Genomic DNA, 55,032 nt, shown 5'->3' with positions numbered 1-55,032 from the left:
CGGTCCCATTCCGAACCCGGAAGTTAAGCTCTCAAGCGCCGATGGTACTGCCTCCGTGCTGGGGTGGGAGAGTAGGACGCCGCCGTACGTTTTTTTCGGGGAGGGGCCGCACCTGTCGGGTGCGGCCCCTCCCCCTTTTTTGTTTCCGAGAGGCCCTTTTCGGTCGGCTTCGACCAGGGTTCCAGTCGTCCGGAAAATGTCGACAAACCGACAGGTCGACGTCTCCCGTCCCGGTTCTGCCGTGTTCCGTCGGACTCTGCCTCCGACCCGAAGCCTGCGGCGTAGCGGGACCCGTTCGGGGCGCCGGCGCGAAACCGGGCCCGGAAGCCGGTTCGACCGGGGAGCCGGGCAGTCCGCTGCTCCGGGAGGCGATCGACGGCGGCCTCCGCGCATCTGGAAGGCCCACGGGCACGCTCCCAGAACGGCGGGGGCGCGCCCCCGCCGTAACAGAGGAGAGGGGCGGTTACTCCTCTTCGGAGTCCGCCCCACTCGGTGTCTCGATCAGCTGGCGCACCAGCGCCATGAACTCTTCGTCGCTCATCGCGGCCCAGTCCACACGATCGTTCATGTTGACCGGTTTCCCCGTCCACAAGATCAATAAGCGCGCGCCGGAGCTAATTGCCGGAAGAATCTGGGTGAAATCCGCGTTCTGAATGTTTCAAGTGTCCGCTTTTGGGCTGTGACCTGCGGATACGCAAAATTGACGGCCGTTGCGGCTGTTCTCGGCTCAGATGCGCCGTTGCAGGGCGGCGCGGCATTCGGGGCAGCGGCACCGCTTGTTGTAACCGGTCACCGTACCGTGGGGCAGGTGTGGATCGCGTTCGGCGGTGAGCGTGGCGTCGAGCTGGAAGCCGAACGCGCTGAGAATGCGCGCGGCGGAGAAAACCCGCTGCGGGCTCACCCCCAACTCGCGGGCCGCGTCGTCGATGTGGACCCCCATGCGCAGCTTCGCGATCAGTCGTGAACGCGTGGACGGCGGCATCTCCTCTTCCGCGGTCGCGATCAACTGGTCGGCGTCGTCAATGGGGTAGCTCATCAATTTCCCTAGTGCTGTGACCGAAAGGGTCCACGGTGTTCGCCGTGGTGCGGCACTGCTCCACTCCTCGAGGAGCTCCTGCGGTCCGGCGGTTCTGTTTCCACGCGTCCTCCGGGGCGTGGCGGTCTCCTTCCCCCGGGCCGTGGACCGGTCGGGGCTCTCGGGGACCGGGCCTCGCGCGCGGTGGCGTGACGCGCACCGCGGAGCGTTTCCGAAGGAGTGGTGCGCGTGGTCGGCCCTGGAATCCCGTCCTCGACCACCCCGAATCGTACGCGGTGCGGGGACGTTCCGGGGCGTTCCGCCGCTCCGGCCCCGCGCGGCCCGCGCGGTGGTGGACCTCTCCGCCTCGGGGCGTGCGGGAGAGGGCCCGGTGGGTAGGGTCGGGGCGTGGGCCGCTCCGGTCCCCGGACGAGGTGCGCCGTACCCGGTCATGACAAGACGGCGCTCACAGCACCGACCTCGAAGGGAACCCGACATGGCGTGGCTCTTTCTTGTCCTCTCCGGCCTGCTGGAGACCGTCTGGGCGACGGCGCTCGCGTCGTCCAGGGGGTTCACCCGGCTGTGGCCCACGGTCGTCTTCGTCGTGGCGCTCGTGCTGAGCATGGGCGGCCTGGCCCTGGCCCTGCGCTCCATCCCGATCGGCACCGGATACGCCGTCTGGGTGGGTATCGGAGCGGTGGGCACGGCGGTCGTCGGCATGGCCTGGCTGGGTGAGCCTGTCGGCGTCGCGAAGATCCTGTGCCTGCTGCTGATCGTGGCGGGGATCGTCGGTCTGAAACTGCTGCACTGACCGTTTCGCGGTAATTGATCCTTTCGGGGGCGTTGTTCCTGATGGGAGAAAGAGATAACCGCCGGGCCGGTCCGGCGGTTTCGTCTGGTGCTCGCACCGCTTCCCACCGGGGAGTCCACGTTCGCGAAACGTGATCCGGCGGGAGGCGGGGAGCTATTCGGCCGGGAGGAGGCGGCCGTTCCGCGGCCAATTTCTACGAATGCATTGCTAGCGGCTGGTGGTAGTGCTTCCCTGGTTTACACAGCCATCGATGCCCAGCGTGTACGGACAAGAGGTAATGACCAGCCCCATCGTTCGTCGCCGCCGCCTGTCGGCGGAGCTTCGCCGCTGGCGGGTGCAGGCGGGGATGACTCTCAGCGACGTCGCCGAGGAGCTCGAGTGGTCACCCGCCAAGCTCGGGCACATCGAGACGGGCATTCGCAAGTGGCCGTCCGTCATGGAGGTGTCCGCGCTGCTCCGGCTGTACGGGGTGACGGGAGGCCGCCGTGAGGCCATCCTGACACTGGCCAGGGAGTCGCGGCTGCGTCCGTGGTGGACCGAGTACGAGGACGTCGTCCCGTCGGCCTACGTCGGCAACGAGGCGGGCGCGGTGGCCATCGACTCCTACGCCGGGACGCTGGTCCCGGACCTGGTGCAGGCGCCCGAGTACACGGCGCTGCTGGCGCGTTCCAGGGGCCATGACGACCGCCTGGTCGACCGCATGGTCGCCGCGTACCTCAAGCGCCAGGAGACCCTGGACAGAGACAGCCTCAACCGCTACCACGCCCTGGTCGAGGAGGACGCGCTGCAGCGGGTCGCCGCGTGGCCCGAGGTGCTGCACGCGCAGCTGCGCCGGCTCATCGAGCTCGCCGAGGACAGCCGTCGCGTCACCATCCAACTGCTGCCCACCTCGGCCGGGCCGAACGCCGGGGCCGCGGGGCCTTTCACCGTACTGGAGTTCGACGAGGGGGAGAGCTCACTGGCGTTCGTGGAGGCCACGCACGGCGGCACGATCGTCGAGGAGGCGGCGGGCGTCGCGCGCTGCCAGAGGGCGTGGCGTGGTCTGATGGGGATGGCGGCCGCCCCGCGCGCCACCGTCGTCACCCTCAAGCACCTGGATCTGCTGACCTAGTGTCCCGGGAGCGATGGGTGGTTCGCGTCCGGAGCCGCGACTCCTCGCGGGGACCGGGCTGCCCGGGGGTCTCCTGTTGTGACAGCCGCCTGACGGGCGGGGAGGGGGCCTGAGGAGAAACCCGGCGGGCCGGTCGGCGGGACGGTGTGCGGGGAGTCTTTCGATGACCTCGGCGTTGGCGCCGTGTCGTGTCCGTTCCGGCAGCGGATACGCGTCCGGAACCGCCCGAACGCGTACCGTTCAGGGTAAGAGTCTCGCCAGGGTTGCTAGGCTGCTTGGGGACAAACCCATAAAGTGCTCCCATGACGCCTTAGGCTCGGTTCAGACGGGCCTGTGAGCGCGGGCCGCTCACTCGTCCGCGACTCAACCCGAGCCGGGCCGCGCGTCGAGACTTGTTCCAGATCCGTGAAGGAAAGTAAGGGGTCCTCACCGTGAAGAAGATCATTGTCCTGGTGCTGGTGGCCCTCGGGGCGTTCGCCATCTACCGCAAGATCCAGGCCGACCGCGCCGAGCTGGACCTGTGGACCGAAGCCACTGCCGCCAGCGACAACTAGCCTGCTGTACGGGCAAGTAGTCGGATTCCACCAGGGGAGAGCCGGGAGCGCCGTGCGGCGCGCCTGGGCTCACCCTCCGGCGTGACGCCACCGACCGCTCGACGACGTCGACGGGGCGGTATGCTCTTCAATCGTCGCCGTGATGTCGCCGTGAACGATGCGGCGGCGCTTGCGACGAGGGGCCATAGCTCAGCTGGCAGAGCGCCGGTTTTGCATACCGGAGGTCAGGGGTTCGACTCCCCTTGGCTCCACCGTGTGGTCGAAGTTCCAACCCTGTCCCCTTACCGGGGGCAGGGTTTCTTCGTTCTGCCCCCGGTGGGCGCCGGCGTGGAGCCGGTCGGCCGGACCGGGCGCGGTCTCGAGCCCTTCCCACGGCTCCGTCGCGCGGTGCCGGGAGCGGGCGACCGCTACTTTCGACGGGGGTGGGAAGCCGGGGAAATCAGGGAACAGTCAGGGGCATCCCCGTGGCGATGGCCGATTCCGATCACCGATCATGGGAAGAGGTAGTAGAGACCCCTTCACGGGGAGCCTCAGCCCTACACCACAGCCATAGCGCGGCAAGGAGTGATCGTGGCCGTGTACAACCCAACACCTCCTCCGGCGCCCTACGGCGGCAAGCCCGTTCCGCGGTCGCAGATGCGGCTGACCCACGCGGAGCGCGACCAGGTCGCCGAGGTGCTGCGCGAGGCGTACGCACAGGGCCAGCTGGACGAGGACGAGTTCGACGAACGGCTCGGCCGGACCATGTCCGCCAAGCTCCACGGTGAGCTGGAGCCGCTGGTCGCCGACCTGTCCCCGGCCGTCCCGGGGGGCGTCGCCGGTGCGACTCCCATGGCCGGGCCCGAGGGCGAGCCGACGAAGGAGGAGCGGGGCTGGGCGCTGGGCGCGCACGTCTCCGGTTACTTCAGCCTCGGGTTGGGGCCGCTGCTGGTCCTGCTCGCCAAGGGCGATTCGCCGTTCGTCCGCCGCCAGGCGTTCCAGGCGCTGAACTACCAGTTGATCTTCCTCATCGCGACCGTGACGCTTCCGATCACGATGTGGCTCCTCTTCATCCCTCTCGTCATCTACGTCTTCATGGCGGTGGGCTGGGTGTTCCTTCCGCTGATCGCCGGCATCGCCGCGGCCCTCGGCAACAACTGGCGCTACCCGCTCACCTACCAGATCATCAAGGACCCCCGCGCCAGGTAGGGGGCCGACGGACTCCGGGAGGCAAGGGGCGCCGAGAACGAGAACGGCCCCGCGATGGTGATCGCGGGGCCGTTCTCGTCGTGGTGTGTCGAGGAGGGAGGCCGCGGGTTACTGCTTGACCCGGCCGTTCAGCTCCTGGGAGGTCTCCGAGGCGGTGTCTTCGGCCCCCGCGGCCTCCGTGGCCGTGGAGCCCGCCGCGCCCCTCATCTTTCCCCTGGCCTCCCTGGCCTTGGCGGCCAGCTGGTCCCTGGTCTGGCGGACCTGCTCGCGCGCGCTGTCGAGGTTGGCCTGCCACTCGGCGTCCTGGGACGCCTGGCGCAGACGCAGCACCCCGTACACCGCGGCGGCGCCGAGGGCGCCCGCTCCGATGATGACGAGCGAGCGGGGCATCCGGCGGCGCTTCGCCACGGGGAGGGCGGGTTCCACCCTGTGCGCGGCGGCGGTCAGGAGACCGGCCACCCGGGGGGCGACCGTGTCCTCGACCCGCAGGGCCGCGGTCTCGAGGCGGGGAGCGGTCCATCCCCGCGCCTGGTTGAGCCGCAGGGCCGCGGTCTCCCTGGCCTGCTCGGTGTACGGGGCGAGCCGCTCCGCCTGCTCCCGAGCGAGCTCCTGAAGGCGGCTGAGAGCCTCCTCCGCGTCCCTGCGGGCCTCGCGACGCTTCAACATGATCGACACGTGCTCCTCCTCTGTTCCAAGGCTTTCCGGGTGGCCCTCTGCCCGATCCGGCAAGTCCTATGCGTTCGACGCGCGGACGGCGGTCCGCGACCGGTCCGTTATAAGGGCGTTATCTCAACATACGTGGTCGATGTGGGTCCGACCACGCGCCCGCACCGTGTCCCTCGCCTCTCCCGCACCGGTGGCGGCCCGCGTCCGGGCCGGATCGGGACGGTAACGTGTCAGGGGTAAGCCATTCACAACGGAAAGGCACTCAGGTGTCTGACGCTAAAGGCCAGCTCTTCGCACGGCTGAGCACCAACCGGGGCGAGATCGTCCTCAGACTCTTCTCCGACGAGGCGCCGGAAACAGTCGAGAACTTCGTCGGTCTCGCCGAGGGCACGAAGGAGTGGGTGGACCCGCGCACCGGTCAGCCCACCAAGGCCAAGCTCTACGACGGCACGGTGTTCCACCGCGTCATCAAGGGCTTCATGCTGCAGGGCGGCGACCCGCTCGGAAACGGGCGGGGCGGCCCGGGCTACCGCTTCAAGGACGAGCCGCACCCGTCCCTGAAGTTCAACCGCCCCTACCTGCTGGCGATGGCCAACGCGGGCCCGAACACCAACGGCTCCCAGTTCTTCATCACCGTGGGCGCCACCGACTGGCTCAACGGCAAGCACACGATCTTCGGTGAGGTCGTCGAGGGCCGCAACGTCATCGACACCATCGCCGAGGTCGCCACCGACCAGATGGACAAGCCGCTGGAGCCCGTCGTCGTCGAGTCCGTCTCGATCGAGCGCAAGTAGGATCCGACCGGTATGAGCGCCTCCCAGCCTTCCGAACCGCAGGCCCAGGCCGTCCCGACCTGTTTCCGGCACCCTGATCGCGAGACGTACGTCCGGTGCCGCCGGTGCGACCGGCCGATCTGCCCTGACTGCATGCGGGACGCGTCGGTCGGCTTCCAGTGCGTGGAATGCGTGGCCGAGGGCAACAAGGGGGTTCGGGAGGCGCGTACCGCCTTCGGCGGGAAGGTGATCTCCAAGCCGTACGTGACGTGGGCCCTGCTGGGGCTCATCGGCGTCGGCTATCTCCTGCACCTGGCGAGCGGTGGCACCCTGTGGTCGGGGAGAAGTGCCGTCAGCGACCAGTTCGGCATGTGGGGTGCCGGGATCGACTACGCGGACCAGTGGTACCGCCTGATCACCTCCGCGTTCCTGCACTCGGGCGTGATGCACCTGCTGTTCAACGGGTTCGCGCTGTACGTGGTCGGTCCCCAGTTGGAGAACTGGCTCGGCCACGTCCGGTACCTCGCGCTGTGGGTGGTCAGCGCCGTCGGCGGCTCGGTCCTCGGCTATCTCGTGGAGCCGAACCAGCTGACGGTCGGCGCGTCGGGTGCGATCTTCGGCCTGTTCGGCGCGATCCTGCTGATCGGCCGGCGGTTGAGGCTGGACACCCGCTTCATCCTCGGCCTTCTGGCGGTCAACCTGCTGATCACCTTCACGGTGCCGAACATCTCCTGGACCGCGCACATCGGTGGTCTGGTGAGCGGTCTGCTCCTGGGCGGGACGTACGCCTACCTGCCGTTCGGGGCGGGCCGGGGAGACCGGACGCGGGCGCGCGCGGCCCTGCACGCGGGAGTCACCGCCGGGTACGCGGTGGTGCTGCTGGCCGTGGCCGTGGTGTGGGCCGTGGCCGTCAGGGGCTGAGCCGGACCCGCGGCGGAACACGTGAAGGGCCCGGAGCCGAATGGCTCCAGGCCCTTCACGTATTTGTGCACAGGTTGTCCGCCCCTGTGGATAACTCTGTGGACAACTGGTTGCCCAGTTGTGGATAAACTCCGTGGAAAACCTTCGGAACTGGGAAAACAGCGCCGTTTTCGCCTTGTGGACAGTTAGTGCCAACGTGTGGACAGAATCACCGAGATGATGAGTCCGCTGAAGCCGATGGCGAGGTTCCAGTTGGGCTGGTTCTCCAGGAACGAGACCGGGACGAAGTTCCCGACGATGTAGTAGACACCGATCCACAGGATGCCCAGAACCCCGAACGCGATCATCGCGGGGGCCACCCAGCGCGGACTGACCTTCGGCTTGGTCGCGGTGGGCGGCGGCGTGTAGACGGCCTTCTTCTTGCGATCGCTGCGGGACTTGGGCACGGTCGCTGCTCCAAAACGAGTGGGCCGGACTTCTCCAGAATGGGGATTCAGTCTACGCCCCCGAAGGACGGGTGGGGACGCCCGGGGGGATATCCCGGCTCGCCGGTGCGGGGCACCGCGGATGGAACGGCGCCGCCCGGTCACGGGGACCGGGCGGCGCCGTACGTCGAACGTGTCGGTCAGTCGTCGAGGAAGTCCTGCCAGTTCTCCGGGAAGCCCGGAGTGGTCTGGCCGTTCTCGCCGTTGTTGCCTTCGTTGCCGGGGGAGTCGGAGGGCGACTCGGTGGCGACCGGCGCCTTGGCGAAGGTGACGGTGACGGTGCTGCCCGGGTCGACCTTCGATCCGGCCTGCGGGTCCTGGCTGATCGCGGTGCCCGGGGTGGCCTGGTCGGTCTCCTGCTCCTGGGCGTTGAGGGTCAGTCCCCGGCTCGAGAGCTGGTCCTGGACCTGGTCCTGGTTCATCCCGGAGAAGGAGGGGATCTCGACCTGGGTGCTGGCCTTGGCGATCACCAGGTTGACGGTGGTGCCCGCCTCCACCTCGGTGCCGGCCGCCGGGTCGGTCGACAGGACCGTGCCCTGGGGCTGCTCGGACTCCTCCTGGGTGATCTCGCCGCGCTCCAGGCCCTCCTGGTTGAGCTGGGAGAGGGCATCGCTCTGGGAGAGGTTGACCAGGTTCGGCACCTCCACCATCTCCGGGCCGGTGGAGACCATGATGGTGATCTCGGTGTCGGGGGTCACGGTCTCCCCCGCCGCCGGGTCGGTGCCGGTGACCCCGCCCTCCTCGACGTCGGCGCTGGGCTGCTCCTGCGTCTCCGCGGCGATGTTCTCGAAGCCCTTCGCCTCGAGCTCGCTCCGGGCGTCCTCGACGGAGGAGCCCGCCAGATCCGGGATCGTGAGGTTGTCCGTGCTGGGCCGGTAGATCAGGAAGCCGAGGAAGACCGCGGCGGCCAGCACGCCGGCGCCGAGCACGATCCACAGCGCCCTGCCGCCGCCCCTGCGGTCGTCCTCGTCGTCGTAGTCGTAGTCGTCGTAATCGTCGTCCCGACGCTGCTCGCGCACCGGTGGCAGCGCTGTGGTGGCGCCGCCGCCGGCGGAGGCCAGGGCCATCGTGCTCGCCGCGGTGGGCATGCCCTGGAGCCCGCGCTGGATGTCCGCGCGCATCTCCTCGGCACTCTGGTAGCGCTCCTCGCGGTCCTTGGCCATCGCCCGGAGCACGATCGTCTCGATCCACTCGGGGATCTCGGGGTCCAGGTCCGAGGGCGGGACCGGGTGCTCCCGCACGTGCTGGTAGGCGATGGAGACCGGTGAGTCGCCCGTGAACGGGGGCCCGCCGGTCAGCAGTTCGTACAGGACGCAGCCGGTGGAGTAGATGTCGCTGCGCGCGTCGACGCGCTCGCCCCGGGCCTGCTCCGGCGACAGGTACTGCGCGGTTCCGATGACCTGCGAGGTCTGCGTCATCGTGGCCTGGGAGTCGTTCATCGCCCGCGCGATGCCGAAGTCCATGACCTTGACCTCGGCCTGGCGCGTCAGCATGATGTTCGCCGGCTTGATGTCCCGGTGCACGATGCCGTTGCGGTGGCTGTACTCCAGCGCCCGCAGGATGCCGTCGGTCAGCTCCAGGGTTCGTTCCGGGAGCAGGCGCCGGTCGTCGTCGAGCAGCTCCTTGATGGTCCGCCCGTCCACGTACTCCATGATGATGTACGGGATCGAGGTTCCGTCGATCATGTCCTCGCCGGTGTCGTACACGGCGATGATCGAGGGATGGTTCAACGAGGCCGCGGACTGCGCCTCGCGTCGGAACCGGGCCTGGAAGGTGTGGTCTCGCGCGAGGTCCGAACGCAGCGTCTTGACGGCCACCAGCCGGTCGAGACGGAGGTCACGGGCGCGGTAGACCTCGGCCATGCCACCCCGCCCGACGACTCCGTCGAGCTCGTAGCGGCCACCGAGTAGCCGTGGCTGAGACATGTCGTGAACTGTTCCTCATGATCGTGAGAGGACCTGGAGCGGTTGCTAAGGACCAGGTCGTGTTTCTCGAGTCATCTCGGGCTCGCTCCTCCCCGGGGGCAGGGCCCCGCTGCGTGATCACCGCGAAGCGGCGCAGGAGGGGCTCTTGCTCACCCGAAAGCATTCAAGAAACACTCCCTAGTCGGGCAGTGCGAAGCTTCTGGATTCGCCGCTGCCCGTGTCTTCTCCGGTCTGCTCCCCGGCGTCTGCCCCGTCGTCGCTCCCGTCGTCGCCACCTGTGTCGGCATCGTCGCCGGTGTCACCGGTCTCGCCGGTGTCGCCCGATGGGACGGAGGGATCCGTTGGCGGTTGCGTTGTCGTTGTCGACGGTTCCGTACTCGGCGAGTAGTCCGGTTCCGGCTGGTTCTGGACCGGCGGCACGTCCTGACCGCCGGGGTACTCCGGAGCGGGCGTGTCCGGGTCGGTCTCTACGTCGGTGTCAGGGGATTGAGAAAGCGAGGGGGCCACCGACGGCGTCTTGTCCGGTGTCCCACTGGGGTCAGTTCCCTTCCACAGCTGCGAGACCAGTACGATTCCCAGCGCGACGACTCCGACGGTTGCGATCAGAGCGAGGACGACGGGCAGGTTCAGGCGGCTGTTCGGTGCGGATTCCCCGGCAACTCTATCCGAGCCGTCGGTGCCCGCAGGTGGCCACGCCCCAGTTGGCGGGATTTGTCCAGATTGTCCACCTGTCATGGTGGACGGCCCGGTGTTCGATCCAGCCAGCGTGCCGACCACCATCGTCTGCCCGGTGGCGCTCGCCAGTCCCAGGGACTCGGTGGCGGCGGCGCCGCTGAGACCGGCCCTCAGCCATTGCGCCTGCTGGGAGACCTCGGCCGCCGACACCGGGCGGTCCTGCGGATCCTTGTTCAGCATCCGCTCCACGAGCTCGCGCACCGGAGCGGGCACGGTCTCGGGCAGCGGCGGAGGGGGTTCGCGGGTGTGGGCCAGTGCCAGGGCCAGCGGGGTGTCCGACATGAACGGCGGACGGCCGGCCAGGCACTCGTACGCCACCACGCCGAGCGCGTAGATGTCGGACGACTGGGTGGCGGGCTTGCCCGCCACCTGCTCGGGCGAGATGTACTGGGCGGTTCCCATGACCATGCCGGTCTGGGTCAGGGTCACCGACTCGTTGCCGCGCGCGATGCCGAAATCGGTCAGCTTCACCGTGCCGTTCTCGGTGACCAGCAGGTTCCCGGGTTTGATGTCGCGGTGTACGACACCCCGGGAGTGCGCGGCGGCCAGCGCCTGCGCGGCCTGGTCGAGCACGTCGAGGGCGATGTCGGGGTCGAGACCGGGGTTGCGCTTGATGATCGCGGACAGGGGTTCGCCCGAGATCAGCTCCATGACCAGGAAGGCGATGTCGTCCTGTTCGCCGTAGTCGTAGACCTGGGCGATGCCCGCGTGTGAGAGCGCCGCGGTGATCTGGGCCTCGGTGCGGAAGCGCTGTCTGGAGATGGGCTCGCCCATCTGCGCCGTGTGCAGCATCTTGACCGCGACGAGACGACTGAGGAGGGTGTCGGTGGCGCGCCAGACCTCGCCCATGCCGCCCGCGCCGATCCGCTCGTCGAGCTGGTACCGGTTGCTGAGCAGCGCCCCGGCTCGGGAGCCGAACCCGCCACCCGGAACGTTTCCGCTCACTCGTTGATCACTGCCTCCATGATCGCCTTGGCCACGGGGGCGGCGAGAGTGCCGCCGCTCTGGTTCCCGCGTTCGATCACGACCGCCACCGCGACCTGCGGGTCGTCAGCCGGGGCGAAGGAGATGAACCAGTTGTGGGTGTCACCGTCGCCGGTCTCGGCGGTACCGGTCTTTCCTGCTACCTGCATACCCGGGATGGCCCCGGTCAGACCGCTGCCCTCGTCGCCTTCGGTGACCTGGATCATGGCCTGGGTGAGCTGTTCGGCGGTGTCGGAGCTGACGGCCTCGCTGAACACCTCGGGACTGGTGGAGTCGAGCTCGGACATGTCCGGGCCGAGGATCTCCTGCACCAGGTAGGGCTGCATGACGGTGCCGCCGTTGGCGACACCGGCCGCGACCATCGCCATCTGCAGCGGGGTGGCCTCCAGGTTGCCCTGGCCGATGCCGGTCTGCGCGCGGATGTTGTTGTCCGGCTCCAGCGGGGCGAGGCTCTCGGTCACCGGGACCGGGATGTCCATCGGGCCGCTGTTGAACCCGAACGCGGTGGCCTGGTCGTGCATGGCCTGGTCGCCGAGTTCGATGGCCCAGTTGGCCATCGAGGTGTTGCAGGAGATCTCGATCGAGTGCGCGATCGAGTCCGGCGCGCCGCCGTTGCAGGGTCCGCCGAAGGCGTTGGGCAGGCTGCTGCCGCCCAGCGGGATCGACTCCGGAGCGGCGATGGTGGACTCGATGGTGTTGCCGGCCTCCAGCGCCGCCGCCGCGGTCACGATCTTGAAGGTGGAGCCCGGGGGGTAGCGCTCGTTGAAGGCCCGGTTCAGCAGCGGCTGGTTCTCGTCGGCGGCCAGCGCGTTCCAGTTCTCGACCGAGGCCGTGGTGTCGGACAGGTCCGCCACCTCGTTCGGGTCGTAGGTGGGGATCGAGGCTGCGGCCAGGACCGCGCCGGTGCTCGGGTCGACGGCGACGGCGGCGGCCCGGCCGTTCGTGGCGTTGGCCTTGAGGCCCTCCAGCGCCGCCTGCTGGGCGGCGGGGTCCAGGGTGAGCACCACGGTGGCGCCCTGGGCGGGGGTGCCGGTGAGCATGTCCAGGAAGTTGCGTACCAGCAGGCTGCTGTGGGAGCCGTCGAGGTAGGTGTTCTCGGTCGACTCGATGCCGAAGTTGCCCATCGGGTTGAACACGCCGACCGGGTGCGCGTAGACCTCGCCCTCGGGGTAGGCGCGCTGGTACTGCCCGCTCTCCTCGACCAGGGAGGAGGAGGCGATCTGCTCGTTGCCGACCTGGATGGGGCCGCGCGGGGTGGTGAGGCGCTCGGCGGTGTCGCGCCGGTTGAACTCGTGGTCCTGCAACCACTCGGCCTGGACCGCCTGGATCCAGGTGACGTTGAGGAGCAGCACCCCGAACAGGGCCAGGGCGAAGAGGGAGAGCCTGCGGATGGGTTTGTTCATCGGGTGATCACCTGGGTCGCGCCCTCGTCCTGAATGGCCACCGGGGCCGGCTTGCGGGCGTTGTTGCTCATGCGGACCAGCAGGGCGAGCATGATCCAGCTGGACAGCAGGGCGGAACCGCCCTTGGCGACGAAGGGGATGGTCGCACCCGTCATCGGGATGACGCGGGTGACTCCGCCGATGACGACGAAGGACTGGAAGGCGATGAGGAACGAGATGCCGGAGGCGAACATCTTGATGAACAGCTCCCGGGAGGCCAGCGCGATGCGCATGCCGCGCTGCGCGAGCAGGGCCAGCGCCATCAGCATCACCATGACGCCGGTGAGCCCCAGCTCCTCGCCGAAGGCGGTGAAGATGAAGTCGTTCTGGACCTCGGGGACGTGGCCCGGCTTGCCGCCGCCGAGACCGGCGCCCAGGATCCCGCCCTCGCCGAGCGCGAACAGCCCCTGCACGAGCTGCTGGCTGTTCTGGCCCGCGGTCACGCAGAAGGCGTCGGTGCTGTTCGCGATGATCTCGTCGGTGCAGAACACCTCGGGGCTGAAGGCGTCCAGCCAGGTGACCACGCGGGTGCGGAAGTGCGGCACGAACGGGTACAGCAGGGTGCAGGCGCCGAAGAAGGCGCTCAGCCCCAGGATGATCCAGGAGGAGCGCTGGGTGGCGACGTAGATCATCGCCAGGAAGGTACTGAACAGCAGCAGCGAGGTGCCCAGGTCGTTCATCAGGATGACCAGGACGATGATGCAGAAGCCCCACATGACCGCCATGGGGGCCATGTCGCGCATCCGGGGCAGTTCCAGCACCTTGATCGGGCCGATCTTGACCGGCTTGCTGACCAGGGAGAGCACGTCGCGCTTGGTGACCATGTACCCGGCCAGGAAGGTGACCAGGGCGATCTTGGCGAACTCGGACGGCTGGAGGCTGGTGACGCCCAGGTTGACCCACTGCCGGGCGCCGTTGATGGTCATGCCCAGGCCCGGGATCAGCGGCAGCAGGAGCAGGATCACCGCGCCCAGCGCCATGATGTACGGGTAGCGCTGCAGGACCCGCGGCTCCTTCAGGAAGAACACGATCCCGGCGAAGCCCACCATGCTGGCCGCGGTGAGGATCAGCTGGTCCTGCGCGCTGCCGTTGGTGGTGTCGCCGGTGGCCTCGAAGAGCCGCCACAGCATGGCGATGCCGAGCCCGTTCAGCAGGGTGGCCAGCGGCAGCAGCAACGGGTCGGCGTAGGGGGCGAAGAAGCGGATGAAGACGTGGGCCAGGAGGGCCAGGCCGCCGAAGAGGCCGCCGAAGAGGAACAGCTGCGCCGGCATCTCGTCGTTGCGGGTCAGCCCGGCCTCGATCATCGCGAACAGCGTGATGGCGATCGCGAGCAGCAGCATGATCAGCTCGGCGTTGCGCCGCTTGACCGGTGGCAGGGCCGTCGACAGTGCTTCGCTCATTGGGCGCCTCCTGTCTCCTGTGCAGGTTGAGACGCCGGGCTCCGCTCGGAAGTTCCCTGATCCTGAGGATCCCGGGGCTGCCCTTCGGCCTCCTCCAGACCGCAGTCGGCGGGGGACTGCCGGCAGCCCTCGAACACTTCGCGGAGTTCGGCGACGCGTTCCTGGGCCTGGTCGAGGTTGTCGACGGTGATGCTGCGCTCCACCGACTCGCGCTGGGTGTCGGGGAGCATCTCCAGCGGGATACCGGTGCTCTCCACCTCGCTGGCCAGGCTGTACCCGGCGACGTCGGTGTTGATGCCCTGGTAGATGGTGACTTCGCCGTCGTCGCTGGCACCCACGAAGTACTGGTTGTCCAGGAACTGGCGACCGAAGTAGAAGCCGACACCCGCCACGATCGCGACCAGGACCAGGAACGTCAGGACCATGGGCCACCAGGGGCGGGTGCGCCGGGGAGGATCCGCGTCCTCCGGGGGCTCGTAGTCGGGGATGGGGTCCATTTCGGCGGTGTCCCCGGTCCCGCCGCGAGTCAGGCCCTGGGCCCGGCCCGCCGGGGTGTCCGGCGGGGTCACCGGTTCGCGGCGCTGGTTCGCCGCTCCGACCGCGGTGGGGGCCGTCGTGGGTCCGACCGGGTCGGTGGCGGTGTCGATCACGTCGGCGATCACCGCCGTGATGTTGTCCGGCCCGCCGCCGCGGTTGGCCAGCTCGATCAGCCGGACCGCCGCCTCGTGGGGGGTGCGCTCGGTGGCGAGGGTCTCGTGGATGGTCTCCTTGCTGACCACCCCCGACAGTCCGTCGGAGCAGAGCAGGTAGCGGTCGCCGACCTGCGCCTCGCGCACGGACAGGTCCGGGTCGACGTGCCCCTGGCCCTGGATGGCGCGCAGCAGCAGGGAGCGCTGGGGATGGGTGGCGACCTCGTCCTCGGTGATCTTCCCCTCGTCCACGAGGGTCTGCACCAGGGTGTGGTCGTTGGTGATCTGGTGGAGCTCGCCGTCGCGGAGCAGGTAGGCCCGGGAGTCGCCGACGTGCATCAGCGCCATCCGGGCCCCGGACCACAGCATCGCGGTCAGCGTGGTCCCCATGTTCTCCAGGCGGGGCTCCTCGCGGACCTTCTGCGCCAGGGCGTTGTTCGCCGCTTCGGCGGCGCCCTCCAGCGCCCGGACCATCTCGCTTCCGGGCATGTCCTCGTCGAGCGGGATGAGTGAGTTCACGGCCAGCGCGCTGGCGATCTCACCGCCCGCGTGCCCGCCCATGCCGTCCGCGACCACGAGCAGGTAGGGCCCCGCGTAGCCGGAGTCTTCGTTTCCTTCGCGGAGGCAGCCGACATCGGAGTACGCCGCGTATCGAAGTGCGATTGTCATTTGCGTAGTTCCAGAACGGTCTTGCCGATGCGGATGGGTTGTCCGACGGAGAGGGGCTGGGGGCGAGTCAGCCGGTTCTGGCCGAGGTAGGTCCCGTTCGTCGAACCGAGGTCTTCCACGACCCAGCGGCCGTTGTCGGAGAAGATCCGGGCGTGCCGGCCGGAGGCGTAGTCGTCGGTGATGACGAGGGTGGCGTCCTTGGCCCGGCCGATGATGATCGGTTGGGAGGAGAGGTCGAGAGTGGTCCCGGCGAGGGGGCCCTTGGTGACCACCAGGGAGCGGGGCTCGTTGCGCCGCCCCCGTTGGGGGGCGGGTTTGGGCCGCCGGGGCTCTGACCGGCGGGCGGCACCGCGTTTCGCCTTGCTGGTAGCCGGGCCGAACAAGTCGGTGCGGATTACTCCCACCGCCATGATGATGAACAGCCACAGCACCGCGAGGAACGCGAGCTTGATCAACATAAGGGTCAAGTCGGACATTGCAGTGCTCTTCAGCCCCTGTCGTGCTCCGGCTGGGTCAGCGGTGATGGCTCCGCCAGCGCGTGGTCGTCGCGTCGAACCGTGCCTGCCGCCTCGGAAAGCCAGGTGAACCCATTGGACCCGGTTATTGTGCCCGATTGAAGCAGCATTCGGAATAAAGTCCGGGGTGGCTGTGGATAACGGCACCGAGACGGTGGGTACGTCGACGGACAAGACCCGCTCCGTCGAGGGACGGGGGCGGGCCTCGCCCTGCGGTCGGTTGTTCAGTCGCGGCGGAACGTCATCGTCGTCCTGCCGAGGCTGATCCTGGTTCCGTCCACCAGACGCGCGCGCTTGACCTGCTGGCCGTTGACGAACGTCCCGTTGGTGGAACCCAAGTCCACGAGGACGGTCTCGCTGTCCTCCACACGGATCTCGGCGTGGTGGCGCGAGACCCCGTTGTCCACCAGGCGGAGATCGCAGTCCGTCCCCCTGCCGAGGAGCGTCACCTCGGCGTTCAGTTCGTACGACTGCTGCATGCCGTGAGACGCGATGTTGCCCTCGACGGTCGCGCCGCCGGGGGAGAGCAGCAGCCGGGGGCGCCCGCGCACCGCGGACTCGCGCTGGGGGTGGTCGCTGACGGGCTTGATGATCTCGCCGTCCTTGAACGTGTCCCCGCGAATGACCCCGGACCGGATCCGGAACCGGCCCGTCTGGAGGTCGTCGGCCGCGTCGAAGCGCACGCGGACGGGGCCGACGAACGAATAACCCTGCTCTGTCGCGTACTCGCGCGCCAGTTTGGACAGCTCTTGGCCGAGACTGTCCGAGTAGACCTCAAGTCGTTCCTTGTCCGAGCCGGCGAGTTCCACGACAAAGTCGTTGGGGACCAGGGTGCGTCCTTGGGCGACGATCGCGGCGCGCTCGTCCATTTCCCGTTGTACGGCGCTGGCGACCTCGACGGGCTGGAGTTCCGACTTGAAGGCTCGCGCGAAGGTGCCTTCGATCATCCCTTCGAGCCTGCGCTCGAAGCGTTGGAGCACTCCCACGAGGTACCTCCCTTACTCCACGTCCCGATGAGACGATCGTAACCGGGTAAGCGTGTCCTTTGCTTCACCAGGCGGCTCCGAAGCGGAGGAACCGGCGCGGGAAATGTGTGCGCGAGTGCCTCCGCGACCGTGCTAGCCTTTAACACGTCGCCGAGGAACGGCCGGGAAAACGGTCTGGACTGGGCGAACACACAACTGAGTGTCACTCGGGCGGGTGGCGGAACGGTAGACGCGCACGGTTCAGGTCCGTGTGTCCGAAAGGATGTGAGGGTTCAAATCCCTCCTCGCCCACACAGAGAATCGACAGAGGGCGTCTCTCACCGGTAACGAAGATCACCGGAGGGGGACGCTTTTCCGTTGCCCCGACGAGGCCGGCCGCGGACACCGGGACCCGGTGTCCGCGGGGGCCGGGATCGTCCGGCCGGCCCGCCGCTCGGCGGTCCCGGAGACGGCAGGGGCGTCTACGGGTTCAGGACCGGGGACAGGCTCTCCCAGCGGTTGATCTCGCAGCCGTTCGACCGGTTGAACTCGGCGTTCACCTCGGTCTGGTCGATGTGGCCGGTAATGGTCACGACCTCGGGGCCTCCGTAGACCATGGTGCACGCCTGGTCGTCGGGAACGGGGGCGAACGGCTCGTCGCCGGCCTCCTCCAGAGCGGCGCAGGCGGCCTCGGGAGCGGGGTGGTCGCCGCCCGCGGGGGAGCAGGCCAGCGTCCAGGTGCCGGGGCTGAAGCCCTCGAGACCGGTGGGCGTGTCGCTCTCGGAGTCCACGGCGCGTTCGATGGTCAGTTCGGTCCGGGCCCCGTCCCCCGTCGCGGGGGAGGAGGGCCGCTCTTCGACGTCGCCTCCGGTGGTCCCCCCGCCGCAGCCCGCGATCAGGAGGCCCATGGCCGCGAGCAGGGTGAGGCGGACCAGCGCGGTCGTCGGGATGTGGTTGCGCATACCCTGTTGGACGTGAGCGGACGGGGCGGGGTTCCCGTGCGTGGTCCGAGAACGACTGATCGTGATGAAGAGGTGTCCCGGTGTTCGGAGTGAACGTTCCGGTGGTCGAGGTGAACGCGGTCCCCGAAGGGGGATACCTGCTCGACATCCGCGAACACGACGAGTGGCGTGCGGGGCACGCGCCCGAGGCCGTGCACATCCCCCTCGGGGAGCTGGCCGGGCGCGCCGCGGAGGTCCCGCGGGACACCCAGGTCTACGTCATCTGCCGGGTGGGCGGACGCTCCGCGCAGGCGGTGCAGGCCCTCAACGACGCCGGATGGCGGGCGGCCAACATCGCCGGGGGCATGAGCGCCTGGGCCCTGGCCGGACGCCCCATGGTCAGCGACAGCGGCGAGGCCCCGGTCGTCGCCTAGCGTCAGGGCCCCGGAGCCCGGCGGGCGGTTCGCGTCCGGACCCGTGAGAGGGCCCGCTGCTACCGGGGGTCCCTCTTGAAGTGCTCCAGGGTGAGCAGGTAGCGCTTGGCGTCCGAGCCGCCCGCGTACGCGCCGACCAGGTCGGGGTACTCCGCGGGCACCACGCGGTGGCAGGGCAGGAAGAGGCACAGCGGGTTGGTCGCCAGGGTGTTGGCCACCGCCCGGATCGCGTTGGCGTGCCCGATCCGGGCCGCCAGGGCCGCGTACGAGGTGGTGGACCCGTAGGGGACGTCCAGCAGCGACCGCAGCACCACCCGACCGAAGTCGCTGGTCAGGCGCAGGTCCAAGGGGATCGTGAAGGCGGTCAGCCGCCCCTCGAAGTAGGCGTTCAGCTCCCGCCGCACCGGGTCGAGCCACGCGTCGTGCGGCCCGATCCGCGTCGACACCGCGCGGGCCAGCCGGGGCAGGACCGCCTCCTCGGGGTCGAACGAGCAGGAGACGAGGCCGCGTTCGGTCAGCGCGAGCGACAGGAAGCCCACCGGGGTCTCGGCCGTCCCGGTGACCACGTCGAACGGCACACCGGGGGCGGGCGTCCGCCGCTGCGGCGCGGTGGCGGGCGGGGTCGCCGAGACCACCTGGACCAGGGCGTCGAGGTCGTGTTCGGCTTCGTCGGCGCCGAATTCCTCACTGAACCGCGCGGGCCATCCGTCGCGCCAGGTTCGCGTCATCTCGTCTCCAATACCTGGTCGGCGTCTACCGGACGGTTCCTGAAGAATGACACGGACGGAGGCCCGGATGGGGGAATCGGCGGGCGTGGCGGGCCGCGGGCATCGAATTGGCCGGACCTCCGTCATTCCTGTGCCGCGGGGGCGGTGCCGAATGGCACTATGGCGTAGGTGAGCTTCGAGTCGGCGGCCTGCACCGCAGAAGCCGTGTTGGCCGCAGTGGCCGACGCAGTCGTCGTTCTGGACACCGACCAGCGTGTCGTGCAGTGGAACAAGGGCGCGGAGCGCATGTTCGGCTGGACCCTCGCCGAGGTGATCGGGTACCCCGTCCCGATGGTTCCCGACGACCGGATGGCGGAGTACCACGCGGTTCTGGAGCGGGTGCGGGTCAGCCGGCCGATCTCGCTCACGACCAGGCGGGTCCACCACGACGGCGGGCCGCTGGAGGTCCGGGCCAGCTTCAACCGCCTCACCGACGTGCACGGGGCGATGGCCGGCTGGGTGTGCGTCTTCCACCCGCACACCATGACGCCGTCCGAGGGCGAGCTCGAGCAGCTGCACCTGGCGGAGCGCGCGCAGCTGGTGCGGCGGCTCACCGACGTGATGACCGACATCAACGCGGACCTGGGGCTCGTGGAGATCCTCGACGGGATCGTGCGCAGCCTCACCGATCTCACCGGCGCGGACGCGGGCGGGTTCGCGCTGATCGAGGGCGACACCCTCAGGCTGGTCAGCCTCACCAGGTTGTCGGACCACCTGCGCGGGTTCGAGACCTCCCTGAAGGAGAGCCTGTTCGGGGAGCTGCTGGCCAGCGGGAAGAAGGTGCTGCTGGCCACCGACGACACCCGGTCGCTGAGCGATCTGATCTGGTCCGACCTGGACGGGCTGCACACGATCGCGCTGGGCGTGTCCGACGTGCAGGGCCGCCCCTACGGGGCGCTGTACGCGCTGTACAGCAGGCGCAGGGTCAGCCATGTCGAGATGGAGCTGCTGGAGCTGATGGCGGCGCACGCCGGGGTCGCGCTCGGCAACGCCATGACCTACAGGGAGACGGTCCGCCAGCGCGCCCACGAGCACGCGATCGTGGACGCCAGCGCGGACGGCATCTCGGTGCTGGACCACTCGGGGCGGGTGCGCAAGTGGAACCGCGCCGCCGCCGAGCTCACCGGGTACGGCCTGGCCTCGGTGATCGGCAGGCCGCCCCCGTTCCCGTTGCCGGTCGAGCCGGGGCAGCTGGTCAAGTACCGGATGGGGAACGGCCGCTGGTTGGAGATCCTCGTCGCGGACATCTCCGGCACCAGGGAGCGCGTGGTGGACTTCCGCGACATCTCCCCGGCCAAGGAGCTGGAGGAGCAGAAGGACCTCTTCCTGGCCACCGCGGGCCACGAGCTGCGCACGCCGCTCACGGTGGTCCGGGGGCTCTCCAGCACGCTGGCCGAGCGGTGGGACGAGATCGACGAGGACGAGCGTCGCGGCCACGTGCGGCTGATCGCGGACCGGGCCAAGCGGATGGCGCGGCTGGTGGACCACCTGCTGCTGGGTGCCAAGGCCGGGAGCAGGCAGCTTCCGGTGCGGAACCGGGTCTTCGACGTCCGCGGGTCGCTGCGGGAGGCGCTGGCGGCGTTCGTCCCGCTCCTGGCGGACCACGAGCTGCGGCTGGAACTGCCCGCGACCCTGCCGGAGGTGTTCGGGGACCCCGACGCCACCGACGTGATCATCAGCCAGCTGCTGGAGAACGCGTTCAAGTACTCGCCGGAGGGCGGGGCGGTTTCGGTGTCGGCCGGGGTCGAGGACCAGCGGGTGGTGGTCACCGTCGCGGACGAGGGGGTGGGGATCGACTCGGTGGACACCAAGCGGATCTTCGAGCGCTTCGTGCAGGGGGAGTCGGGGGACCGGCGCCGGTTCGGTGGTTTCGGTCTCGGGCTGTACATCGTGCAGCGGCTCGCCGAGGCGCAGAACGGCCATGTCAGCGCGCATCCCAACCAACCGCACGGAACCCGGATGAGATTCACATTACAGTGTGTTCCGGACTCCGCCCGCGGATCCGGTGAGACAGTGGAACCCCCTGTTCCGGACGGGAACAGCGGTGGTTCCGCGTGACGACGCAGTCCCGGATCGAGACCCCGATGCGGGTTTCCATTGCACCCCAACCGGGCATTTCGGCCCTGGTGGGATCCGAGGAAGAGCGCCACGCGGTAGTCGACCGAGCATCACGAGACCAGCCGGGGCGTGCCAGCGCCACACCTTCGCGCCGTCGTGCCGGTGTCCGGTGCGGTGGGGGGAACGCGCCGGGGGAACAGGAGAAGGACGTGTCGAGGGCCGTACTGCTGCCACATGCGCCGTCGAGTGTCACCAGCGCGCGTCAGTACCTCTGCGCGGACCTGCGCGCCTCAGGGGTGGGACGGGCCGAGGTGGACGACGTCGCGCTCGTCATCAGCGAACTGCTCAGCAACGCGCTGCGCCACGCGGCTCCGCTTCCCCCGCCCTACCCCCCGGACTCGGTCCGGGTCTCCTGGTCCCTCGTCAGGGAGGCCCCCGAGGAGGAGCCGGAGGCGGAGGGCTGGGTGGAGGTGTCGGTGTGCGACGGCGGGGCCGAGACCCTGCCGAGGATCGCGCGCCCCTCGATCTCGGCGCTGGGCGGCCGGGGGCTGGGGATCGTGCAGCGGCTCGCCGCGAAGTGGGGCACCGAGGTGGACGAGTCGACCACGACGGTCTGGGCGGTCATCGACATCCCCGTCCTGGGAGCGGCTCCGGGGGAGAGGGCCCCCTTCGTGTCCTCGCAGTCGTCGCGGGTCTGATCCCGGTCCCGTGGCGCTCCCGGGACGGGCGGCGGGGGTTCGGGAACGGGAGTCCGCGCTGGTCGCGGGGATGTCGAGACGATGGCGCGAAACACCGCCGACGAGGTGGCCACGGCTTCGGGCTGCCGCTACAGTCACGACTGTGGAGTTGAAGATCTCGAGTCGGTCTCAGGGGTGTCACACGTTGGTCGCCGTTCGCGGTGAGATCGACCTTTACACGGCGCCGCTCCTGCACGGTGAACTCGTCGACATGCTGGACGACGGCGCCGCCAGGCTCGTCGTCGACATGTCCGGGGTGGAGTTCTGCGACTCCACCGGGCTGAGCGTCCTGCTGTCGGCCATGGAGAGGGCGCGGGAGAGGGGCGGCGACCTCGAACTGGCCGCGCCCAGGTCCGCGGTCGTGAAGATCCTGGAGATCACCGGGCTGGACGCGGTCTTCGCCGTCTGCGAGTCGGCCGACGTCATGGAGGACGCCATCATCGGTGCGGCCAAGTAGGCGGGCATGGACTCTTCGACGGAACCGGGGCGTGTCGCGGTCGTCATCCCGGCCAGGAACGAGGGGGACCGCGTCGCGGCCACGATCGGCGCGGCCCGCGGGCTTCCGGGGGTGGACCTCGTCGTCGTGGTCGACGACGGCTCGTCCGACGACACCGTGGCCGCCGCGCTCGGCGCCGGGGCCCGGGTCTTCCGGCACGGCCGGAACCGGGGCAAGGGCACGGCCATGGAGACCGGCGCCGAGGCCGTCGGGATGATCGAGGAGCGCGAGGCGGCCTCTGGGGTCTCGGACGGCCCGCGCCACCTGCTGTTCCTGGACGCCGACCTGGGCGCGACGGCCGCGGCGGCGGCTCCGCTGATCGAACCGGTGCGCGCGGGCGCCGCCGACATGACCGTCGCCCTGTTCCCGACGAACCGGACGCGCCTGGGCGGCCACGGCTTCGTCGTGCGCCTGGCCCGCGGCGGCATCCGCCGCGCGACCGGCTGGGAGGCCGAGCAGCCGCTCAACGGGCAGCGCTGCCTGACCAGGAAGGCGTTCGGGGCCGCTCTGCCGCTCGCCCCCGGGTTCGGGGTGGAGACCGGCCTGACCATCGACCTGCTGCACCGCGGATTCGTGGTGCTGGAGGTGGAGGTTCCGATGGAGCACCGCGCCACGGGCACCGACCTGCGCGCCCAGTTGCACCGCGCCCGCCAGTTCGCCGACGTCGCACGCGCGCTGGCGGTCAGGGACCTGCGTCCGGCGATCGGCCGGGCGCTGCGCCGGGCCCGGCGGGACTCGGGGGCCGCGGACCTGTCGGTCGCGTTGGGCGGAACGCGGAGCCGGAACGAGAAACGCTGAACGTGTTCGATGTAAAACTCTGAGTAACGACTAGTCTCGTTCTGTGCTGTCAATCATTCTGTCCGTGACGGGTTCGTTGCTGGGAGCGAGCGGGCTGCTGCTCGGGCTCCTGGCCCTGCGGCGGGCGAGGTCGGCGGTCAGAGACTGCCGGACCGCCGTCCAGCGGTTCGCGCCCGACGCCGGAGGCGTCGACCTGCGCTCCATCCGGGACATCGCGATGGTTCGCTACGACGCGCTCGAGGAGATGTCGGGCGCGCGCTCGTTCTCCCTGGCCATGCTCAACACCGCCGGCGACGGAGTCGTGCTGACCTCGATCAACGGTCGTACCGAGTCCAGGACCTACGCCAAGATCGTCGAGGGAGGGGAGGCCGCCGAGGCGCTGTCCCCGGAGGAGTACCGCGCGATCCGCGCCGCCAGGCTGGGTCAGGGGCCGGACGGGTCCCCGACCGGGGGGAACGGCCTCGGGGCGGTGTCGGTGGTCCCCGCGACGGGGCCCGGCGCCGACGGCCCGGGAAGGCCCCGGGCAGCGGACCCGGCGCGGCCGAAGGGCTGATCGGACGGGCGCTCCCCGGTCGGCACGCGGTCCGAACCGGGACGAGTAACCTGCTTACATGTCGAACCGCTATGCCTACCTGGGCCCCGAGGGAACGTTCACCGAGGCCGCGCTGCGGGCGCTCATGCCGACCGCGTCCACCGGTGACCTCGTTCCGTGCGCGGGAGTGGACATGGTCTTCGCGGCGGTTCGGCGCGGCGAGGTGGACGGCGGCGTCGTCCCGCTGGAGAACTCCGTCGAGGGCGGGGTTCCCGCCACCACCGCGGAACTCGTCGGCGGCGACCCGCTGTTGATCGCCGCCGAGGTCGCCGTCCCGGTGGAGTTCACCCTGTTCGCCCGTGAGGGGACGACGCTGGCGGACGTCAAGCGGGTGGCCTCCCACTCCCACGCGCTGGCCCAGTGCAGGGGCTGGCTGGCGGCGAACCTCCCCGACGCCGAGACCTTCACGGTCTCCTCCACGGCCGCCGCGGCCCAGGCCGTCGCGGAGCCCGGCGCGCCGTACGACGCCGCGGTCTCCGCCCGGATCGCCGGAGCCCGGTACGGCCTGGCCCCGCTGGTGGAGGGCGTGGGGGACCGTACCGAGGCCGCGACCCGGTTCGTCTACCTGCGACGGCCGGGCGCGCTTCCGGAGCCGACCGGAGCGGACCGCACCTCGTTGGTGGCCTTCCTGCCGGAGGACCACCCCGGCGCCCTGGTGGAGCTGCTCAACCAGTTCGCGGTACGCGACGTGAACCTGACCCGACTGGAGTCCCGCCCCACCGGCGACGGCCTCGGCACGTACTGCTTCTTCATGGACGCCGACGGCCACGTGGCCGAGGCCAGGGTCGGCGAGGCGCTGATGGGGCTGCGCCGGGTCTGCGAGGACGTGCGCTTCCTCGGCAGCTACCCGCGCGCCGACGCCGACTCCGACCCCACCCCGTTCGTGCCGCGCGCGGGCACCACCAACGCCGACTTCCACGAGGCCGAGCAGTGGCTCACCCGGATCCGCTCCGGGATCGTCGACTGAAGGGCTTCCGGCGCGGGAGTCGTTCGGAGGCGGTGCCCGGATCCTCCCGAGCCGCGGCGCGGCCGGCCGGTCCCCGCTACGGGCGGGTCACCCGGCCGACCCGCCGAGCCGCCTCCGTCCGGGGAACCCTCCGGCGTCCTGCGCCCGAGGCCCGCCGGTCGGGTCGCCGGGGGTGCTCCCGCCCCGGCGCCGCGGCAGGGCGCACAGCGCGGCCAGGAGCACGACGGTGACGACGCAGAGCCAGGCGAAGAGGTCGCCGACGACGGAGTACACCGTGGTGACGCCCCGGGTGGGGACGAAGGCCACCATGGTCTGCTGGTCGGTGGTGAAGTAGTCGGTGGTGGCGAGTGGGCGCCCCTGGTGGTCGACCGCGTTGGCGCGGCCCCGACTGGCCTGTCGGAACACCGAGAACCCGTTCTCCACCGCGCGGAAGACGGAGTTGCGCGCGTGCATCTCCTTGATGCCCTCCCAGGTGTTGGCCCCGACGATCATGATGTCGGCGCCCGCGGCGCCGCCCTGCCGGAGCAGTCCGGGGAAGTCGGCGTCGTAGCAGATGACGTTGGACAGCCGCCCGAACGGGCTCTCCTCGACGGGGAGCACCCCGGGTCCGGCGTCGTAGGGCTCCAGGACGGGGATGGGCCTGCTCTTGTCGTACTTCCAGGCCACCTCGCCGTCCGGGGTCACCATGACCATCATGTTGCGGATGTGCGGGGCGCGCTCGGTGTAGACCGACATCCCCGCGTCGACGTAGACGCCGTGCCGCCGGGCGACGTCCTGGATGTCCGCGATGAGCCGGTCCTCGCCGGACTCCAGGGTGAAGGCGGCCGACTCGGGCCACACGACGATCCGCGCGCCGGCCTCGGCCTCGCGCTCGGTGTTGGCCAGCAGTTCGCCGTTGACGGCCGCGAACTCCTCGCGCATCAGCTCGGGGTCGGCGTCCAGGAGCTTCTCCAGCGAGTCGTACTCCCGGAAGGTCGGCACCAGTTCCTCCCACGCCGGGACCGAGGTGGTGACGCCCGCGATCCGCACGGTCTCGGCCGACGGCGGGGCGAACGCCAGGCGCGCGCCTCCGGCCAGCATGACGAGTCCGAGCGCGCCGGCGCAGCAGGCGGCGGCGGTCCGGGCGGGGCGGGAGAGGAGGCCGCGGTCCCAGAGCAGGGCCGTGGTCGAGGCGGCCCAGGCGACGAGGAAGCTCACGCCGTACACGCCGGTCACCGAGGCCGTCTGGATCAGCGGCAGGTTGCCGTGCTGGGTGGCGCCCAGGACCCCGTAGATGGTGCCGAAGGGGGTCGCGGACGCCACCGCGAACTCCACCGCCGCCTTGGTCGCGGGGAACACCAGCGCGGACAGCAGCAGGCCGCGGGACTCCAGTCGGGGGGCCGCGAACCGGTCCACCAGGAACGGCACGGCCTGGGCCGCGGCCAGCGGCAGCGTGATCACCAGGATGGGCGCGGAGAGCAGGTCGGCGTGGTGGAGCCAGCAGAGCATCGCCAGGGCGGTCGAGGCCCAGATCCCCGCGACGGCGGCGGGGGTCCCGCCGGTGCGGGTGAAGCGCAGCAGCAGGACGGGGTAGACCCAGGCGACGAGGGCGATGTCCCACACGGCCTGCATCGCGAACAGGGACAGGGCGGTTCCGGCCAGCAGCCAGGCGCCGCGCCGGAACGCCGATGGCGCGACCCGGGCGCGCGCGGCGGGTTCGGTCGTTGTCATGACGGGGCCGTCCTAGGGGGTCTCGGCGGGGCGGTGGCGGCCGGTGCCGGAGGAGGCGCTCCAGAGTTCACGCAGGCGGACCGCGACGAAGCAGAGGACGGCCGCGCCCACCGCGGCCACGACCGCCTTGGACGCCACGCCCGCGTACTGCTCGACCAGGTGCCAGCTCTCCCCCAGGAGATATCCGGCCAGCACGAACGCGGTGTTCCAGATCAGGCTGCCCAGAGCCGTGAAGGCCAGGAACACGGCCATCGGCATGCGCTCGATCCCGGCCGGGACCGAGATGAAGCTGCGGAACAGCGGGATCATCCGGCCGAGGAACACCGCCTTGGCCCCGTGCCGTCGGAACCACGCCTCGGTCCGGTCGACGTCGGAGACCTTGACCAGGGGGACGCGGGAGGCCAGCGCCCGGAAGCGGTCGCGGCCCAGCAGCGCCCCGATCCAGTACAGGGCGAGCGCGCCGACGACCGATCCGGCCGTGGTCCACGCGATCGCCTCGACCAGGCCCAGCTCGCCCCGACTGGCGGCGAAACCGGCCAGGGGGAGGATGGCCTCGCTGGGGATGGGCGGGAACAGGTTCTCCAGGGCGATGGCCAGTCCCGCTCCGGGGCCGCCCAGGGACTCCATCAGGCCGACCACCCACCCCACGACGCCGTCGTGGGACTGGGCGGGGGCCGCCAGGTTCCGGAATGGAAGGTCCACGTGGTACTCCCGATCGTTCGCGAAGAGCCCACCGCGAGGCGGGGCCTCGAACGGAGGGGCCGGTCGTGTGTCCGGCACGCGGAGAACGCTACGAGCGGCGCGGCCCGGTTCCCATGGGGTCGACCGCCGGATCAGAGCCGGAGTCCAGCACCCGTGATATGCGGAACACCGCAGTACCGCGCCGTCCGCGCGCTGGCTACCCTTCGGAGGGATGAGAACGGGGACGGCGCGTGGTGCGGACGAGGGAGAGCGGCGGTGCCGCCCGAGAGCGGGAGCGCGCGGCCCGGAGGCTGCGCGGCTGGATGCTGGCCGTGGCCGGAGCCGCCGCGGGCGCCCTGACCGCGCTGGTCGAGCTGGGGTTCCTCCTGGCGGTGACGGCCGCGGCGGTCCCCCTGCTGCCGCTGCTGGCCTGGCGGTCCGCCCGGAACCGGGTCGGACGGGTGCTCGGCGGCGGCGCGCGCGTGCTCACCGCGCTCGAACTGCGCCGGCTGGCGGCCCTCTTCGGCACCGAGATCGCGGGACGGCCCGGGGGAGCCCGGTCCTTCGGCTACCTGGCGGCCCGGTGTCCCGTCGGGCTGTTCGGCGGGATCGTCCTGGCGGTCTTCCCCGCGGGGGTCTACCTGGTGCTGTCCCCCCTGGAGGTGCTGGACGGCAACGACCCGGGGATCGTCGTCTTCGGTCTGGTGTTCATGTACCTGAGCGTGCAGGGCACCGTCGGGCTCGTGGGGATGGAGCGGGAGCTGGCGCGGTGGCTCCTCGGGCCCAGCCACCAGGACCTGATGGAGCAGCGGATCGGGCAGCTGACCGAGAGCCGGGCGGGGATCATCGCGGCCGTCGACGAGGAGCGCCGCCGCATCGAGCGGGACCTGCACGACGGCGTCCAGCAGCGGCTGGTGGTCCTGGGCATGCTCCTGGGCCGCGCGCGCCGCGGACCCGACCCGGACAAGGGCCGCGAGCTGCTCGGCCAGGCGCACGAGGAGGCACGCCAGGCGCTGAGGGACCTGCGGGAGGTCGCCTGGCGGGTCTACCCCACGGCGCTGGCCGAGGCGGGCCTGCACGCGGCGCTGGGAGCGGTCGCGGAGCGGTCGAGCGTCCCGATCAGCCTCGACTACCGGCTCCCGGGTTCGCCCGAGCCCACGGTGGCGACCGTCGCCTACTTCGTCGTCGCCGAGGCCGTCACCAACGCGATCAAGCACTCGGGGGCCGACCTCATCACGGTCCGGATCACCGGGCAGGAGAAGGAGAGGACGATCCACGTGCGGATCAGCGACAACGGCGGAGGCGGCGCCGACCCCTCGGGGACCGGCCTGGTCGGGCTGGCCCGCCGGGCCGCCGCGCTCGACGGGCGCCTGCGGGTGGACAGCCCGCCGGGCGGTCCGACCACGGTCACCGCGGAGCTTCCGTGCGGGTGACCCTGGCCGAGGACTCGGCCCTGCTGCGCGAGGGGCTGGTCCGGCTCCTGGAGGACGAGGGGCACGAGGTGGTCGCGGCGGTCGGGGACGCGGACGCGCTGCTGGAGGCGGTCGGCCGGGACGCGCCCGACGTCGTGGTCGTGGACGTCCGCATGCCGCCCACCCACACCGACGAGGGGCTCCGCGCCGCCGTGCGGATCCGCCGCGAGTCGCCGCGCGTCGGCGTGCTGGTGCTGTCGCAGTACGTGGAGAAGCGCTACGCCACCGAGCTGTTCACGGAGAACACCGAGGGGGTCGGCTACCTGCTCAAGGACCGGGTGGTGGAGGTCGACGAGTTCCTCGGCGCGCTGGAGAGGGTGGGCGCCGGGGGAGCGGCGTTCGACCCGGAGGTGGTCCGGCAGCTGCTCGCCCGCAGCACCCGCGCCGACCCCCTGGGCAGGCTCACCGCCCGGGAGCGCGAGGTCCTGGACCTGATGGCGCAGGGGCACACCAACGGGGCCGTCGCCGCCCACCTGTACATCTCGCAGAGCGCGGTGGAGAAGCACGCCAACGCGATCTTCGACAAGCTCGACCTGGGCGACACCAAGGGCTACAGCCGCCGCGTCCTCGCGGTGCTGCGGTACATCGGGAGCTAGATCGTCGATGGGGGACGGGGCGCCCGCCTCACCCGTCCGCCAGTGGACGCGGCACCCCGCCGAGGCGGAGTGGCGAGCGGCTACGCGATGAGGAGGGGCACGCTGATCGCCAGCATCACCGCCGCGGTGGCGCCGTGGACGCCGTAGGCGGTCGCCTTGGGCCCGTTGCTGCGCAGCACGATCAACGCGTCGCCCGCGGGGATGACGGCCATGACCAGAATGAACCAGCCCAGCAGGTGGGGTGTCCCGCCGACCAGCAGGACGAAGACGAAGAGCCCGCAGGCCAGGTCGCGCATGGCCTTGACGGTCAGCCATGCCCGGAAGCTGCGGTCCTCGGTCGGTGTGTCGGGGATGCCGAAACCGGCTGCGGCCCGCGGAGCCCAGAACGGAAGCGCGCCCATGAAGATGACGGCCACGCCGACCAGTCCGGCGAGCGCGGTGGCGACGGTGGTGAGCATGGTTGCTTCCTCTCGATAGCAGCGCCCTGTTTTCTGTCAGCGCTAGATTTCATGTTGACGATAGCAGTACCTCTGACAGGATGACTAGTGTTGCTAGGGTGCCGTCATGTCCGCCATCAAAGAGCGCCGTGAACGTGAACGCGCCCAGCGCCATCAGCTGATCATCACAGCAGCCCGCGAACTCGCCGAGGCCGAAGGCTGGGAGGCGGTGACGACACGGAGGCTCGCTGAGCGCGTCGAGTACAGCCAGCCCGTGCTCTACAGCCACTTCAGGGGCAAGGACGCCATCGTCCGCGCCGTCGCGATCGACGGCTTCGGCGAACTCGCCGCCCATCTGCGCCGTGCCCGGTCGGCCGCCCCCGAGCCGCGGCAGGCCCTGCACGCCGTCTGCCGTGCCTACCTGGGGTTCGCCACCGAGCGGCCCGCCCTCTACAGGGCCATGTTCGTCATGCCGACCGACGTGAAGTTCGCGCACGCCGAGACGCCGCCCCAACTGCGCGCTTCCTTCGACGAGTTCGTCAGCTGCTTCCGTCCGGACAACGCGCGACGCGAGCTGTCCGCCGAAGTCGTCTGGAGCGCGTTGCACGGCATAGCCGTTCTGTCGGACAGCGGCCGTATCCCCCCGGACGGTCAGAAGGAGCGGCTCGACTTCCTCGTCACCCGGCTCGCCGACACCGCGAGCTGACCCGCTCCACGCCATGTGAAGGGCCCCTGGAAGGCCGAGGGCCAGTGCCGGGCCACTGGTGTCCCGCGTCCGCCTCCCCGGCCCCGCCGGGTGTCCGAGACGGCGTGGGCGCGCGGGCCCGGCGGCTCAGTCCCGCAGCATGCACCAGGTCCGGGGAGCGCCGCCCGGGGGCTCCAGCTCCGCCGTCACCCCGAAGCCGAGACGCTCGTAGAAGCGGACGTTGCGCTCGGCGGAGGTCTCCAGGTAGGCGGGGACGCCGCTCTCCCGGGCCGACCGCAGGCCCGGGGCCAGGACGCGGGCGCCCAGGCCCCGGCCCTGGGCGCCGGGACGCACGCCCACCGTGGCCAGGGTCCAGTGGGGTCCGTCGGGGCGGTGCGCGGCCAGGGCCTCCTCCGCCTCGGCGACGGCGGCCAGCCGGTCGCCGTAGAGCCCCAGCAGTCCGGGGTCGGCGAACACCTCCGGCGGGACCGCGGAGCCGGCCGGGACCCACAGCGCGGCCGCGGCGCCGCCGCCCGCGACGTGGAGCGTGCCGAGGGGGAGGCCGACACGGGCGGCGAAGTGGTGCTGCGCCGCGCGGAGCCGGCGCCGGTGGCCGTCCGGGGGGAGGGCCCACCGGGTCCAGGCGTAGTCGGCGAAGGCGTCGGCCAGCGTGTCCGCGACGACGCCGAGGTCCGCCTCCACGGCCTTCCGCACGTCCGTCTCACCGGTCTCCACGCGGTCTCCTCTCCTCCACGCGCCCGTGCTCGTCACCGGTCCCGACTCTAGCGGGGCCCGGACCGGGGGGCGTACCGCCCGCGTCCCGCAGACGCGGCGGAGACCCGCCCCCGGTGGATGGGGACGGGCCTCCGCCGCGGTTGTTCCCGAACCGCTACAGGATGATCCGCATGGGCTCTTCGAGGACCTCGGCGAGCTCCTTGAGGTAGGCGGCGCCGACCGCGCCGTCCACCGCGCGGTGGTCCACCGACAGCTCCAGCGCGATGGTGTTGCGGGCGACGATCTCGCCGTCGCGCACCACCGCCTGCTGCTTCATCGCGCCGACGGCGAGGATCGCGGCCTCCGGCGGGTTGATGACGGCGGAGAAGCTGTCCACGCCGAGCATGCCCAGGTTGCTGACGCTGATCGTGCCCCCGCTCATCTCCTTCGGGGTCAGCTTGCCGTCGCGGGCCTTGCCCGCGAGCTCGCGGGAGCGCTGGGCGATCTCCGACAACGGCAGCTTGTCGGTGTCGTGCACGACCGGGACCACCAGGCCGGTGTCCACCGCCACCGCGATGCCGACGTTGATCCGGTTGTGCTGGAGGAGCCGCTCGTCCACCCAGGAGGAGTTCACCGCCGGGTGGCGGCGCAGCACCGTCGCCACGGCCTTCACGATCAGGTCGTTGAAGCTGACCTTCACGCCGGTCGGGGCGAGCTGCTCGTTGATCTGGGCCCGGAGCGCCTTGAGCGCCTCGGCGTCGATCGTGCGGCGCAGGTAGAAGTGCGGGACCTCCTGCTTGCTCTGGGTCAGGCGGCGGGCGATCACCTTGCGGATGTTGGTGATCTTGACCTCTTCGGAGTCCCGGCCGTCGTCGAACGACTGCTGGGGCGCCGCCGGGGCCTGGGCCGGAGCGGAGGGAGCGGCCTGCGCGGGAGCGGCCGGGGCCTGGCCGTCACGCGACTTGGCGGCCGCCTCGATGTCGGCGCGCACCACGCGGCCCTTGGGGCCGGACCCCTTGATCTGCCCGAGGTCCAGGCCGTACTCCCGGGCCAGGCGGCGGGCCAGCGGGGAGGACAGCGGGCGCGGGCCGTCGCCCGCGGGCTCGGCCTCCTCGGCGGGCGCCGCCGGGGCCTCGGCGGGAGCGGCCGGGGCCGCGTCCTCCGCGGGGGCCTCCCCCGCGGCCTCCGGGGCCTTCGTGCCGGAGTCCTCCGGCACGGCGTCCGGGCTGTCGCCGATGACGCCGATCACGGCGCCGATCGGTACGGTCTCGCCCTCGCTGACGGCCTGCTTGACCAGGTAGCCGTCCTCGTAGGCCTCGTACTCCATGACGGCTTTGTCGGTCTCGATCTCGACCAGCACGTCACCGGAGGAGACCTTGTCGCCGACCTGCTTCAGCCAGGAGCTGATGACGCCTTCCTCCATGGTGTCGGAGAGGCGCGGCATGTAGATATCAGACATCTGTGTTCCTTAACCGACCCGCCGGCCGACGGCGCTCAGGGTTTCGTGGATGACGGTGGTGATCGACTCGGCCGACGGCATCGCCGCGGTCTCCAGCGGTTTGGCGTACGGCATGGGGACCTCGGCCATCGCCACCCGGCGGACCGGGGCGTCCAGGTAGTCGAACGCGCCCTCCTGGATGGAGGCGGCGATCTCGGCGCCGATGCCGTAGGTCAGCCAGTCGTCCTCGGCGATGACGGCGCAGCCGGTCCTCTTGACCGACTCCACGATCGTCTCCCGGTCTAGCGGACGGAGGCTGCGCAGGTCAACGACCTCCACGCTGATTCCCTGCTCGGCCAGCCGCTCGGCCACCCGCGTGGTGACCGCGGCCATCCGGGAGTACCCGATGAGGGTGATGTCGGTGCCCTCGCGGGTCACCGCGGCGCGGCCGATCTCGGCGACGACCTCCTCGTCGGGGACCTCGCCCTTGGTGTTGTAGAGGCCCAGGTTCTCCAGGAACAGCACCGGGTCGTCGTCGCGGATCGCGGCGCGCAGCATGGCGGCGGCCTCGGCCGGGGTGCTCGGCGCGAGCACCTTCAGGCCGGGGATGAAGGAGTAGAACAGCTCGATGTTCTGCGAGTGCGTCGCGCCGAGCTGCTGACCGCCGCCGCCCGGGGTGCGGATGACCATCGGAACGCTGGTCTGGCCGCCGAACATGCCGTAGATCTTGGCGGCGTGGTTGATGATCTGGTCGATCGCGATCAGCGAGAAGTTGATCGTCATGAGCTCCACGACCGGGCGGAGGCCCAGCATGGCCGCGCCGATCGCGGCGCCGACGAACCCCTCCTCGGCGATGGGGGTGTCGCGCACCCGGCGCTCGCCGAACTCCTTGAGCAGGCCCTCGGTGATCTTGTACGAGCCCTCGAAGACGCCGATCTCCTCTCCGAGGAGCAGGACGTTCTCGTCCCGGTGCATCTCCGAGCGCAGGGTGTCGCGCAGGGCTTGGCGGTAGGTGATGACGGACATTGTGCGAACCGCTCCTTACTGCTCGGCGAAGACCGGGTCGGCGGGCATGCGGCTCGACTCGTTCGGTACGGGGGTGGCGTAGGTGTAGTCGAACAGCGTGGACACCTCGGGGTGCGGACTGTTCTCCGCGAAGTCCGCGGCGTCGGCGACCTCGTCCTTCACCGAGTCCGCGATCTCCTGCCGCAGCTCGTCGGTGAGGATGCCGGCCTCGGTCAGGCGGGCCTCGAAGGCGGCGACCGGGTCGTTGGCCTTGGCCTCCTCGGCCTGCTCCGCGGACCGGTACTTGGCCGGGTCCACGACGGAGTGGCCCTTCATCCGGTGGCTCATGGCCTCCAGCAGGAACGGCTTCTGCTCGGCGCGGGCGCGCTCGACCAGGTCGGCGGCCGCGTCGCGCACGGCGAGCACGTCCTGGCCGTCCACGCGCACGCCCTCCATCCGGTAGGAGGAGCCGCGCTTGTACAGCTCGGGCTCCGCGGAGGACTTCTCGACGGTGGTGCCCATGCCGGTGTAGTTGTTGATCACCACGAAGACGACCGGCAGGTTCCACAGCGCGGCGATGTTCAGCGACTCGTGGAACGCGCCGATGTTGGTGGTGCCGTCGCCCATCTGGCACATGACGACCTCGTCGCCGCCGCGGTAGGACACCGCGAGCGCCGCGCCCACGGCGAGCGGGAGCTGGCCGCCGACGATGCCGTAGCCGCCCAGGAGGCGCGCCTCGGTGTCGAACATGTGCATGGACCCGCCCCAGCCCTTGGACACGCCGGTGGAGCGGCCGTACAGCTCGGCCATCACCCGGCGCGGGTGGATGCCCTTGCCGATGGCGTAGCCGTGCTCGCGGTAGTTGGTGAACAGGTAGTCGCGTTCCTGTAGCGCCGTCATGAGGCCGACGACGGTGGCTTCCTCGCCGAGGTTCAGGTGGCAGTAGCCGCCGATGCGGGCCTGCGTGTAGGCCTGCGCGGTGCGCTCCTCGAAACGGCGGATCAGCAGCATCTGCCGGTAGTAGTCCAGCAGGACCTTCGGCTGCTCGTCGTTGAGGGTGGGGCCGGCCTCCTTGCGGGCCGTGCGTCGGCGGGTACCGGTCCTGCCGGTGCCCCTCGGCTTGGCCGTGTCAGCCATGTCGATGCCTTTCTACGTGCGGAAACGACCCTTTCGGATGGGTGTACCCGGTAGGGTCGCGGCCGTGCCGGCAGCGGTGCGTCCGATCACGGTCTGCGCGCTTCCGCCGGGCTCAACGGCGGGCGCGGGTCGAGTGTCCAGTGTCCAGTGTGAGGTTCGTCGCGCACACTCTACGTACTGATCGATGATCGATCAATACGACTTTACGGGAGGTCCCTCGTTTTTCTCGGATAACGGGACGAAACCCCTGGAGGGGAAGATGCTGTGAAAGCGTGTTCAGCCGACGGAGTCGCGCGACCGCAGCGCCGCCTCGACGTAGTTGAGCACGTGGTCGCTGACCATCCGGCCGACGTCGGGATCCCGGTTGCGGAAGGCGTCGGTGATCTCCCGGTGGTCGGCGGCCTTGGCGTGCAGCTCCATGTCCAGCCAGCGCACCGACAGGGCCGTCCAGACCTCGACCCCCAGCGACTCCCAGGTGTGGGACAGCACACTGTTGCGCGCCGCGCGCACGATCTCCCGGTGGAAGTCGACGCTGTGCTTGATCTCGCCGTCCACGTCCCCGGCCGCGGTGGCGCGCCTGAGCGCCTCCACCTCGCGCTCCAGCGGCCGGATGTCCTCGGCGAGCCGGGGCGCGGCCAGTTGCGCGGCCACGAGTTCGAGGCCGGCGCGGACCGGATAGATCTCCGCCATGTCCGCGACGCCGAAGTCGCGGACCCGCGCCCCCTTGTTCGGGACCGACTCGATCAGCCGCAGGGTCTCCAGTTCGCGCAGCGCCTCGCGCACCGGGGCCTGGCTCACGTTGAGCTCGGCGGCCACGCGCCGCTCGACGATGCGCTCCCCGGGCTGCCAGCGGCCGGACAGCAGGCCGTCGACCAGGACGCGCCGGATCTGCTCCCGCAGCGGGTTGCGGGCAAGCCGAGAGGCGTCTTCCGGGCTCTCAGAAAGCTCGACCATCAACGGCCTTTCTCTGCGTCGGTGTGGGCGGCGACCGGTTGAAGCGTGTCATACCGCGCCACCGCGGTCGCTCGCACGCCCCGAAGAGCCCCCGAGGACTCTGTTCGCTCACGAAACGCTCACGTCTGGGTCTCGCCGCCGTGAACAGGGTGTCCCCCTGGCCTTACCCATGGGAAAAGTGCGAGGTGAGACCGATCGTAACCAACGGGGCTCAGAGTCTCGGGACGGATGCGGCCGGTATGCTCATCTGTCGGACATGTTCTGACCGCCCGGCCGCGTCAGACGGGGACGACGACCCGAGAACGGTCGTCCCGGTCACGCGGCGTTCCCGGAACCACCGGGAACGGGGCGGGCCTGGGCAGCGTCCGACAACAGGCGGCCGGTTCCCCGACCGGTCCATGCGCGAGCGATCAAAGGGCGTGCGCGCATTCCGACGACCCCCGAGACCACCCTCCAGCGGCGAGCCCATCCCCTCACGCACGACCGTGCCGCAGGCCAGCCCACACTCGTGAGACAGCACTGAGCACATGATGCACACATCGCGGATCCGGCCGAAACCGCATCACCTGGCCGGGAACCCACTGACCGCCCACAACCGAGACGATCGGGCCGATCACGGGCCGCGGAGCGCGTCGAACGCGCCCGCCGCCACGGGGTCCGGGTCCGGACCCGTCGCCTGGCCCAGCGCGAGCGAGATCGCCTGGGGGCTGGCCTCGGACAAGATCGCCATTCTACTGGCCGTGGTCCTGGTCACGATGACGGTCCTGTCGGCGGGCGCACTGCACCCGATCGACACCCTGATCAACACGTACCCCCGCCCGTTCGAGAGCGAGCGGTTTAGGACGTTCCTTATTCTATGGCCAGACACGGTCGCTTCGCGAGCCGTGGCCCTGCCCGTGCTGACCGTCGTCGCGGGCCACCTGGCCTACTGGCACCGGTCCTGGCGGCCCGTCGTGCTCGCGGTCGGCGGCGTCTTCGGGATGGTCTGCCTGGTCGCGACGATGAAGGTGGTCCTGAGGCGCTCCCATCCGCGCAGCGGCGACCCCGCCTTCTTCGCGGACAGCGGCGAGTGGTTTCCCTCGGAAAGCGTCTCGTTCCCGTCCGGGCACGGCGCGAACGCCATCCTCATCTACGGCCTCGTGCTGTTCCTGATCGTCCGCTACCGGGCGGTCCGGCCGCACATCGTGCCCCGGTTCGCCTACGCGATCGCGGCCATCGCGATCCTGCAGTCCCTCGTCTCGGCGTACCTGCACTTCCACTGGTTCACCGACCTGGTGACCGGGATGGTCGCGGGCGCCTTCGCGCTGCGCCTGACGATGAAGCTGGACGAGATGATCCCCGACGGCCGGACCGCCGCCTGGTGGCCGTTCTACGGCAGGGCCGCCACCCTGGGGGTCGCGGACCGGGTCATGCGACTGCTTCGGTGGAGCCTCGACAGCCGGCGGCGGCCCGGCCCGCGCGGTCTCGCGGGGGCTCCGACCTGCCCGACCTGCCACGACACCGGCAAGAACTGCGCCGGGCACGGCGCACGCCGGCGGTAGGGCGCCCCGGTCGACAACCGGGACCCCGTCCGGCCGCCGGTCCGGCGGTCAGCCGGGGTCCTCCGGCAGCGGCACCTGCCAGCGCAGCAGGGTCCCGCCCCCGGGGGCGGGGGCGGCCTCGAACGAGCCGCCCAGCGCGGCGGCGCGGTCGGCGAGGTTGCGCAGGCCGCTGCGGCGCCCCTGCTCCGCCAGGCCCACCCCGTCGTCCCGCACGGTGAGTGTCACGTCGGAGTCCACGTGCACGGTGATGTCGGTCCGGGAGGCACGGGCGTGCCGGGCGACGTTGGACAGGGCCTCGCGCAGCACGGCGAGCACGTGCTCGGAGACGGAGTCGGGCACCGCGCTGTCGATGGGGCCGTCCAACCGAAGCCCCGCGGAGAACCCCAGGCTCCCGGTGGCGGCGTTGACCACGTCGAGGATCTGGTTGCGCAGCCAGGGCCGCTCCTCGGTGCTCACGTGCTGGAGCGCGAAGATGGTCGACCTGATCTGGCGGATGGTGTCGTCGAGGTCGTCGACGGCCTGCTGGACCCGTTGCGCGGGCTCGGGGTTCTCGATCCTGCGGATCGAGCTCATCAGCGACATCGCGATGGCGAAGAGCCGCTGGATGATGACGTCGTGCAGGTCCTTGGCGATGCGGTCGCGGTCCTCCAGGACGATGAGCCGCTCGGTGTCGCGGCGCGCCTCGGCCAGTTCCAGGGTGACGGCGGCGTGCCCGGCGAAGGCGTGCAGCATGTGCACGACCGGCGCGGTGAACGGCGGGCGCCCCGCGCGGTTGCCGAGGGCGAGCACACCGCGCCGGTCGTTCGGCCCACCCAGCGGCACGAGCATGACCGGGCCGATGCCGAGCCCCTTGAAGAGCACCGCGGGCACGTCCCCCTCCTGCGCGAGGTCGGCGATGACCGGTTCCGCGCCGAGGAACGCCCGCCCGGTGAGCGTCCCGTTCACCTTCGAGGAACGCCCCTCGACCAGGGGGGCGTCGACCCCGTCGGACACCCGGACCACCAGGGGGCCGCCGCTCGCTTCCGGCGTCGCGATGGCCACGAGGTCGGCGTCGGACATCCGGCGGGCGCGCCGGGCGATCAACCGCAGGACCTCGGAGGGGTCGGCACCGGACAGCAGCCGGGTGGTGACCTCGTCGGAGGCGTCCAGCCAGGTCTCGCGGCGGCGGGTCTCCTCGTACAGGCGGGCGTTCTCGATGGCGACGCCGGCCGCCGTCGCCAGCGCCGTGACGATCGCCTGGTCGTCCTCGTCGAAGAAGGCCCCGTCGGCCTTCTCCGTCAGGTAGAGGTTGCCGAACACCTCGTCGCGGACCCGGACCGGGACGCCGAGGAAGGTCCGCATCGGCGGGTGCCCCGCGGGGAAGCCCCGGGACTCGGGATGGTCGGAGAGGCGGTCGAGGCGCAGGGTCTGCGGCTCCTTGGTCAGCAGGCCCAGGATTCCCCGCCCCTCGGGCCAGTGCTCGATGGCGGTGATCTCGTCGTCGTCCAGGCCCAGTGGGATGAACTGCTCGAGCTTCCCGTCGGGGCCGATGACGCCCATCGCGCCGTACCGGGCCTCGACCAGGTTCATGGCGGTTCCGACGATCCGGCGGAGCGTGGACGCCAGGTCCAGGCCCGTGCCGATCGAGACTACGGCGTCGAGCAGGGAGTGGGTCCGGTCGCGGGTGAGCATGACGGTGTTCACGCGCGACTGGAGTTCGCTCAGGAGCTCGTCCAGCCGCATGTGCGGTACGAACACGCTGTCCCGCTCGCCGCTCGGAGTGTCGTCGGCCATCGTCTCCCCCGTGGGGCCCGGGCGCGATCCACCGGACGGCGTCGCTGGCCCTCCCGCTCCCGGATCAGTCTAGGCGCGGGTCCGACCGGGTGACGATCAGGGGCGTACCGGTGCCTTGCGGTCGGTTGGGGCGAGTTCGGACAGGTCGGTCACGACGGCGTGCGCGCCGTGGCCGCGCGGTTCCGTCAGCGCCGGTCCTCCTCGTGGACGACCGCCACCGGGCAGTGCGAGTGGGACAGCACCCCCTGGCTCACCGAACCCAGCAGCAGCCCGACGAAGCCGCCGTGGCCGCGCGATCCCACCACGAGCAGGTCCGCCCGCTCCGACTCGGCGGTCAGGACCTCGGCGGGATGCCCGGTGGAGACCTCCTCCTGCAGGCTGACGTCCGGGTGGAGCTCCCGCAGCCCGGCGATCGACTCGGACAGCCGGCGGCGGGCCTCCTCCCAGGCCGCGCCCTCGTCGGGGTCGCCGGAGTAGCCGGCGGGCAGCTCCTCCAGGGGGCCGAAGATCCCGTGGGAGACGCGGTCGTGCACGGTGACCGCGCGCAGCAGCGCCCCGCGGGCCGAGGCCTCGGCGAACGCCCAACCGGCCGCGGCCCGGGCGGTGGCCGACCCGTCCACCCCGACCACCACGCGTCCCACCGCCGGGCGCGGCTCCCGGTCGGGGACGACGACGACGGGGCAGGCCGCCAGGGCCGTGAGCTGCATGCCGGTGGAGCCGACGACGACCGCGCGCAGACCCTCGAGGCCGCGGGAGCCGACGACGACGGTGTGCGCGCTCCTGGCCTCCACGAGCAGAGTGGGGGCGACCGGGCCGGTGACGTGCGCGGTTTCCACGTCGAGTTCGGGGGCGCGCCCGCGCGCCCTCTCCTCGGCGCGGCGGACGACCCGCCGGGCGATCTCGTCGAGGTCGAACCCGGGAAGGCCGCGGGGGGCCGAGTGGTAGAGGGGCCAGTCGAACGCGTACACCAGGCGCAGCCTCCGACGCAGCAGGCGGGCCTGGTCGACGGCCCAGTCGAGGGCCCGACCGCTCCCCTCCGTCTCGTCGACGGCGGCCACGATCGGCGCGTTCTCGTTCCCGGCCATGAACTCCTCCTCGGGTCCCGTTCGTCTCCGGCCCCGGTCCCCTACCCGTGGAACGCCGTTGTGCGCGGAATCCGCGGGGGGGGGGGGGGGAGCCCGGGGCCGGTCCCCGGGGGCGTGCTCAGTCGAAGCGGCGGCGCGCGGACTCGGCCTTGAGCTGGGCCGCGTAGGCGGCGGCCTGGGTGCGGCGCTGCATGTCCAGCTTGGCCAGCACGCTGGAGACGTAGTTCTTGACGGTCTTCTCGGCCAGGAAGATCCGCTCCCCGATCTGCCGGTTGGTCAGGCCCTCGCCGATGAGGTCGAAGATGCGGCGCTCCTGGTCCGACAGCTGCGCCAACGGGTCCTTGCGGTCCGCCTCCTCGCGCATGCGCCGCATGATCCGGCTGGTGCTGCGCGGGTCCAGCAGCGACTCGCCGGTGGAGACGGTGCGCACCGCGCCGACCAGGTCGGAGCCGTGGATCTGCTTGAGCACGTACCCCGCGGCCCCGGCCATGACGGCCTCGTACAGGGCGTCGTCGTCGGCGTAGGAGGTGAGCATGAGGCAGGCCAGTTCGGGGAGCCGGGAGCGGATCTCGCGGCAGACCTCCACCCCGCTGCCGTCGGGCAGCCGCACGTCGAGCACGGCCACGTCGGGGCGGGCCGCGGGGATCCGGGCGATCGCCTCGGCCGCGGTCCCGGCCTCGCCGACGACCTCGATGTCCTCCTCGTCGCCCAGGAGGGCCGCGACCCCGCGGCGTACGACGTCGTGGTCGTCGACCAGGAACACTCGTATGGTCCGGTCCGGTTCCGGCATGGGGCACCAGCCCTTTCAACGTCGGCGCGACCGTTCCCGGCGCGCTGATCCAGCACTGTCCACCGCTCGGCGTGAACGGTATCGCCCTATTCGCCGGGTCCGTCACCGGTGCCGGTCGGCACGGAGGCGGTCCGGGTCGGGACAACGGCCACGGGGCACCGGGAGTGGCGCAGCACCCCGTGGCTGACCGAACCCAGCCCCATGATCACCTCCGCGATGCCACCGCGGCCGTGGGAGCCCACGACGAGCAGGTCCGAGCCGCCGCCCTCCTGGACCAGCGAGGGGGCCGCCGCGCCCGGGACCACGACCTCCTCCACCGGGACGTCCGGATACGCCGCGCGCTCCCCGGACAGGAATTCGGCGAGCCGGGCGCGGACGCGGTCGACGGTCGGCTCCTGGTCCGCGGGCCAGTCCCCGTCGCCCTCCTCCGGCCACGCGAACGCCGTGGACTCCCAGGCCAGCACGGCGCGCACCGCGACCCCCCGGGTCGCGGCCTGTTCGAAGGCCAGGCGGACGGCGGCGCGGGACCCCTCGGAGCAGTCGGTCCCCACGACCACCCGTGTCGTCTCCGCCGTGACCGCGTTCTCGGGGACGACCACCACCGGGCACGCGCCGCGGGCGGCCAGTTCCGCGCCGACCGACTCGGCGAACAGCGACTCCACGCCGCCGAGACCGCGCGAGCCCACCACCATCAGGTGCGCGTTCCCCGACTCGGCCACCAGCGCCCGGTCCCGAGGGCCGGGGAGGACCGCACCCGAGACCTCCGTCCCCGGGTGGGACGCGCGCACGTGTTCCACGGCGGCGTCGACGATCCGCTGGGACGCCCCCGTGACGGACGCCCCGTCCGGCGCGAGGCCGAAGCGGGCGAGGACGCCGGGTTTCTCGGTGACGCTCACCACGCGCAGCGGGCGGTGCGATCGGGCGGCCTCCCGGGCGGCCCAATCGAGCGCCCGCGCGCCGTTGTCCGAACCGTCGACACCGGCCACGACGGGGTTCTGCTGCGAAACTGGCATTGCGGTGTGCCTTCTCCTCGTTCTCCGGACGCCTTACCTCGAAGACTATGGAGTTTCCGGCGGGGGTGAATTCGGGCACCGGTGGTTTTGTTGACGGTCGTGGGCTTTCTGCCCGTTTCGGGGCCGGGAAGGGCGGAAAGCCCACGACCGTCAACGGAACCCTCACGCGACGGACGTCATGGGCGCGGCCCTGACCGGCACCCGCCGTCGCTGCCCGCCGTGACCTCGCGATCCGCACGGCATGAGGCCGAACGACCCACCCGAAGCACCGGCGCGCCGAATCCCCCCGCGCCGGAGCTTCCCCGGATCGCCGATGTGGAACCGCCGTCCGGCCGGACGTGGAGGGTCCATTCGGGTGATCCCCCGTGCCCCTTCCGCCGACGGTGAGTGGGCGAGGTCTCAGAGGGGCGCCTCGTTCTCGACGCGGCGGCCGGTGACCCTGGCGGGCACGATCATGATGAACAGGTCCCGTTCCCCCGGGGCCCACGGCTGGACCGGCGCGGTGGCGCGCAGCGCCGACAGCTCCGCGGGTTCGTACACCGGGCGGGCGCGGCCCACGACCAGGACGCTCCACCCCTCGCTCATGGCGCCGTCGAGGCGGTCCACCTGGAAGGAGACCTGGCCGGAGGCCGCGTACCGGGCGATGGCCCCGTGCGCCGCGGTGCGGAAGACCACGCCGTCCCCGGCCACGAGGAAGTTGACCGGCAGGACCGTGGGCGCCGACTCCCCCGGGACGGTGAAGGCGACGCGGCCCACGCCTCCCGCGCTGATCAGCTCCATGCACTCCTGGGAGTCCAGCGCGCGCAGCCGCGGCAGCGGGACACGGGTGCCGTGCGCGCCCGCGGGCTCGTCGAAGTCGGCTCCCAGCAGGGCCTCGGGGCTGGTGCGCAGTGCCTCGGCCAGCCGGTCGAGCGCCCCGCGGCTGAGGTTGGGCGGGTTGCGCTCCAGGTAGTCGATGTACCCGGCGGCCATCCCCGCGAGCTCGGCCAGCTTCTCCTGGGAGAGCCCGAGTTCGGCCCGGCGGCGGGCCACCCTGCGGCCGAGGTCTCCCCGTGCCCGTTCCGAATCGTTGCTGAGGTTCACGGTTCCTCCCAGATCCCCGTGTGTCCCGGGGCGCTTCCCGAGGCAGCGGCCCTTTCTCCGATGATGCCCCCCGAAGCCCCGGCCAAGCGCGGACCATCGGTTTCGGATCCCGGGACGGAAGTCCCTCCCCCCGGGGTAGCGGCACCAGGGACCAACGTCCCGCCCGGCTCCCCCGATCGGCACTGCCCGCCCCGCGGGAACCGGGATATCAAGGAAGCGCGGGCGTCTCTGAACGGAGGAACCAGGTGGCAGCGGAGAGCACGGAGGAGCGGGCCGGTCACGGGGTCGTGGTCGGTGTGGACGGTTCCAAGGGAAGTGAGACCGCGCTCGACTGGGCGGCCGGCGCCGCGGTGGAACGCGGGACGGGGCTGCTGGTCGTCCACGCGATGGGCGCGCCTTTCACCCCCGTCCCCGACGATCTGGTGGAGCGCGCCGTCGGAGTGCTCTCGGACGCCGAGACGAGGGTCAGGGCCGCCCACCCCGGGCTGCGGGTGCGGACCCGGACGGACGGGGGTGAACCGATCCGCGCGCTGGTCGCCGAGTCCGAGGGGGCGCGGCTGCTCGTCGTGGGCTCCCGGGGGCACGGCGGGGTCGCCTCGCTCCTGCTCGGTTCCACCAGTGTGGGCGTCAGCGCCCGGGCGGCCTGCCCGGTCGTCGTGGTCCCGGCCGAGGCGGTCGGCGCGCCGGACCGCAGACGGCGCGTCGTGGTGGGGGTCGACGGGTCCGGCGTCTCGGGTGAGGCGCTGCGCTTCGCGCTGCGCGAGGCGGCCCGAGCCGACGGAGACCTCACCGTGGTGCACGCCTGGCAGCTGCCGGTGCCGCTGGACTCGATGGCGCTGGCGGCCGCGGGCTACTCCATGGACCACGAGGTGTTCCGGTCGCGCAACGAGAAGCACATCCAGGAACTCGTCGCCGGGGCGCGCTCGGAGGAGTCCGCTCTCGTCCCGGTGCGTGTGCGCGTCGTGGAGGAGCCTCCGGCGCGCGCGCTGATCGGCGCGGCCGGGTACGCCGACCTGGTCGTCGTGGGGTCGCGCGGCAGGGGCGGCGTCGCCGGGCTGCTGCTCGGGTCGGTGAGCCGGTCGGTGCTGCACCGGTCCCCCGTCCCCGTCGTGGTGGTGCGCGCCACGGAGCCGCCGGAGGGGGAGTAGCGGTCGTCGCCCCTCCCTTTGACCCCGCCGCGGCGTCAAAGGGAGGGGTCGGACTCGATCGAGTTCTCCTCGGTGTCCCTCGCCTGCTCGGCGGCATCGGACCGGCCGTGGGTGCGCCGCCGCCGGGCCTGTCCGGTCCCCGGGCGGGGCCGGGGCGTCGCGGCTGTCGGGACCGACCGCAGCACCTCGCCCGCGTCGGAGTAGTCGGCGGACGGGATCGCGCGCAGCCCGCTGAGGGTCTCACGGGACGCGCCCCTGCCCTCGGCGTGGGCGACGATGTCGTCCTTGCCCGCCGGGAAGTCCAGCTCGGACAGGATCGTCTTGAGCGCCTCGGTGTCGCGAAGGACTGCCATGAGGTGCCTCCCCTCGGTGTGGGTTCGCGGGCACGGCTACCCTCCGGTCCGGATCGAAACCCACTGACCGGGAGTTCCTCCGGGGCCGGTCGTCCGGGGCCGGTCCACCGGGGCGGGGCGGGAGGTGTTTGCCGGGTGCGGGGAACGGCTAGTGCTCCGGCCAGGAGCGTTCACCCGGCCGTCCTCGCACCCCCGGCCGGCGGGGTTGTCCCGTCAGTGATCCGGTGAGCCTCCCGGACGACTCGTGGACGGGAGCCACAGTGAGCACTACCGACGGCGACGGGATGGGGCGGCTCCCCTTCTCCTCCGGTGCGCTCGCCTCCTGGGTCGTGGGGGTCACCGCGGTGGTCCTCGTTCCGGCCTTCGTCGCGGGGCCGTTCACGGGGCTGGTGCCGTTCCTCGTCTTCCTGCCCGCCTTCGTCGCGGGCATGGGAACGGTGCGCCAGACCGCCTTCGCCTGGATGTGGGTGCTCGTCGTGGTGGTCGGGGTGTTCGCCTACCGGGACGAGCTCGGCGGGAACCCGCTCTCGGTGCTCTTCGTCGCGGGGTTCGGGGGGCTGGCCGTCGCGGCGTCCTGGTACCGGACGCGCAAGGAGGAGGAGATCGACCGCCTGCGCTCGGCGGTCGCCGCCCTGCAACGGCGCATCCTGCGGCCGCTTCCCCTGAGCACCGGGCAGGTCGAGGTGGACGGCCTGTACTGGCCGGTCGAGGAGGACAGCATGGTCGGCGGCGACGTCTACGAGGTGGTGGAGACGCGGTACGGCACCCGCGTGCTGATCGCCGACGTCCAGGGCAAGGGGATGCCCGCCGTCGGCGCCGCGTTCGCGGTCCTCGAGATGTTCCGGGTGACCGCCTACGGCGAACCGGACCTCTCCGGTCTCGTGGGGCTCCTGGAGGACGCCGTCGTGCGGCAGAACGCCTTCGCCGAGGAGAACGGCGAGCCCGAGCGCTTCGTCACCGCGCTCGTCCTGGACATCGACGACACCGGAGAGGTCCGGGTCGTCAACTGCGGGCACGTCCCGCCGCACGTCCTGCGCGGCGGCCGCGCCGGGCAGGTGCCGCTGGCGGAGGCGTCCGTGCCGCTCGGCCTCGGCGGCCTCATCCCGGAGCCCCGCGCCGTCGAGCGGTTCGACCTCCCGCCCGACGCGGTCCTCCTGCTGTGCACCGACGGGGTCACCGAGGCCCGTGACCCCGCCGGCTCCTTCTACCCGCTGGAGGAGCGCCTGGGCGGCCGGGAGGGCGCCTCCCCGGCGCGGGTGGTCCGGACGCTCGAAGCGGACCTGCGCGACTTCACCGCGAGCGCGCCCAGGGACGACATCGCCGTCCTGGCCCTGGCCAGGCGGACCGCTCCCGGGCCGTCGGCCTGAGGCCGCCCGGCGCGGTCACACCTGGCCGGGGTAGAAGCCGTGGCGGGCCAGCGGTTCCACCAGCTGGTGCTCCTCGTAGGACAGGTGCGACAGCAGGGTGTCGGTCAGGACGTCGACCGCCTCCTGGAGCGGGGCGAAGTCGTCCGGGTGCTCCACGAACGCCACCAGGGCGCGGTCCACGTCCTCCAGCACCCCGTGGATCACGTGGTGCTCCTCGGTGAGCCGGTCGATGACGGGTTCGAGGGCCTTCTCCGCGGCGCGCAGGTACGGGAAGACCGAGTCGTCCTCCAGCGTGTGGTGCTGGGTGACCACCCGGCAGTACGAGGAGCAGTAGGCCCCGAGGGTCCAGTTGTTCTGGCGCAGCGTCATCTCGTTGATCGCGGAGCGGGCCTGGCCCGCTCCCAGCGCGCCCGAGCGCACCTGGTCGATCAGGTCCCTGACCTTGGCGAGCTCGTCGCGCAGGTGGTCGTGGACGTCGATGAGGTGCTTGCCGGCGGCCCTGCCCCTGGCGTTGTAGACGGTGTCGGCGCCCGACTCCGGCCGGACGGGGCGCGCCGACTCGTCCCACCTCCGGGTGGCGCTCAACCGCCTCCCGTCGTCGGGGGTGGGTGCCAGGCCCAGGCGCTCGTACTGCCCTCCGGCGGCGGGGGCCGCCGTGGCCGGTCCGGCTCCGGCCTCCCGGGGGGCCTCCGGCGGGGAGAGCGGCGCGGGCGCGGGCGCGGCCGACGGTCCGCGGCTCCCCGCGCGCTCGGCCGCGACGAGCTCCCGGACCGCGGGGGCGACCTCCTCGCCGAAGCGCTGGATCGACGAGGGGTCGTCGGAGGCCAGGATGAAGGTGCCCACCCCGTCGTCGAGGGCCAGTGCGGCGAGCTCCTCGACCCACTGCGCGGGAGGGCCGTTGAGGAGCCCGCCGCCCGAGGCGGTGAACGCGCCGTTGATGTTGAGCAGGCGGCGGACGTCGCGCGGGTCGCGGTCCGCGTCGATCGCGGCCTGGTCGATGACGGCGTTGCCCTTGGCGAGGTCGCCGGGCCGCAGGTAGCTCAGGGAGGGCAGCCAGCCGTCGGCCACCCGCCCGGTCAGGCGGAGCATGCGCGGCTTGTAGGCGCCCAGCCAGATCCCGATGTCGTGGACGGGCGCGGGGCCGCGCTTGGCGCCCGACACCTGGTGGTGCTCCCCGTCCACCCGGAGCGCGCGGCGCTCGTCGGCGTCCCAGATCCCGCGGATGATCTCGACCGCCTCGGCCAGCGCCGTCACGCCCTGCGCGGGGGAGAGCCGCCGCCCGCCCATCGCCGCGATCGCGTCCCAGAAGGCGCCCGCGCCCAGGCCCAGCTCGATCCGGCCGCCGCTGAGCAGGTCGAGGCTGGCCGCGCTGCGCGCGATGACGGCGGGCTGGCGCAGCGGCAGGTTGAGCACGTTCGCCGACAGGCTGATGCGGCTCGTGCGCGCGGCCAGGAAGGACAGCAGGGTCCAGGTGTCCAGGAACGCGGACTGGTAGGGGTGGTCCTGGAAGGTCGCCAGGTCCAGTCCGACCTCCTCGGAGAGTTGGGTGAGGCCGACAACCCGGTCGGGTTCCCGGTTGGCGGGGGTGATGAACGTGCCGAACCGGAGTTCGTGGCCGTAGTCGGTCATGGGGGCGTCTCCACCTGTGTGGTCCGGTCGGTGCGCGGTCGCGCGTCCGGTGCCGGGCGGGCCGTTCCGCGTTCCGAGCTTCTAGTTGACGAGTCAACCTTATGTCCATTGGATGATGTGTCAACCTCAACTATCCTGGTGCCATGGCTGAACCCGCTCGGCTCAACGCGCGCGAACTCCGGTCCTGGACCGGCTACCACCGCATGTCCGCCCGGTTCGCGGCGTGCCTGAACCAGAGCCTGCTGAAGGACGCCGGGCTCTCCTACGCCGACTACGAGATCCTGGTCGCGCTCAGGGAGTGCCCCGAGGGGCGGATGAGCGCGGGGGAGCTGCGCTGCGAACTGCGCTGGGAGAAGAGCCGGCTCTCGCACCAGCTCCGCCGGATGCAGGAGCGCGGGCTCGTCCGCCGCGAGACCAACCCGGCGGACGCCCGCAGCGCCGTGGTCCGTCTGCTGGACAAGGGCCGGTGCGCCATCGAGAAGGCCACCCCGCACCACACCGCGCGCCTGCGCGCCGACCTGTTCGACCTGCTGACCGAGGAGCAGATCGACACGCTCGCCGATATCAGCGAGACCGTCCTGGCGCACCTGGAGCGGAGGGAGGCCGAGGCGCTCCCCGACGGGCCGCACGGGATCGAGCGGATCGAGCGGGAGGCCACGGGCCGGTAGCGGCGCGTCCGCCGGCCCCGCCCCCGGTTTGCGCCCGCCCCCTCCGGGTAGCGGCGGCCCCGCGTTTCCGCGCGGCGAGAGGAGGCCGGGATCGCCGAGGGCGACCTCGTCGAGGCGGGGCGCCGCTACGGCCTGGAGACGAGCGAACCCGGCGGGGACGATCCGGGGCTGCTCGACGGGGTGCGGGAGAAGGCGGGCGAACCGCTGGGCCGCCGCCCCGAACCGGCCCTGCTGCTCCTGGCGGACCTGCGGCGGCTGCACCGCGCGGCCGCCGGGGTGTCGGTGGACTGGAGCTGCTCGGCCAGGGCGCGCGGGCGGTCGGGGGCACCGACCTGCTCGCGCTCACCAAGCGGTGCCACCCGCAGACCCTCCGGCAGATGCGGTGGGCCAACGCGATGCTCAAGACGGTCTCGCCCCAGGTGCTGGCGGGCTGACGGCCGGGCGCGCCCGCGTCGTCCCGGGACTGGTCGGGGCGCCGCCGTCCCGGCCGCCTCGGCGGGATCCCCGCCGGAGGCGGGCTACGCCTTCCGCTTCCCCTCCTCGGCGGCGCGTTCGAGGTCCTCGTCGGAGAGGACGCGTTCGTCGGGGTCCGCGGTGTTCTCCCCCGGAAGGAAGCGGAGCTTCTTCATGTAGGGGGTGGGCTCCCCGCGCCGGTAGTCCGCGAACTCCTTGGCGTAGTAGGCGCGGGCGTCCTCCACGCTCCTGTCGCCGGAGACGATGTCGTGCATGAGGTTGAGGGCGAGGAGGTTCGCCTGCTCGTCGTGGCAGCGGGCGGACACCTCGCCCGCGGTGCGGTCGACGACCACGCTCCCGTCGAAGAGGGCGAGCGGCGCGCACTTCTCCGGAGGCACCCGGTAGTCGACGAACGACCGCACCGAGTCGATGTGCGGAGCCGGGAAGCGGTGCTCGTGGAAGGTCCGTGAGGCCACCACCCGCTTCCACGGCCCGGCACCGCGCCAGGTGAGCTCCGACGCGGTCGCCTCCTCCGGCTCGCCGTAGGTGTCGATGACCAGTCGGGCCGCCTCGCGCGACTCCTCGGGCCAGTCCTTGACGGTGTCGGATCCGCTGCGGTTCCCCATGCCCGTGGCCTCTCTCCCGGAAAGCGTGGAGGCCCCCGGAGATCCCGCGCCGAGGGCCGTGCCAGACCGGCTGCCCCGTGCGCCCGGCGCGAAACCCCGGAGCGGAGCGGCACCGACCGGCCGGAAGCGGAGCCGGCCGGAAGGCCCTCCGCGCTCCCGGGCCTCGGCTTTCGTTTCCGTCACCAGCCGAGGTAGCAGCCCCTGAGCCAGTCCGGCCGGTTCACGCCCAGGTGGTTCTGGAGGACGGACTCCGCGGTGGTGAGGGCGCCCTCGACCCAGCCCTGCTCGCCGGAGTACGCCTCCCCGACGACGAAGGCGTTCGTCGTCTTCAGGGGCTTCTTGATCCGCTCCATCACGTCCTTGACGTCCGTCCGGGGGCGCCAGAAGTTCCATCCGCCGCCGAACGGGTCGCTCGTCCAGTCCGCGTACGCGCCGATCACCGGGGCGGGGATGTCACCGGGAGAGATCCCGTGCAGGACGGCGAGCTGCTCGGTCGTCTCCTCGATCATCTTCTCGTCGGCCTTGCGCACGTGGGCGGGCGGGTCCTTCCACCAGTCGCCGTGCGGCCCCGTCCGCGCCTCGCCGCCGTGGCCGACCGCGGCGTAGAAGAGGTTCCCGAGCAGGGCGGCGGCCTCGGGCGTCTCCTGTCCGAGCCGCGCGTCCAGCTCCGCCTTCAGGCCGGACGGCGACTCGGGCCCGCTCCAGTGGTCGACGGTGCGCGCGTCGTCGTAGGAGGCCATGAGCACCCCGTACGGCGGGCAGTCGCCGCCGCTCTCCTCGCAGGCGTCGGGACGCATGTAGTAGGTCTGCCGGATGGGCGGGTCGCACACGGACCGCCCGTGCCGGAGCCACCGGGAGCCGGACCCGTGCCGCTCCCACCACCGGGTCCGGTAGAGCAGGAAGAGCGTGAACGCCGGGTACGGCTTGACGGACCGGACGAGGCCGCGCAGCTCGTGGTCCGCCCGGATGTTCCAGGCCGGGGTGGTCTCGAGGGCCTCCAGGGACCGTCGCGGCATGGCGAGCACCAGGCTCCCGGCGTCGGCCGCGACGTCCTTCGCGCCGGTGGCCAGGATGAGCCGGACCCTCCCGCCGGACTCGTCGAATCCGCGCAGCCGGTGCTCCCTGCGGATCGTCTCCCACCCGCGGCCGTTGACCCTGCGGCCGAGCGCGGTGACCTGCTCGGCGAGGAACCGCGGGAGGCTCTCGTACCCCTTGGACAGCGTCTTGTACGCGGGGTCCTGCACGAACTCCAGCATGATGCTCCGCATGGCCTCGGCGGCGTTCCAGTTGCTGGCCAGGCTGTAGTGGCCGAACGAGTCGACGATGTGGTCGTACGCCTCGAAGGAGAGCTTGTCCGCGAGCAGGTTCCAGAAGCCGACGTGCCACAGCTTCCTGCCGTCGTACGTCAGGTGCTGCTTGACCTCGTCCCAGTCCTCGCGCGTCTGCGGGGTCCGGCCGTCGAGCCGCTGGTCGAAGACGTCGACGTTCGCCTTCTCCCGGAGCACGCTGTCGAATGCCCCGACGAGCAGCTCGACCGCGGACCGCCCTCGTTCGCCGGGGGCCGGCAGGCAGCGTCCCCGCGCGGTCGTGTCGTCCCCCGCGGCCGTCCGCGCCCCGCGCGGGTTCCACGGCGGGCCCGGGTCGTCGACGCGCACGTCGGCGACCTCCTCTCCGAGCCCCAGCTGCTCCAGGAGCCGCCGGACGAGCTGCTGCTGCTCGAAGAAGCGCATACCGCCGAGCTCGGCGCGCAGCCCCTCGACGGGTACCCACGACAGCAGCCGCCCCCCGACGCGGGTGCTCTGCTCGTACACCACCACCCTGCGGGCCCTGTTGTTCTCCTGGGCGTCCTTCAGCAGACGCCAGGCGGTGTAGAGGCCGCATACGCCACCTCCGGCGATCGCGTAGTCGCAGGACTCCGTCGAGGCCGGTGCTGTCGCCGAATCCGCCATCGCTGTCTCCTCCGAGTGGGGACTTCCGGTTCGGGGCCGGCGGTCCGTCACATCGGGCCGAAGAACTCGCTGAACCTGACGGGCGGCCCGAACGCGGTGAAGTCCTGGGCCCTCTCCCGGGAGGGCAGCTTGTCGTCGGTGAGGACCTCGACGAGGTACGACCGCCCCTTGGCGACCTGGTCGAGCCCCTCCGCGAGGGAGGTCTCCAGGTCCGCGTACCTGGAGACGCGCCTGCCGCCGATTCCGTAGGCCCCGGCCAGGTGGACGTAGTCCACGCCCCGCTTGGCGTCGGGAACGCCTCCGACGCTCTCCCCCGAGGCGCGCGGGCCCGGGACGCTCTCCCCGTCGAGGGCGAGGTACTCGGGGAACTTCGGATAGCCCGTGGAATGCCACCCGTAGACGTCCCAGATCTCCTTCAGACCGCTCATCAGCGTCTTGTACTCGCCGTTGTTCATGACGATGTACAGGATCGCCAGGCCGAGCCGGTGCGCGGTCCACCACGACTGCGGGTAGAAGAGCGCGGACCCGTCCCCGACCGCGTTGACCACGACCTCGTTCTCGCCCAGGGCCTTCCTGACACCCAGGCTCGCGGGCATCGAGTACCCCAGCGACCCGCCCTCCGAACCGAGGTAGCCGGTGGGGCGGTCGAACCTCAGGTGCGTCTGGAACGCCGGGCTGTCGGAGATCGCCTCGTCGACGAACGTCAGCGAGAGGTTCCGGCTCTCCTGCAGGTCGGCCAGGCACTTGGCGACCAGGGTCGCGGGGATCTGCCGGTCCCGCACCGACGACTCGGCCGCACGGAGCCGGTCGGCCACGCCCTTGCGCTGCGCGTCGTCGATCTCCCTGATCCGCTCGCCGCGCGCCTCGGCGGCCTTCCTGTCCACGGGGCTCTGGCACTCGCCCACCTCGCGGGTCAGCACCGGCAGGGTCGTCTTGATGTCGCCGAGGATCGCCATCTCGCCGTAGTAGTTCTTGCCGATCTCCCAGGGGTCGTTGTGCAGGTAGATCTGCCGCACCCCGTCGGGGATCAGCGGGCCGTCGTCCCAGTCGAAGACCACGACCTGGGCCTGGCCGTTGAACCCGCACAGGAACGCGTGGTCGTGCAGCCGGAACACCTCCCGCATGCCCTCCTGGGTGGAGGGCAGCGGGCCCTGCCAGTGCGGCAGCGAGTTGGGGTAGTTCATGTAGCTGCTGAGCGGTTCGGTGTAGACCGGGGCGTTGATCGCCTCGACGAGTTCGCGCAGCTCGTCCCACGCGTCAGCGGCGCCGACGCCGTCCCCGGCGACGACGATCGGCCGGGCGGAGCCCGCCAGTGCGACGGCGGCCCGGCGGATCTCCGAGAGGTCGCCCGTGAACCCGGACGCGATCCTGGTGGTCCTGCCCCGCGCCGCGGAGTCGGAGGGCGTCTCCACCGGCTGGATGGTGAACTCCCACGGGATGGACAGGAACACCGGGCCCGTCGGGGGCGCCAGCGCGGTCTTGATCGCCCGCTGCATGGCCATGCCCATCTCGTCGGGGCCGCGCACCTCGTAGGCCCACTTGGTGTACTGGCGCGCGACCTGGACCAGGTCGGAGGCGAGCAGCGGCTCCTGGATCAGCAGGTTGCTGTGCTGCTGCCCGCACAGCACCACGACGGGGATGTGTGACTTGTGGGCGTTGAACAGGTTGCCGAGGCCGTGGCCCGCGCCCGGGGTCACGTGCAGTTCCACCACGCCCGGCCTGCCCGTGGCGCGCGCGTACCCCATCGCGGCGCCCATCGCGATGTTCTCGTGCAGGCAGGGGACGTAGGTGATCCCGCCCTCGCCGTCGGCGTCCGTCCCGTCGATGATCGGGATCTCGTTCGTCCCCGGTACCCCGAAGACGCTGTCGATCCCGGCGGCGCGCAGGTAGTCGAAGATCACGTCCCGGCCCAGCGGCTGACCGCCCGGGGTCTGGGGGAGACCGGTCGTCCGCGTGGCCGCGGTTTTCTCGTCGAAGATCCTGGTCATGGACTCTCCTCAGTCGGGAAGGCGGGGGGAGCATGTCAGTCACTTTCCAGAGTCGTTTGGCTTCAAACGGTGACGACTTGCGGCGGCCCTGAAGCTTGCCGATCGTGACCTCTTTGGGGTCTCGGAAGCGGTTGGGACCCCGAAGAGGTCACGATCGGCGGGAAGAACCGAAGCGCGGCTCGTCCACCCGGCCTCGGGCGCGGGTCACCGGGACCCCGCGCGCGAGATCCTGTCGAGCCATTCCGACAGCAGGTCCCGCTCGGCCGGGGTGAGGGCGGGAGTGCTCCGGGGCAGGGCGGCCTTGAGGGCGATGGCGTGGCTGGCCGCCCTGTCGTCGGCGGGGTCGGGGGCTTCTCCCGGCGGGTCGGTGGTCACCGCCGCGAGCACCGCCTCCCGGACCAGGCGGGACAGGTCGGGGTCGCGGTCCCCGGGGGCGGTGGAGATCAGGCTCAGGACGACCCCGCTGCTGGCGGAGTGGATCATCCGGGCCGCGCGCTCCACGCCGACGCGCAGCCGCCCCGCCTCGGCGATGCGCAGCACGAGCCCGTGCAGGATCTCGGCGGACTCGCGGACGGCCTCGGGGGCCGCTCCCGGGCGGAAGTCACCGTACATCAGGGTGTAGAAGGCCGGGTTGGTCGTACCGAACTCCACGTGCAGGTCCCATCCCCGCCGCAGGTCCTCCACCGGGTCCGGGTCGTGCTCCCGGGACGTCTTGCCGCGCAGGTAGACGGCGAAGCCGTGGCTGGCCACGGCGTCGAGAAGGCCCTGCTTGTCGCCGAACAGGCGGTAGATCGTGGGGGCCTGCACCCCGGCGGCGGCGCCGACCGCGCGCGTGGACACCGCGTCGCGGCCGCCCTCCGCCAGCAGTGTCGCGGCCGCGTGGACGATCCGCTCCCGCGTCGTCGTCGAGCGCTCACTCATGTGACCGACGATAACACCTGCTTGTTATCGACTTGACGATATCAATGATTACATGTTTTAGTTAGCAGCGAAATCAACGAGGTGGTCCACCGGGCCGCCGAAGGAGAGAGGACCGCCATGAGCGACACCAGCACCGGGCGCCGGGTCGCGATCGTGACCGGCGGGTCGCGCGGGATCGGCCGCGCGGCCGCCGAGCGCCTCGCGGCCGACGGCCAGGCCGTCGTGATCGCCTACGCGAGCAACGACGCGGAGGCCGGGGGCGCGGTCGAGGGCATCACCGCCGCGGGCGGGACGGCGATCGCGGTGAAAGCGGACATCGCCGACGAGGCCGCCGTCGCGGAGCTGTTCGACACGGCCGAGCGCGAGTTCGGCGGGGTCGACGTGGTCGTGAACTCGGCCGGGATCATGGCCATGGGCCCCGTCGCGGACTTCGACCTGGCCGTCCTCGACCGGATGCACCGCACCAACATCCGCGGCACGTTCGTGGTGAACCAGCAGGCCGCCCGCCGGGTCCGCGGCGGCGGAGCCGTCATCAACCTCTCCACCTCGGCGGAGAAGGCCGCGATGCCCGGCTACGCCCCCTACGCGGCGTCCAAGGGCGCGGTCGAGGCGGTCAGCCTGATCCTGGCCAGGGAGCTGCGCGGACGCGACATCACCGTCAACGCCGTCGCCCCCGGCCCCGTCGCCACCGAGCTGTTCTTCGAGGGCAAGGACGAGGAGACCGTCGACCGGATCGCGGGAATGAACCCGATGGAGCGGCTCGGCACCCCCGGCGACGTCGCCGAGGTCGTCTCCTTCCTGGCCGGGCCCGCCCGCTGGATCAACGGCCAGACCGTCTACGTCAACGGCGGAATGGTCTGACCCGCGCGACGACCGAACACCACCACACCACCACGCAGAACACGAACAGGAGCAGGACCATGCCCTTCGCCAACTTCAAGGTTCCGGAGAAGACACTCACCCCCGAGCAGAAGAAGGAGATCGTCACCCGCACCACCGACCTGTACGTCGAGATCTACGGTGAGCGCGCCCGCGCCACCACCCTGGTCCTCGTGGAGGAGGTGCCCGACGGCGGTTGGGGCATCGGCGGCGACGTCCTGACCCTCGCCCGGATCCAGCAGGCCGCACAGGAATGACCTCCGCTCCGGCCTGAAAGCCGGAGACCCCCGGGCGACCGG

Annotated in this window: 54 protein-coding genes, 2 tRNA genes, 1 rRNA gene and 1 riboswitch; of the genes, 25 read left to right on the top strand and 32 right to left on the bottom strand. The window is 71.4% G+C overall.

From position 1 onward, the window contains the following. Window positions 1-88 (top strand): 5S ribosomal RNA (gene rrf, locus EV190_RS12345); the annotation flags it as partial. Between the two features lie 639 nt (window positions 89-727). Here the strand turns inward: rrf and EV190_RS12340 are convergent. Continuing rightward, window positions 728-1,036 carry a hypothetical protein gene (locus EV190_RS12340; protein ID WP_133741663.1) on the bottom strand — a complete coding sequence of 103 codons (309 nt, stop codon included), beginning with the start codon at window positions 1,034-1,036 and terminating at the stop codon, window positions 728-730. A 385-nt stretch (window positions 1,037-1,421) separates the two neighbouring features. Beyond that, window positions 1,422-1,484: riboswitch (guanidine-III (ykkC-III) riboswitch) on the top strand. A 27-nt stretch (window positions 1,485-1,511) separates the two neighbouring features. On the opposite strand from EV190_RS12340, the gene EV190_RS12335 reads away from it, so the two are divergent. From EV190_RS12335 to EV190_RS12320, 5 genes are all read left to right on the top strand, one after another. Continuing rightward, window positions 1,512-1,826 carry a DMT family transporter gene (locus EV190_RS12335; protein ID WP_133741662.1) on the top strand — a complete coding sequence of 105 codons (315 nt, stop codon included), beginning with the start codon at window positions 1,512-1,514 and terminating at the stop codon, window positions 1,824-1,826. A gap of 277 nt (window positions 1,827-2,103) precedes the next feature. Further along, window positions 2,104-2,937, top strand: coding sequence for a helix-turn-helix domain-containing protein (locus EV190_RS12330; protein WP_133741661.1), 834 nt, complete (start codon window positions 2,104-2,106; stop codon window positions 2,935-2,937). Between the two features lie 431 nt (window positions 2,938-3,368). Further along, a complete protein-coding gene (locus tag EV190_RS24085) occupies window positions 3,369-3,491 on the top strand; it encodes a DLW-39 family protein (RefSeq protein WP_220270034.1) in 123 nt (40 codons plus the stop codon). A gap of 178 nt (window positions 3,492-3,669) precedes the next feature. Next, window positions 3,670-3,742: transfer RNA gene (locus EV190_RS12325), tRNA-Ala, on the top strand. A 325-nt stretch (window positions 3,743-4,067) separates the two neighbouring features. Further along, window positions 4,068-4,679, top strand: a complete 612-nt coding sequence (locus EV190_RS12320; protein ID WP_243742532.1) for a DUF1707 and DUF4870 domain-containing protein — start codon at window positions 4,068-4,070, stop codon at window positions 4,677-4,679. Window positions 4,680-4,787: 108 nt separating this feature from the next. Here the strand turns inward: EV190_RS12320 and EV190_RS12315 are convergent, their stop codons facing one another. After that, window positions 4,788-5,354 (bottom strand): hypothetical protein, encoded by a 567-nt coding sequence (locus tag EV190_RS12315; RefSeq protein WP_133741660.1) that lies wholly within the window; start codon window positions 5,352-5,354, stop codon window positions 4,788-4,790. Between the two features lie 257 nt (window positions 5,355-5,611). Here EV190_RS12315 and EV190_RS12310 point away from each other — a divergent pair, with 257 nt between their 5' ends. Both EV190_RS12310 and EV190_RS12305 read left to right on the top strand, forming a co-directional pair. Beyond that, complete coding sequence (locus tag EV190_RS12310; RefSeq protein ID WP_133741659.1) at window positions 5,612-6,139, top strand: peptidylprolyl isomerase; 528 nt, start codon at window positions 5,612-5,614, stop codon at window positions 6,137-6,139. A gap of 132 nt (window positions 6,140-6,271) precedes the next feature. Then, window positions 6,272-7,039 carry a rhomboid family intramembrane serine protease gene (locus EV190_RS12305; RefSeq protein ID WP_341770548.1) on the top strand — a complete coding sequence of 256 codons (768 nt, stop codon included), beginning with the start codon at window positions 6,272-6,274 and terminating at the stop codon, window positions 7,037-7,039. A gap of 185 nt (window positions 7,040-7,224) precedes the next feature. Here EV190_RS12305 and EV190_RS12300 read toward each other — a convergent pair whose 3' ends face one another. From EV190_RS12300 to EV190_RS12265, 8 genes are all read right to left on the bottom strand, one after another. After that, a complete protein-coding gene (locus tag EV190_RS12300; RefSeq protein ID WP_133741657.1) occupies window positions 7,225-7,485 on the bottom strand; it encodes a cell division protein CrgA in 261 nt (86 codons plus the stop codon). A 179-nt stretch (window positions 7,486-7,664) separates the two neighbouring features. After that, on the bottom strand, window positions 7,665-9,449 hold the full coding sequence (gene pknB, locus EV190_RS12295; protein WP_133741656.1) for a Stk1 family PASTA domain-containing Ser/Thr kinase: 1,785 nt from the start codon (window positions 9,447-9,449) through the stop codon (window positions 7,665-7,667). 177 nt (window positions 9,450-9,626) lie between these two features. Next, window positions 9,627-11,129: a serine/threonine-protein kinase gene (locus EV190_RS12290; RefSeq protein ID WP_243742531.1), complete on the bottom strand. Its 1,503-nt coding sequence runs from the start codon at window positions 11,127-11,129 to the stop codon at window positions 9,627-9,629. Then, window positions 11,126-12,571 carry a peptidoglycan D,D-transpeptidase FtsI family protein gene (locus tag EV190_RS12285; RefSeq protein WP_133741655.1) on the bottom strand — a complete coding sequence of 482 codons (1,446 nt, stop codon included), beginning with the start codon at window positions 12,569-12,571 and terminating at the stop codon, window positions 11,126-11,128. Before EV190_RS12285 ends, EV190_RS12290 begins: the two co-directional genes overlap by 4 nt. Continuing rightward, complete coding sequence (locus EV190_RS12280; protein ID WP_133741654.1) at window positions 12,568-14,010, bottom strand: FtsW/RodA/SpoVE family cell cycle protein; 1,443 nt, start codon at window positions 14,008-14,010, stop codon at window positions 12,568-12,570. Before EV190_RS12280 ends, EV190_RS12285 begins: the two co-directional genes overlap by 4 nt. Then, a complete protein-coding gene (locus tag EV190_RS12275) occupies window positions 14,007-15,368 on the bottom strand; it encodes a Stp1/IreP family PP2C-type Ser/Thr phosphatase (RefSeq protein WP_133741653.1) in 1,362 nt (453 codons plus the stop codon). The genes EV190_RS12280 and EV190_RS12275 overlap by 4 nt, the downstream gene beginning before the upstream one ends. Beyond that, window positions 15,365-15,844 (bottom strand): FHA domain-containing protein FhaB/FipA, encoded by a 480-nt coding sequence (locus EV190_RS12270; protein ID WP_133741652.1) that lies wholly within the window; start codon window positions 15,842-15,844, stop codon window positions 15,365-15,367. Before EV190_RS12270 ends, EV190_RS12275 begins: the two co-directional genes overlap by 4 nt. Before the next feature lie 263 nt (window positions 15,845-16,107). Next, window positions 16,108-16,869, bottom strand: a complete 762-nt coding sequence (locus EV190_RS12265; RefSeq protein WP_449182178.1) for an FhaA domain-containing protein — start codon at window positions 16,867-16,869, stop codon at window positions 16,108-16,110. Between the two features lie 208 nt (window positions 16,870-17,077). On the opposite strand from EV190_RS12265, the gene EV190_RS12260 reads away from it, so the two are divergent. Further along, window positions 17,078-17,160 (top strand) — tRNA-Leu (locus EV190_RS12260). A gap of 170 nt (window positions 17,161-17,330) precedes the next feature. Here the strand turns inward: EV190_RS12260 and EV190_RS12255 are convergent. Continuing rightward, window positions 17,331-17,810, bottom strand: a complete 480-nt coding sequence (locus EV190_RS12255) for an SSI family serine proteinase inhibitor (protein WP_133741651.1) — start codon at window positions 17,808-17,810, stop codon at window positions 17,331-17,333. An 80-nt stretch (window positions 17,811-17,890) separates the two neighbouring features. On the opposite strand from EV190_RS12255, the gene EV190_RS12250 reads away from it, so the two are divergent. Further along, on the top strand, window positions 17,891-18,223 hold the full coding sequence (locus EV190_RS12250; RefSeq protein WP_133741650.1) for a rhodanese-like domain-containing protein: 333 nt from the start codon (window positions 17,891-17,893) through the stop codon (window positions 18,221-18,223). Window positions 18,224-18,282: 59 nt separating this feature from the next. On the opposite strand, the gene EV190_RS12245 is transcribed toward EV190_RS12250, so the two are convergent. Next, a complete protein-coding gene (locus EV190_RS12245) occupies window positions 18,283-18,951 on the bottom strand; it encodes a methylated-DNA--[protein]-cysteine S-methyltransferase (protein ID WP_133741649.1) in 669 nt (222 codons plus the stop codon). Window positions 18,952-19,119: 168 nt separating this feature from the next. Between EV190_RS12245 and EV190_RS12240 the strand changes: the two genes are divergently transcribed. The 6 genes from EV190_RS12240 to pheA all read left to right on the top strand — a co-directional run bounded on the left by EV190_RS12240 (window position 19,120) and on the right by pheA (window position 24,638). Then, window positions 19,120-21,048 carry a PAS domain S-box protein gene (locus EV190_RS12240; RefSeq protein ID WP_243742530.1) on the top strand — a complete coding sequence of 643 codons (1,929 nt, stop codon included), beginning with the start codon at window positions 19,120-19,122 and terminating at the stop codon, window positions 21,046-21,048. Between the two features lie 209 nt (window positions 21,049-21,257). Then, window positions 21,258-21,746 (top strand): ATP-binding protein, encoded by a 489-nt coding sequence (locus EV190_RS12235; RefSeq protein ID WP_243742529.1) that lies wholly within the window; start codon window positions 21,258-21,260, stop codon window positions 21,744-21,746. 142 nt (window positions 21,747-21,888) lie between these two features. Next, window positions 21,889-22,242, top strand: coding sequence for an STAS domain-containing protein (locus tag EV190_RS12230; protein WP_279536614.1), 354 nt, complete (start codon window positions 21,889-21,891; stop codon window positions 22,240-22,242). 6 nt (window positions 22,243-22,248) lie between these two features. Then, complete coding sequence (locus EV190_RS12225) at window positions 22,249-23,079, top strand: glycosyltransferase family 2 protein (RefSeq protein WP_133741647.1); 831 nt, start codon at window positions 22,249-22,251, stop codon at window positions 23,077-23,079. 64 nt (window positions 23,080-23,143) lie between these two features. Continuing rightward, window positions 23,144-23,632, top strand: a complete 489-nt coding sequence (locus tag EV190_RS12220; RefSeq protein ID WP_243742527.1) for a DUF4446 family protein — start codon at window positions 23,144-23,146, stop codon at window positions 23,630-23,632. 58 nt (window positions 23,633-23,690) lie between these two features. Continuing rightward, window positions 23,691-24,638: a prephenate dehydratase gene (gene pheA, locus EV190_RS12215; RefSeq protein WP_133741646.1), complete on the top strand. Its 948-nt coding sequence runs from the start codon at window positions 23,691-23,693 to the stop codon at window positions 24,636-24,638. Between the two features lie 87 nt (window positions 24,639-24,725). Here pheA and EV190_RS12210 read toward each other — a convergent pair whose 3' ends face one another. Both EV190_RS12210 and EV190_RS12205 read right to left on the bottom strand, forming a co-directional pair. Continuing rightward, window positions 24,726-26,348, bottom strand: coding sequence for an apolipoprotein N-acyltransferase (locus tag EV190_RS12210; protein ID WP_133741645.1), 1,623 nt, complete (start codon window positions 26,346-26,348; stop codon window positions 24,726-24,728). A gap of 12 nt (window positions 26,349-26,360) precedes the next feature. Beyond that, window positions 26,361-26,975, bottom strand: coding sequence for a DedA family protein (locus EV190_RS12205; RefSeq protein ID WP_133741678.1), 615 nt, complete (start codon window positions 26,973-26,975; stop codon window positions 26,361-26,363). A 305-nt stretch (window positions 26,976-27,280) separates the two neighbouring features. On the opposite strand from EV190_RS12205, the gene EV190_RS12200 reads away from it, so the two are divergent. Next, entirely contained in the window at window positions 27,281-28,462 is a 1,182-nt protein-coding gene (locus EV190_RS12200) for a sensor histidine kinase (protein ID WP_341770547.1), read from the top strand. Further along, window positions 28,453-29,097: a response regulator gene (locus tag EV190_RS12195; RefSeq protein ID WP_133741644.1), complete on the top strand. Its 645-nt coding sequence runs from the start codon at window positions 28,453-28,455 to the stop codon at window positions 29,095-29,097. The genes EV190_RS12200 and EV190_RS12195 overlap by 10 nt, the downstream gene beginning before the upstream one ends. A gap of 80 nt (window positions 29,098-29,177) precedes the next feature. Here EV190_RS12195 and EV190_RS12190 read toward each other — a convergent pair whose 3' ends face one another. After that, window positions 29,178-29,555, bottom strand: coding sequence for a DUF4267 domain-containing protein (locus EV190_RS12190; protein ID WP_133741643.1), 378 nt, complete (start codon window positions 29,553-29,555; stop codon window positions 29,178-29,180). Window positions 29,556-29,661: 106 nt separating this feature from the next. Here EV190_RS12190 and EV190_RS12185 point away from each other — a divergent pair, with 106 nt between their 5' ends. After that, window positions 29,662-30,240 carry a TetR/AcrR family transcriptional regulator gene (locus EV190_RS12185; RefSeq protein ID WP_133741642.1) on the top strand — a complete coding sequence of 193 codons (579 nt, stop codon included), beginning with the start codon at window positions 29,662-29,664 and terminating at the stop codon, window positions 30,238-30,240. A 126-nt stretch (window positions 30,241-30,366) separates the two neighbouring features. Here EV190_RS12185 and EV190_RS12180 read toward each other — a convergent pair whose 3' ends face one another. The 5 genes from EV190_RS12180 to EV190_RS12160 form a co-directional block, all read right to left on the bottom strand. Further along, on the bottom strand, window positions 30,367-30,954 hold the full coding sequence (locus EV190_RS12180) for a GNAT family N-acetyltransferase (RefSeq protein ID WP_133741641.1): 588 nt from the start codon (window positions 30,952-30,954) through the stop codon (window positions 30,367-30,369). A 154-nt stretch (window positions 30,955-31,108) separates the two neighbouring features. Continuing rightward, on the bottom strand, window positions 31,109-32,392 hold the full coding sequence (locus tag EV190_RS12175; RefSeq protein WP_133741640.1) for a dihydrolipoamide acetyltransferase family protein: 1,284 nt from the start codon (window positions 32,390-32,392) through the stop codon (window positions 31,109-31,111). Window positions 32,393-32,401: 9 nt separating this feature from the next. Beyond that, window positions 32,402-33,397, bottom strand: coding sequence for an alpha-ketoacid dehydrogenase subunit beta (locus EV190_RS12170; RefSeq protein WP_133741639.1), 996 nt, complete (start codon window positions 33,395-33,397; stop codon window positions 32,402-32,404). Between the two features lie 15 nt (window positions 33,398-33,412). Continuing rightward, window positions 33,413-34,513 (bottom strand): pyruvate dehydrogenase (acetyl-transferring) E1 component subunit alpha, encoded by a 1,101-nt coding sequence (gene pdhA, locus EV190_RS12165; RefSeq protein ID WP_133741638.1) that lies wholly within the window; start codon window positions 34,511-34,513, stop codon window positions 33,413-33,415. A 276-nt stretch (window positions 34,514-34,789) separates the two neighbouring features. Beyond that, window positions 34,790-35,467 carry a GntR family transcriptional regulator gene (locus tag EV190_RS12160; protein WP_133741637.1) on the bottom strand — a complete coding sequence of 226 codons (678 nt, stop codon included), beginning with the start codon at window positions 35,465-35,467 and terminating at the stop codon, window positions 34,790-34,792. A gap of 695 nt (window positions 35,468-36,162) precedes the next feature. On the opposite strand from EV190_RS12160, the gene EV190_RS12155 reads away from it, so the two are divergent. Beyond that, complete coding sequence (locus EV190_RS12155; protein ID WP_243742535.1) at window positions 36,163-37,008, top strand: phosphatase PAP2 family protein; 846 nt, start codon at window positions 36,163-36,165, stop codon at window positions 37,006-37,008. Between the two features lie 48 nt (window positions 37,009-37,056). Here EV190_RS12155 and EV190_RS12150 read toward each other — a convergent pair whose 3' ends face one another. The 5 genes from EV190_RS12150 to EV190_RS12130 all read right to left on the bottom strand — a co-directional run bounded on the left by EV190_RS12150 (window position 37,057) and on the right by EV190_RS12130 (window position 42,752). Then, window positions 37,057-38,781, bottom strand: coding sequence for a sensor histidine kinase (locus tag EV190_RS12150; protein ID WP_133741636.1), 1,725 nt, complete (start codon window positions 38,779-38,781; stop codon window positions 37,057-37,059). A 185-nt stretch (window positions 38,782-38,966) separates the two neighbouring features. Continuing rightward, the gene (locus EV190_RS12145; protein WP_133741635.1) at window positions 38,967-39,866 is read right to left on the bottom strand and encodes a universal stress protein; all 900 of its coding nucleotides are present in this window, start codon (window positions 39,864-39,866) and stop codon (window positions 38,967-38,969) included. 118 nt (window positions 39,867-39,984) lie between these two features. After that, the gene (locus tag EV190_RS12140) at window positions 39,985-40,656 is read right to left on the bottom strand and encodes a response regulator transcription factor (RefSeq protein ID WP_133741634.1); all 672 of its coding nucleotides are present in this window, start codon (window positions 40,654-40,656) and stop codon (window positions 39,985-39,987) included. Between the two features lie 86 nt (window positions 40,657-40,742). Next, window positions 40,743-41,669 (bottom strand): universal stress protein, encoded by a 927-nt coding sequence (locus EV190_RS12135; protein ID WP_133741633.1) that lies wholly within the window; start codon window positions 41,667-41,669, stop codon window positions 40,743-40,745. Window positions 41,670-42,068: 399 nt separating this feature from the next. Continuing rightward, window positions 42,069-42,752: a helix-turn-helix domain-containing protein gene (locus tag EV190_RS12130; protein WP_243742526.1), complete on the bottom strand. Its 684-nt coding sequence runs from the start codon at window positions 42,750-42,752 to the stop codon at window positions 42,069-42,071. A 245-nt stretch (window positions 42,753-42,997) separates the two neighbouring features. On the opposite strand from EV190_RS12130, the gene EV190_RS12125 reads away from it, so the two are divergent. Then, entirely contained in the window at window positions 42,998-43,900 is a 903-nt protein-coding gene (locus tag EV190_RS12125) for a universal stress protein (RefSeq protein ID WP_133741632.1), read from the top strand. A gap of 35 nt (window positions 43,901-43,935) precedes the next feature. On the opposite strand, the gene EV190_RS12120 is transcribed toward EV190_RS12125, so the two are convergent. Continuing rightward, the gene (locus tag EV190_RS12120; RefSeq protein WP_133741631.1) at window positions 43,936-44,253 is read right to left on the bottom strand and encodes a DUF2795 domain-containing protein; all 318 of its coding nucleotides are present in this window, start codon (window positions 44,251-44,253) and stop codon (window positions 43,936-43,938) included. 260 nt (window positions 44,254-44,513) lie between these two features. Here EV190_RS12120 and EV190_RS12115 point away from each other — a divergent pair, with 260 nt between their 5' ends. Continuing rightward, window positions 44,514-45,620 (top strand): PP2C family protein-serine/threonine phosphatase, encoded by a 1,107-nt coding sequence (locus tag EV190_RS12115; protein WP_133741630.1) that lies wholly within the window; start codon window positions 44,514-44,516, stop codon window positions 45,618-45,620. A 15-nt stretch (window positions 45,621-45,635) separates the two neighbouring features. Here the strand turns inward: EV190_RS12115 and EV190_RS24420 are convergent, their stop codons facing one another. Beyond that, a complete protein-coding gene (locus EV190_RS24420; RefSeq protein WP_133741629.1) occupies window positions 45,636-47,249 on the bottom strand; it encodes an LLM class flavin-dependent oxidoreductase in 1,614 nt (537 codons plus the stop codon). A 143-nt stretch (window positions 47,250-47,392) separates the two neighbouring features. On the opposite strand from EV190_RS24420, the gene EV190_RS12105 reads away from it, so the two are divergent. Beyond that, window positions 47,393-47,917, top strand: a complete 525-nt coding sequence (locus tag EV190_RS12105) for a MarR family winged helix-turn-helix transcriptional regulator (RefSeq protein WP_133741628.1) — start codon at window positions 47,393-47,395, stop codon at window positions 47,915-47,917. Between the two features lie 125 nt (window positions 47,918-48,042). Here EV190_RS12105 and EV190_RS23405 read toward each other — a convergent pair whose 3' ends face one another. The 5 genes from EV190_RS23405 to EV190_RS12080 all read right to left on the bottom strand — a co-directional run bounded on the left by EV190_RS23405 (window position 48,043) and on the right by EV190_RS12080 (window position 53,854). Continuing rightward, entirely contained in the window at window positions 48,043-48,276 is a 234-nt protein-coding gene (locus tag EV190_RS23405; RefSeq protein ID WP_166655451.1) for a hypothetical protein, read from the bottom strand. A gap of 159 nt (window positions 48,277-48,435) precedes the next feature. Beyond that, window positions 48,436-48,996, bottom strand: a complete 561-nt coding sequence (locus tag EV190_RS12095) for a hypothetical protein (RefSeq protein WP_133741627.1) — start codon at window positions 48,994-48,996, stop codon at window positions 48,436-48,438. Between the two features lie 179 nt (window positions 48,997-49,175). Next, on the bottom strand, window positions 49,176-50,945 hold the full coding sequence (locus EV190_RS12090) for a flavin monoamine oxidase family protein (protein ID WP_133741626.1): 1,770 nt from the start codon (window positions 50,943-50,945) through the stop codon (window positions 49,176-49,178). 47 nt (window positions 50,946-50,992) lie between these two features. Continuing rightward, window positions 50,993-52,933 (bottom strand): thiamine pyrophosphate-binding protein, encoded by a 1,941-nt coding sequence (locus EV190_RS12085; RefSeq protein ID WP_133741625.1) that lies wholly within the window; start codon window positions 52,931-52,933, stop codon window positions 50,993-50,995. A 204-nt stretch (window positions 52,934-53,137) separates the two neighbouring features. Next, window positions 53,138-53,854: a TetR/AcrR family transcriptional regulator gene (locus EV190_RS12080; protein WP_133741624.1), complete on the bottom strand. Its 717-nt coding sequence runs from the start codon at window positions 53,852-53,854 to the stop codon at window positions 53,138-53,140. A 117-nt stretch (window positions 53,855-53,971) separates the two neighbouring features. Between EV190_RS12080 and EV190_RS12075 the strand changes: the two genes are divergently transcribed. Then, a complete protein-coding gene (locus tag EV190_RS12075) occupies window positions 53,972-54,715 on the top strand; it encodes an SDR family oxidoreductase (RefSeq protein WP_133741623.1) in 744 nt (247 codons plus the stop codon). A gap of 59 nt (window positions 54,716-54,774) precedes the next feature. Further along, window positions 54,775-54,990 (top strand): 4-oxalocrotonate tautomerase family protein, encoded by a 216-nt coding sequence (locus tag EV190_RS12070; protein ID WP_133741622.1) that lies wholly within the window; start codon window positions 54,775-54,777, stop codon window positions 54,988-54,990. Window positions 54,991-55,032 lie beyond the last annotated feature (42 nt).

It is taken from the genome of Actinorugispora endophytica, assembly GCF_004363075.1.
Classification (GTDB): Bacteria; Actinomycetota; Actinomycetes; order Streptosporangiales; family Streptosporangiaceae; genus Actinorugispora; species Actinorugispora endophytica.
The sequence above is the reverse complement of the archived record's forward strand: the minus strand, read 5'-3'. Positions and strand labels throughout refer to the sequence as shown.

Coding starts and splice junctions, on each gene's coding strand:
- EV190_RS12340 (WP_133741663.1), bottom strand. CDS start 1,036: ATGAGCTACCCCATTGACGACGCCGACCAGTTGATCGCGACCGCGGAA.
- EV190_RS12335 (WP_133741662.1), top strand. CDS start 1,512: ATGGCGTGGCTCTTTCTTGTCCTCTCCGGCCTGCTGGAGACCGTCTGG.
- EV190_RS12330 (WP_133741661.1), top strand. CDS start 2,104: ATGACCAGCCCCATCGTTCGTCGCCGCCGCCTGTCGGCGGAGCTTCGC.
- EV190_RS12305 (WP_341770548.1), top strand. CDS start 6,272: ATGCGGGACGCGTCGGTCGGCTTCCAGTGCGTGGAATGCGTGGCCGAG.
- pknB (WP_133741656.1), bottom strand. CDS start 9,449: ATGTCTCAGCCACGGCTACTCGGTGGCCGCTACGAGCTCGACGGAGTC.
- EV190_RS12285 (WP_133741655.1), bottom strand. CDS start 12,571: ATGAACAAACCCATCCGCAGGCTCTCCCTCTTCGCCCTGGCCCTGTTC.
- EV190_RS12280 (WP_133741654.1), bottom strand. CDS start 14,010: ATGAGCGAAGCACTGTCGACGGCCCTGCCACCGGTCAAGCGGCGCAAC.
- EV190_RS12275 (WP_133741653.1), bottom strand. CDS start 15,368: ATGACAATCGCACTTCGATACGCGGCGTACTCCGATGTCGGCTGCCTC.
- EV190_RS12270 (WP_133741652.1), bottom strand. CDS start 15,844: ATGTCCGACTTGACCCTTATGTTGATCAAGCTCGCGTTCCTCGCGGTG.
- EV190_RS12255 (WP_133741651.1), bottom strand. CDS start 17,810: ATGCGCAACCACATCCCGACGACCGCGCTGGTCCGCCTCACCCTGCTC.
- EV190_RS12245 (WP_133741649.1), bottom strand. CDS start 18,951: ATGACGCGAACCTGGCGCGACGGATGGCCCGCGCGGTTCAGTGAGGAA.
- EV190_RS12225 (WP_133741647.1), top strand. CDS start 22,249: ATGGACTCTTCGACGGAACCGGGGCGTGTCGCGGTCGTCATCCCGGCC.
- pheA (WP_133741646.1), top strand. CDS start 23,691: ATGTCGAACCGCTATGCCTACCTGGGCCCCGAGGGAACGTTCACCGAG.
- EV190_RS12210 (WP_133741645.1), bottom strand. CDS start 26,348: ATGACAACGACCGAACCCGCCGCGCGCGCCCGGGTCGCGCCATCGGCG.
- EV190_RS12205 (WP_133741678.1), bottom strand. CDS start 26,975: ATGGAGTCCCTGGGCGGCCCCGGAGCGGGACTGGCCATCGCCCTGGAG.
- EV190_RS12190 (WP_133741643.1), bottom strand. CDS start 29,555: ATGCTCACCACCGTCGCCACCGCGCTCGCCGGACTGGTCGGCGTGGCC.
- EV190_RS12185 (WP_133741642.1), top strand. CDS start 29,662: ATGTCCGCCATCAAAGAGCGCCGTGAACGTGAACGCGCCCAGCGCCAT.
- EV190_RS12175 (WP_133741640.1), bottom strand. CDS start 32,392: ATGTCTGATATCTACATGCCGCGCCTCTCCGACACCATGGAGGAAGGC.
- EV190_RS12170 (WP_133741639.1), bottom strand. CDS start 33,397: ATGTCCGTCATCACCTACCGCCAAGCCCTGCGCGACACCCTGCGCTCG.
- pdhA (WP_133741638.1), bottom strand. CDS start 34,513: ATGGCTGACACGGCCAAGCCGAGGGGCACCGGCAGGACCGGTACCCGC.
- EV190_RS12160 (WP_133741637.1), bottom strand. CDS start 35,467: ATGGTCGAGCTTTCTGAGAGCCCGGAAGACGCCTCTCGGCTTGCCCGC.
- EV190_RS12150 (WP_133741636.1), bottom strand. CDS start 38,781: ATGGCCGACGACACTCCGAGCGGCGAGCGGGACAGCGTGTTCGTACCG.
- EV190_RS12145 (WP_133741635.1), bottom strand. CDS start 39,866: ATGGCCGGGAACGAGAACGCGCCGATCGTGGCCGCCGTCGACGAGACG.
- EV190_RS12140 (WP_133741634.1), bottom strand. CDS start 40,656: ATGCCGGAACCGGACCGGACCATACGAGTGTTCCTGGTCGACGACCAC.
- EV190_RS12135 (WP_133741633.1), bottom strand. CDS start 41,669: ATGCCAGTTTCGCAGCAGAACCCCGTCGTGGCCGGTGTCGACGGTTCG.
- EV190_RS12120 (WP_133741631.1), bottom strand. CDS start 44,253: ATGGCAGTCCTTCGCGACACCGAGGCGCTCAAGACGATCCTGTCCGAG.
- EV190_RS24420 (WP_133741629.1), bottom strand. CDS start 47,249: ATGACCGACTACGGCCACGAACTCCGGTTCGGCACGTTCATCACCCCC.
- EV190_RS12105 (WP_133741628.1), top strand. CDS start 47,393: ATGGCTGAACCCGCTCGGCTCAACGCGCGCGAACTCCGGTCCTGGACC.
- EV190_RS12095 (WP_133741627.1), bottom strand. CDS start 48,996: ATGGGGAACCGCAGCGGATCCGACACCGTCAAGGACTGGCCCGAGGAG.
- EV190_RS12090 (WP_133741626.1), bottom strand. CDS start 50,945: ATGGCGGATTCGGCGACAGCACCGGCCTCGACGGAGTCCTGCGACTAC.
- EV190_RS12085 (WP_133741625.1), bottom strand. CDS start 52,933: ATGACCAGGATCTTCGACGAGAAAACCGCGGCCACGCGGACGACCGGT.
- EV190_RS12080 (WP_133741624.1), bottom strand. CDS start 53,854: ATGAGTGAGCGCTCGACGACGACGCGGGAGCGGATCGTCCACGCGGCC.
- EV190_RS12075 (WP_133741623.1), top strand. CDS start 53,972: ATGAGCGACACCAGCACCGGGCGCCGGGTCGCGATCGTGACCGGCGGG.
- EV190_RS12070 (WP_133741622.1), top strand. CDS start 54,775: ATGCCCTTCGCCAACTTCAAGGTTCCGGAGAAGACACTCACCCCCGAG.